A 51790-nucleotide genomic window follows, 5' to 3' on the forward strand; every position below is an offset into this window, starting at 1 on the left:
AAAAAGTATCAGAAGATGAAACAGATAAAATTAATGAGTTTGTAGAAGAAGATGCTCTAAAAAATAAAGAAGAAGAAATTGATAAGTCTGCAAAAGAAGATATAGAAGAAAAAACTAAAGAAGACGAAGTTCATAATSATATAAAGGAAAGGTGAACATGAAAAAATATAAAACATATTTATATAACTATTGGGATATTATTTTATTTTTTATTCTTATGCTCACAAAACTTTTAACTTATGGTAGTAAACTTCAATTGAAACACTTTAAATATAGTAGAATATTGTATCCTGCTATTGCGTCTATTCTTTTAGTAATAGCTTTAAGCCTTATTTTCAAAAGAAAGGGCAGATTTATTTTTCTTCTTTTGTTTAATATTTTAATTTCTATTATTATTATAGGAGATTTAAATTATTTTAGATATTTTAAGGATTTATTTTCTCTGCCTATACTTATAAATAGCTTCCAACTAGGGGCAGTGGGGTCCAGCGTATTGGAGCTTTTTAACTTTTGGGATTTAGTTTATATATTAGACATATTAATTTTAATTCCTTTATTTTTGGCACTTAAAAGTAAAGGTATATTCTCTGAAAATAATTATAAATTTGATTATAAATTAATAATTATAACTTTAATTATTGCCATACCTATAGAGTTTATAAATTTTTATAAATTATCTCAAGAACAACCAAAGCTTATTTCAACTATGTATAATAAAGTTTATATTGCTGAAAAATTAGGAGTTTTAAACTATCATTATATTGATTTTTATTGTTCTAGTACAAACTTTATAAAAAGAAAAATGCCTGTAAGTTCTAATAAAAAAGAAGACATAAAAAATGTTCTGGCACAAAAGAATACCTCTTATAACTCTTCTAAATATAAAGGTATCTATGAATATAAAAATGTAATACTTATACAGGTAGAAGCTTTGCAAAACTTTGTTATAAATAAAAAAATAAACAATAAAGAAATAACTCCAAATTTAAATAAGTTTTTAAATAAATCTTTATACTTTAACAATTATTTTTATCAAATAGCTTCTGGAAGTACTTCCGATGCAGAATTTATAACTAATAATTCTTTATATCCAGCGCCTTCTGGTGCTGCTTACTTTTTATATGCAGGTAACCATTTTAATTCCCTTCCTTCAGAACTTAAAGAAGACGGATATAATACAGCGGCATTCCATGGATATAAAGAAAACTTTTGGAATAGAAACTTAATGTATAAAAATATGGATATTGATAAATTTTATAGTGAAAAAGATTATAAAATAGATGAAAAAATAGGTTTAGGCCTTAGTGATAAATGCTTTTTAAATGAAACTATAGAAAAAATGAAAAAGCTTAAAGAACCTTATTTTTCTTTTGTTGTAACCTTAACAAGTCATTTTCCCTACGAAGCTACAGATAAATATGGAGAATTTGATGTAGAAGAATACGAAGGAACTCTTTTAGGAAACTATATGAAATCTATACATTATACGGATGAACAATTAGGTGTTTTCTTATATAAATTAGAAAAAGAAAATATTTTAGCTAACTCTATAATAGCTATCTATGGGGATCACTATGCTATACCAAGAGAAAATGAAAAAGATTTGTCTAATTTCCTGGGAAAAGATATAGATGAATTAAACTGGATAGAACTTCAAAAGGTCCCTTTAATAATCCACACTCCTGATGAAAAATTAAAGGGAATAAACAATGAATATTGTGGTCAAATAGACTTATACCCTACATTAGCAAATTTATTAAATATAAAAAATAATACTATGTTTGGAAGGGATCTTTTAAACAACAAAAATGAATCTGTAATTTTTAGAAATGGGTCCTTTACTGATGGGAAAGTATTTTATATATCCCCGATAAATACTTATTACGATATAAAAACTCATAAAAAAATAAATGAAACTGAAGAATTAAAAGCAAAAAAAGATAATGCTATAAGTGAATTAAACTCTTCTGATAATATACTTAAACATGATCTTTTAAAAAATAATAAATTAAATTAATTTTATAGATTGGAGATGTGTCTTTTTGTTTACTATTTTACTTCTATGTTTTGCAGGTTTTTTAGCTGCAATCATAGATGCCATAGCTGGCGGTGGAGGACTAATTACTATACCTGCATATTTAATGGCGGGAGTTCCACCCCATATGGCCTTAGGCACAAACAAGCTTTGTGCTACCTGTTCTTCATTAACAAGTTGTTTTAATTTTGCTCAATCTGGAAAGATTAATTTAAAGCTATTTAAAATATTAGCTCCTTTTTCATTGATAGGTGCTATATTAGGTGTTAACGCAGTAATGGGCATTGATGCTAATTGTCTAAACATCATAGTTCTTATTTTATTAGTTATAGTAGCTTTATTCAGTTTATTTTCTAAGAATGTAGGCTTAAAGAATAATTTTCATGGATTAAATAAAAAAAATACCCTACTAGGAATATTTCTATCTTTTTCTGTAGGCTTTTATACAGGTTTTTTTGGTCCTGGTACAGGAGCTTTTATGATGATAGGATTAATTGGGATTTTTAAGTTTGATTTTGTAAGGGCTAGTGGAAATTCAAAATCATTAACTACTATAAGCAATATGGCCTCTTTAATATTATTTGCTTTTCATAGGCAAATAAACTATAAGCTAGCCATCCCTGTATCCTTAGCAATGATAATTGGTGCTAAGCTTGGAACAAAAATAGCTTTAAATAAAGGTTCCAAAGTAATAAAACCAGTTTTTACTACTATATCGCTTTTAATAGCTATAAAAGTGTTATATCAGACCATTGCATAATACATTTTTCCAAATAGTTATAGGGCAAGTAAGATTTAAAACAATTACTTAATGAAGATTAAAACATTTAAGCAGATATAAGTTAAAATGTAATAAAAATTAACTTATATCTGCTCTTTTATTTCTATATGATTTTATAGAGATTCTTATTTTTGATTATCTTTATAATAGTAGAATTTTTAGGCTACTTCAATAAAATAAGCTTAAAAGCCCTTAATAAAATGACTTAGCATTTGTATCAATATATACTTTTAAACTTTAGTAAAGTTTAAAATTCTAATCTAAAATTTTTATTAAATTTGACATTTCTATAGCTGACATAGCTGCATCATAACCTTTATTCCCTGCCTTTGTACCTGCTCTCTCTATAGCTTGCTCTATGGTATCTGTAGTTAATACTCCAAATATTACTGGCACTTCTTTATCCAATGATACATGAGCCACTCCCTTTGAAACTTCACTAGATACATAATCAAAATGAGGTGTTGCCCCCCTTATTACTGCTCCTAAACAAATTACTGCATCATATTTACCCTTTGATGCCATTTTTTTTGCTATTACAGGTATTTCAAAAGCCCCGGGTACCCAACATATTTCTATATTATCTTCTTTAGCTCCATGCCTTTTTAAGCAATCTATAGACCCTGCTAATAATTTTGATGTTATAAACTCATTAAATCTTGAAACTATTATTCCTACCTTTAACCCTTCTGCCGTTAATTTTCCTTCATATATTTTCATTTTATTTCCCCCTAATCTTTTATTAATTTAACTACATTATGTCAATTAAATGTCCCATTTTATCCTTTTTAGTTTTTAAATAATTAAGATTTTCTTTTTTGCATCCCATATCTATAGGAACTCTATCTACTATTTTTATACCATAACCTGAAAGTCCTGATATTTTTTTAGGATTGTTAGTCATAAGTTTTATATTTTTAACACCTAAATCCCTTAATATTTGAGCTCCTATACCATAATCTCTTAAGTCTTCTGGAAATCCTAAAGCTAAATTTGCTTCTATAGTATCCATACCTTCATCTTGAAGAGCATAGGCTTTTAGTTTATTTAATAAACCTATACCTCTTCCTTCTTGTCTCATATATACTAAAACTCCTTTTCCTTCTTCTTCTATTTTCATGAGAGCTTTAGCTATTTGCTCACCACAATCGCATCTTAAAGACCCGAATACATCTCCTGTTAAACATTCTGAATGTACTCTAACTAGTACTGGTTCCTCTCCTTTTACATCTCCTTTTACTAAAGCTACATGTTCTTCTCCAGTTATTAAATTTTCATACCCTATAGCAGTAAAATTTCCATATTTAGAAGGAAGATTTACTGGTTTTAGCGCCTTTATTAATTTTTCTTCTTTACTTCTGTATTCAATTAAATCTGCTATAGTTATTATTTTTAAATTATGCTTTTTTACAAATTCCATAAGCTGTGGCACCCTTGCCATAGTCCCATCCTCATTCATTATTTCACATATAACTCCTGCTTCAGAAAAACCTGCTAGTCTTGCCATATCTACTGCTGCTTCTGTATGTCCTGCTCTAACTAAAACTCCTCCATCTTTGGCTGCTAAAGGAAACACATGACCTGGCTTTAAAAAATCCTCTGGTTTGGAATTTGGATCTACTATCTTTGATACGGTAAAGGCTCTATCCAATGCAGATATTCCTGTGGATGTGCCTACTGCATCTACTGATACGGTAAAGGCCGTACCAAAATTATCTTTATTTTTATGTACCATTTGATATATTTCTAATGCCTCCAGTCTGGATTTTTTTACGGGAGCACAAATAAGTCCTCTTCCCTCTTTAGCCATAAAATTTATAGTCTCTGAAGTAACTTTTTCTGCTGACATCAAGAGATCTCCTTCATTTTCTCTATCTTCATCATCTACAACTACAATAATTTTTCCATTTTTTATATCCTCTATAGCTTCTTCTATAGTATTAAATTTATAACTCATGAAAATTCCCCCTAAACATATTATTGAATTTCTACAAAGATTTTACATAATACAGCAAATATATTGCTCTATTCGCCACTTACTTTATCCACGCCTCTTAACTTTTTATCCTATTTTCAGCAACTTGTTGTCATAATTTTTTATTAGTTATACATAATAAAACTGGTAATAGTTATTTAATATAATATAGATTTTACTATTACATAAAGTTTAAAATAATAATTTTTTTCTTTATACTTTAAACATAGTATAAACTGCACATTAAGCTAATATTCATTAATAAATTAATCTTAATTTTAAATTATAAAAATCCTGTCTTACTTAAAAAATCTAAATTTATATTACTTTTTAAATCTTCTTCTTCCTTTTTTAAATGCATAAATTTATATATATATTTTCCTAAAACATCGCATTCTATATTTATTATATCGCCTATATTTTTGTTCATTAATATAGTTTCTTCTTTTGTATGAGGTATTAAAGATACTGTAAAACTTTTTTCTTTTATATCCACTAAGGTTAAGCTTACACCATCTAACGCTACAGAACCCTTAAGCACCATATATTTTAACAAAGTTTCTTTTGTTTTTACCTCCAATAATGTAGCAATTCCTTCTTTTTTAATGTTTATTATTTCGCCTGTTCCATCTATATGACCGGAAACGATATGTCCACCTAGAGGTTTATTTAAAGTTACGGCTCTTTCTAAATTTACCAAACTACCTTTAGATAATGTTTTTAAGCTGCTTTTTTTTAGAGTTTCTGCCATAACATCTGCAGTAAAACTACTATTATTAAAATTCGTTACTGTAAGACACACTCCATTCACTGCTACACTATCTCCTAAATTTAATGGATTTAAAACCTTACTTCCCTCTATGGTTATATGAAGAAAGTCTTTGCCCTCTTCTATTTTTGATATTTTTCCAACTTCCTCAACTATGCCTGTAAACAAACTAACACCTTCTTTAAATATCTAGTGTAATAACCACTACACCTATTAAATTTACTTATTCTATTTAGAAACTATTTATAGAACATTTACTGTATAATCTTTCATATAACTTTATCTAATAATTTTTTATATTTTATACTTAATAGTTATTGAAAACTTATGAATTACTTTTCTACTCATATATAACCTTCAATAAGTATATCCTCTCCTATTTTTTCAAAGTTTAAATTTTGTAATTTAAACATATCTTTTAAATTATCTACCCCAGTTCCACCTATCATTGTCTTTGAATCCTGTCCTCCTATTATTTTAGGTGCTATAAAACACATAACCTTATCTACTATTCCCTCTTTTAGTGCAGAAAAATTTAATGTGCTGCCTCCCTCCAAAAGGATACTATCTATTTCCTCTTCGCCTAAATATTGCATTAATTTTTTTAATGGAACTTTCCCTTCTTCATTTTCTTCAAATTCTAAAATCTTAACGCCTAAATTTTCCAAATCATTCTTTTTTGATAAATCCTTATGTTTCTTAGTTGTAGCTATATAAATACTTCTTGCATTAATTGTTTCTAGGATTTTAGATTCTAAAGGAATTCTAAGATTAGAATCTACTATTATTGCTTTTGGACTTCTTCCTTCTTCTATCCTTGTAGTTAAAAGAGGATTATCTTTTATAATTGTCCCTATCCCTACCATTATTCCTGATAAATCATTTCTTATTTGGTGTACTCTATATCTTGATTCTTCTCCTGTTATCCATTTAGATTCTCCTTTTTTTGTAGCAATCTTACCATCTAAAGTAGAAGCAGTTTTTAAAACTACAAAGGGTTCTTTTTTAGTTATGTATTTTATAAATACTTCATTTAATTCTTTACTTTCTTTTTCCATAATATCAGTTACAACTTCTATTCCATTTTGTTTTAAGATATCTATTCCCCTACCTTGAACTAGCGAATTGGGATCTTTCATAGCTATAACAGCCTTAGCTATTCCTGCCTTTACTATAGCCTTTGCACAGGGAGGAGTTTTACCATAATGGGAACAGGGCTCTAATGTAACATATATAGTAGCTCCCTTAGCTTTTTCTCCAGCTTCCCTAAGAGCGTAAACTTCTGCATGTGGACCTCCAAAATATTTGTGATAACCTTCTCCAATTATCTTATTATCTTTAATAACTATAGCTCCTACTTTAGGATTAGGATTAACCTTTCCCTCACCTTTTTTAGCTAATTTTAAGGCTTTTTCCATATAAAAATTATAATCTTCCATTTTAAATACACCGCCTTATATAACTATTATTTAATTTTAAGTGGTATAATTTCCTAAATATATTTTTATATTTAACACTTATTTTAATATATATTTTTAAAGCATAATAAAGTTTTATATACTTTAAACTTTATTTAGTGTTCCCTTAAATATAAAAAAATCTCTAGAGTTTCCTCCAGAGATTTATATACGAAATAAAATAACAATATAAAAATTATTATTTATAATCCTATCTTTCATCCAGACTTTAACTGTCGGTTTCGGAGTTTCACCGAATCATGCTACAAGTAGCTCGCGGACTTTACCGCCGGTGGGGAATTACGCCCCGCCCTGAAGGATTTACCTTATTAAATTTTACAATTTTAATATACTCTTTTTCACGCTTTGTGTCAATAATTAATTTTTATTTTATGTTCTTTAATAGTTCCACTAAAAATTTCCATATTCTTTCCACTGAGGATATACTTAAGTGTTCATTTGGTGTGTGAACATCATATAAATTTGGTCCAAAACTTATCATATCAGTATCTTTCATGGTACCCTTAAACAATCCACATTCCAATCCTGCATGTATAGCTGATACTTCTGGTTTTTCATATAACTTAGTGTATATATCAACACATAAATCTTTTATTTTAGATTCTGGATCAAATTGCCATGCTGGATATTCATCTTCCCTAACACATCTTGCATCTACCAATAAGCATAAAGCCTCTATTCTATTTACAACTTCTAATTGTAAACTACTTACGGAACTTCTTACAGCTATTGTAATCTTAATTTCATCTTCTTTATTTTCAACTATACCAATATTTAAACTACTTTCGACTAACCCCTCTATATCTTTACTCATAGTTTGAACGCCATAAGGAACTAATAGTAGGAAATTTATTATATTATCTGTTACTTTTTTAGTTAACTGTTTTTCCCTATTTTCTATGTTTTCAACTACAACTTTTATATTTGGATCTTCCACTCTAAATTCATTTTGGAAAGTTTCTTCTAGCTTATCGCAAAGAACTTTAACTTCATTAAATTTATTTTCATCTATAGTTAACACTGCAGTTGCATGTAACGCAATAGCATTATGTTTTGAACCGCCATTTATTTCAACAAGATTAAAATCTAGTTTTTTCTTTAAGTCGTATAAAACTCTCCCCATTAACTTATTAGCATTTGCTCTTTGTTTTATAATCTCCATACCTGAATGTCCACCATTCAATCCTTTTATTTCTATTTGTATATACTTTCCTGTGGCCTTTTCATATTCTGTTGGTATAGAAACTATAGGATTTACTCCACCAGAGCAACTAACTAAAAATATTCCTTCCTCTTCTGAATCAATATTTAATAAAATTTTCCCCTTTAATTTAGAAGTATCTAGTCCCATAGCACCATACATGCCTGTTTCTTCTGAAGTTGTGGCAACAAATTCTATACTAGGATGTGCTATATTCTTTGAATCTAACACAGCTAGCCCATAAGCAACAGCAATACCATCGTCTCCTCCTAATGTTGTACCTGTAGCATATAAATGGTCTCCATCTATTCTTAATTTTAATGGATCTTTTTCAAAATCATGATTACTTTCCTTAACTTTTTCACAAACCATATCCATATGTCCTTGGATTATTACAGTAGGAGCATTTTCGTATCCTTTTGTAGCTGGCTTTCTTATAATTACATTTAAAGATTTATCTTGAATAACTTCTAAATTTCTTTCTTTTGCAAAATTAACTAAATAATCACTTATTCTTTTTTCATCCCCTGATCCATGTGGTATTTTAGTTAATTCCTCAAAAAAATGAAACACTGATTTTGGTTGTAAATTTTCTAACATTGTAATATATCCCCCTTTTTAAAATTAAATTTCAAAATTACCCCAATACTTAATTTTATATATAATTTAGTATCAACACGACATTATCCTAATTCTACTAAATATATACTTAAATTACAACTTATTTGCCCTGAATTTGGGCGTTTTTCATTATTTTATAATAATTTTTATTATATTATTATATTTTTAAAATTCATAAGGTTTACTTATAAAAATTTATTATGTTATTATTATTTTAAAAGTAGTCTCTTTTCTGTTAAAATTTATAGTGTCTTAAAATTATATATAAACAGATTTCTAAGTTTCGGGTAAAGTTTTTACTCCATCTAAAACCTAGAACTCCTTATTAACACTATTATGCATAACATAAGAATTTTAAATGGTTTTCTCAAAATTCTAACATGCCCACTTCTTAGAGGTGATAGTGCTACAGCCTATAGTCATGGGATAAATTAAACTTTTTTAGATTGCTATATAGTATACTAGGAAATCTATCTAATTTAATATATATTAAAAATTATCTATATTAATAACAATTATTTTATCAAGGAAGTGATTTCATGGAACTTACTAAAATTAAAGGAAATTCTTATTATATAAATTTTCCTACAAACATTGGAGTATATATTTTTAAAAATAAAAATTGTTTATTGATCGATACAGGGAAAAATAAATATGATGGGAAAAAAATAGAAGAGGTTTTATTAGAAAATGGGCTTCATCCAAAATACATAGTAAACACTCATAGTCATTTAGACCATTGTGGTGGTAACCTCTTATTTAAAGAAAATTATCCTGGATGTTTAACTTATACATCCTTTAAAGAAAAACTATTTATGGAAAATCATGACTTAAATGCAGCTATGCTGTTTTCTGCTTCACCAATAAAACTTATATATAAAAGCAATAAAAATATAAGTGTAGATTACATATTAGATTATGGAATAAACAAAATTAATGATGAAAAATTTGAAGTTATAAGTCTTAAGGGGCATTCACCAGAACAAATAGGACTTATTACACCTGAAAAAGTATGTTTCTTAGGAGACAGTATTTTTAGTGATGAAACAATAAAAAAATATTCTCTTCCTTACTACTATGATTTAGAAGAATCTATAAAGAGTTTAGAAATTATAAAAAATATAGAGGCAGACTATTTTGTTATAAGTCACTGTGATAGAGTGTTAGAAAAAGATGAAATAATAAATTTAGTGGATAAAAACATGAAAAATATAGAAAAGCATATAAATATAATTTTAGAACTTTTAGATCAACCTCTAACTAAAGAAGACATCTTAGAAAACCTTGCAATATTAGAAGATTTAAAACTAAACTTTAATCAATATCACTTATATATCGGTGCTCTAAGTGCCTTTATAACTTACCTTTTCCATAAAAATCTTATTGACTATTCTATAGAGGATGGTAAACTTTATTATTTTAAAAAATTATAAAAACTTAAATTTTAGCTAAATAAAAATTAATAGTTTTGAAAATACATACCAAACAATAGCAGTCTTTTTTAATTTTATTTCTAATTAAAAAAGACTGCTATTATTTATTTTTTTATTTACACTTTTATATCATTGATTTCCAAAATTATTAATAATTTTTTATTTTACTCAAAAATATATATTACCAAAATTCTAGTATGAAACTATTTATTTTAAATTCTAATTATAACCAGCTATTAAACTTTTTAATATATACTTTCTTTATGAATTGTGTTAGTACACAATAAGCTAATAAAATCCCTAGAAGCCATGGGAAGTACAAAAATGGTAATGGTTGCAATCCTACAGAGATTCCAAAGGATGTAAATGGTATAAAAATACCTGCTGTCATTATAATTCCTGTTAATAAAAGCACTGGAACTGTAGCTCTACTTTGGATAAAAGCTATTTTTTTAGTTCTTATCATGTGTACAATAAGAGTTTGAGATAAAAGGCCTTCTATAAACCAACCTGATTGAAATAATGATTGCATGGCCGGAGTGTTAGCTTTAAATACAAACCACATTACTAAATAAGTTATCACATCAAATATAGAACTTATTGGACCTATAAAAATCATGAATCTTCCAATATCATCTGCATTCCATTTTCTTGGTTTACTTAAATATTCATCATCCATAGTATCCCATGGAATAGAAACTTGAGATACATCATAGAATAAATTTTGTATCAAAAGATGTATTGGCATCATTGGTAAAAATGGTAAGAATGCACTAGCTACTAATACACTAAATACATTCCCAAAATTTGAACTTGCAGTCATTTTAATGTACTTTATAATATTTCCAAAGACTTTTCTTCCTTCAATAACTCCTTGCTCTAAAACCATAAGATTTTTTTCTAATAAAATTATATCAGCTGATTCTTTGGCTATATCTACTGCAGTATCAACAGAAATACCTACATCTGCTTGACGCAAAGCTGCGGCATCATTTATACCATCTCCCATAAAGCCTACTGTATGTCCATTATTTTGAAGTAATTTTATTATTCTTGATTTTTGAAGTGGAGAAAGTTTTGCAAAAACATTAATATTTTCAATGGTCTCGCCCAATTCTTCATCTGTCATTTTTTCTATTTCATTTCCTAAAAGAATATTATTGGCTTTTAATCCAACTTCTTTACAAATTTTTAGTGTTACTGAATCATTATCACCAGTCAATATTTTTACATCTACTCCATTTTTCTTAAGGGCTTTTATTGCTTCTTTTGCAGAATCCTTTGGAGGATCCAAAAATCCTATATATCCCATAAGAACCATATTACTTTCATCTTTTACATTAAAACTATTTTCATCTGGAATATGATTTTTCTGTGCTACCCCAATAACTCTCATGCCCTCACTATTTAATTTTTTTACCATATTAAGAACTTTATTTTTGATATCTTCAGTAAGCTCTACAACATTACCTTTGTACTCAGCTAAAGTACAAATTGAAATCATTTCCTCTACAGCACCTTTTGTTATAAGTTGTCTTTTACCTTCATTATCTTTTAATACTACAGACATTCTTCTTCTTGTAAAATCAAAAGGGATCTCATCCACTTTCAAATAATTTTTTTCAAGCTCACTAAAGCCATTTTCTTCTCCATGATTTAGTATTGCTACATCCATTAAATTACGAAGTCCAGTTTGATAAAAACTATTTAAATAAGCATGTCTTAATACTCTATTATCTTCCTCTCCATGTACATTTAAATATCTTTCAACAACAATTTTATCAAGGGTCAAAGTTCCTGTTTTATCAGTACAAAGAACATCCATTGCTCCAAAATTTTGTATAGCGTCAAGTTTTTTAACTACAGTTTTTTGTTTTGCCATAATTACAGAACCCTTAGCAAGATTAGTTGTAACAATCATAGGGAGCATTTCTGGAGTTAAACCAACAGCTATGGATATTGCAAAAAGTAAAGCTTGTAACCAGTCTCCTTTTGTAATCCCATTTACAAAGAATACTATAGGAACCATAATAAACATAAATTTTATAAGAAGCATACTTACACTATTTATACCTTTTTCAAAACTTGTTAAGTTTTTAGTTTCTGTAAGTGTTGAAGCCATAGTTCCAAAATATGTTTGGTTTCCAGTTGCTATAACTACCCCAGTAGCACTTCCGCTTATAATGTTAGTCCCTAATAAACAGATATTATCAAGTTCACTTACATTTAAATTTTCATTTTTATTCTTTAGAACTGAATACTTTTCAACAGGCTCAGATTCACCTGTTAAAGAAGATTGACTTACAAATAAATCTTTGCTTGTTATTATTCTTATATCTGCGGGTATCATATCTCCTGCTGAAAGATATACCATATCTCCAGGTACAATTTCACTCATATCTATTTCATTAATTCCTGATTCTTTTCTACATACAGCAGCAGTTGTTTTTATTAATGCTTTTAACTTTTCAGCAGCTTTATTTGATTTAAATTCTTGAAAAAATTTTAAAAAACCACTTATTGTTACCATTATAGAAACAACAATTACAGTTATAAAACTTCTGTCTTCTGGTGCTGCTAATATAACATCTGTTATCAAAGATACTCCTGCAAGAACTAATAAAACTAATATAAAGGGATTAATAAAAGCTTTAATTAGCTGAATGTACCATGGTATTGGTTTCTCTTGTTCTACTCGATTTAATCCCCATTTTTCTCTGCTTTTTTCTACCTGATTTATTGTTAGACCTTCTACATCAGTGTTTAATTTTTTATAAACGTTTTTTAAATCCATTTTGCTAAATTCTATAAGATTATTTATGCTTTTTTTTGACATGTCTTCAACATTGAATATTCTTTTTTTCATCATAATTCACACCTCCAAATTCTAAAAACAATAACAAACTAAAGGCTAATTACATATAGTTTAACCTTTTAAAAAAATAAAATTAAATTTGCGGTTAAATAATAATTGGTGAATTATTTTAGTAAAGAACAGTTGAAGATAAAAAATCTTACTAAAGACTTGCATATATGAAGAGTTTTGTCATATAAATTTTATGTTAAACTCCAGTGAAAAAGAATAGAGTTTAATAATCATATATAAAATTTTCTCTAAATATATAAGCTTACCTCCACTGTCCATACTACTCCCGCCAGCTTCCATTCTTTTTCACCTCCTAAATTTCAAAATAAAAAACCTTCGCCAAACTTAAACATGGCGAAGGTATTATATTAACAACACTTTCTCGTTCAAGTTTTGGCTCTACAAGGCAATGAAATTGTATTAGATTATGCCTTCTTTGTTCGGCAAAATCTGCTAACCAGTTAAGAATGTTTCCATCCTTTTACGGCAACAACCCGTATCCTTGTAGTAACCTCACCTACCGAGGTTTATTCAATTTATAGTAATATATTATTCTCTATATAGAATTTTGTCAAGAAATTTTTCATATTTTTTAAATTTACTCTTTATATCGCTCCTAAAGCTATAAACTCTTCGGATTCAAATAAATTATATTCACTATAATGTTTTTGTCCCATAAGTTTATATATTATATCTTCAGATTTATAGCCTTCTTTATATATTTTTAAGCCTTGTACTATTTTTTTGCCCTTATTTCTATTAATATCTAATATAGCTTGAATACTTCCTAATGAATAATACTCTTTTACAAATAAATTTTCCAGTTTATTTTGTAGTTCTAATTTATAACTTATATCTATATTATTATTTTTATGTGGACTATATCTTCCTCTATGATGCCTTCCACATAAATATTTATAATTTATTTCTAAGTCCATTCCGCCTTCACATTTATGAATTATATGGTGTATTTCAGCACCTTCTCTGCCACATACTTCACATCTTGGCAAAAGCTATTCACTCCTTATAAATATAATATTATAATAATATTATATCATAAATAATATTATAAGTAATTTGAAAATAGTTGTATTTTTTCCAATTTAAAATTATTAATTAATATCTTCTAGCCTTATATAGTTTTTGCTTTTTTTTACTCTTTATTAAAGCTATAGTAAAAATTATAAATGGAATTATTATAAAAGAAGTTAAATATATATATGGATAGAATCCTAATATGTATAACAATCTATAAGTATTTTTTGCCATAAAAAAACATACAATCATTACTATAATATTTAATACCCATATAGTTATCCTTTGCTTTTTATCCTCTATTCTAAAGTGTTTTAACAAATGTAATAAAGCTTGAAAGCTTAATACATATTTTACAAACCAACCTGCTAACATTTGAAGCATAACAAAAAATTCTCCACTTTCTAAGAAACCTGAATAACTTACTAGTTGAGTTTGAATAAGCTTAGGATAAGCTAATGTTACAGCTCTATTAGTTCCAAAAGTAGATATTACTCCTGTTATAGACACTATTATCATTTGTATAACTATAAGTAATCCTATATTTGCTCCTCTTAAAGCAGCTTTTTTATCTTTAATTCCTTGAAAATATGGATACGCTATGGCTACACATCCATATAGTCCTAATATCTGAATTATACATATGATAAACCCTCTATCTATACCGTTAGGAAATATGGGAAGTAAATATTTAAAAGTTTTATACTTAGCTGTAAGTATTACTAAATTTATACCTGCAATAGATATAAGCGTTATTCCGATTAAACTCATTAAAATTACAGCTCTTTGCCCTTTTAATAATACATAATTAGCACTTAATATAAATGTTATAACAAAAAACCAAGGTGGAGTATTTTGAAGTAAATTAGTATTCATAGCATTAGCATCCACACTACAGCTCTCTAAAAGAGAAAAAAATAATCCTAAACAAAATGTAATCTGAAATAACTTTCCTAGGCGCTTTCCTAAGGCGTATTCATAAACTTCCCATAAACTATGTTTACGAATTTTCTTACTTACATTGATTATATATAGATAATATAAAAATATAATCAGTGAAGCTATTATAGTAGCCACCCAACTACTAGTCTTACCATTTATAATAAATATTTCTGGATAGGTTTTTAATGATACTATAACTGTTCCTAATATTATAAAAGCCACATGCTTTGAATTTAACTTAAAAATGTTTATTCCTCCTTATATTTTATAATATTTTATTTTAATTCTTGACCTATATTAGAATATTATTCGCAATTATTACTAATAATAAAAATGGTGATTAATATGAATATTGATTTTTATAATACTATAAAAAAGAGATTAAAAAATAATTTTGATATAGTATTCAGAGATGTTTCTTGTAAACAAGGAACCCTACATTTAATATTTATTAGCAACTTATGTGATTCTAGCTTTATAAGTGAATATATAATCTATCCTCTAATTAAGGACAATAATTATACTTATAATATAAAAAATATAAAAGAAAAAATGTTAGCTGCAAGTTCTGTAGAGGAAATATCAGATATAGATGAGGCTATAATAAGTATATTATCAGGCAATGTAATTATAATACCGGATTTTTTTGAAGGAATTCTTTCTGTAGAAGCTAAAGGTTTTGCTAAACGTTTTGTTAGTTCTCCTGTAACAGAATCCGTAATAAAAGGTCCTAGAGAAGGGTTTACAGAGTCCATCATGGATAATCTTTCTTTAATACGTAGAAGAATTAAAAATGAAAATTTTGAGGTAGAAAAATTTACTTTGGGAGAAGAATCTAACACTTTAGTAGCTATGTGCTATTTAAAAAATAAAGCTCCTGAAGATTTAACAAATTATATAAGGAACAAAATAAATAAAGCTAAATTTGAATTTGTTATTGAAAGCAACTATATAGAAGAACTTCTTACTCAGAAAAATACTCTTTTTGACACTATATCTAGTAGTGAAAAAGCAGATGTGGTATGCTCTAAAATTTTTGAGGGAAGAGTTGGAATATTAGTAGATGGGACTCCTTTTGTCTTAACTGCTCCTCATTTTTTCATTGAAAATATTAATATGGCAGATGATTATTATCAAAAAAAGTCCTTTGCTAATATAAGCAGATTATTAAGATGGGCTGCTCTAGGTATTTCTCTTTTTTTACCTGGACTTTATCTAGCTTTATCTACTCATCATTTTTCTTTAATTCCTTATATGTTCATATTTAGATTATCTAAAGCTAGGGCTGGAGTACCCTTCCCAACTATAATTGAAGTTCTTCTTATGATGTTCTTTTTTCAATTATCTAGGGAAGCAGGCCTTAGACTTCCTCAGCCTATAGGACAAAGCATGAGTATTGTTGGAGCTTTAATATTAGGAGATGCTACTGTAAGTGCCAGCTTAACATCGCAATCTACCATGGTTATAGTTGGATTAGCTGCTATATCTACTTTCTTAATACCTAAATTTTACAATGCTGTTTCTATATGGTCTGTCTTAATATCCATTGGTTCATCCATAGCTGGGCTCCCTGGATTTTATATGATGCTTATGGTATTTCTAGCTCATATAAGTTCTTTGCAAAGTTGTGGATATCCTTACCTATATCCTTTAGGTACTTTTGAGAAATATAATTATAAAGATGTACTTTTGAGGAGTGATTTAAAAGATTTATCCAATGATATATTAAAAGATAATCAAAAATCTCAATAATAAATAAAGCCATAAATATTTATAAATTGAAATAAGAAAACTAATTTTATGTTTGTTTAACCTATTTTTTTTCTAAAGGAATTGATATACATGAAAAGATTTATTGCAGTACTATTAGTTTTTTCAAATATATTTTTACAAGGATGTTTCAGTTATAGAGATATAAATAAATTATTATTTGCTACTGCTGTAATTGTAGATGTTGACAACTCAAATAATCCTGTATTATTTGTTGAAGCCTATAAGGGTGTTAGAGAGGAATCCAATCAAAAAGATAGATTAGTATTTAAAGGTACAGGCAAAACTCTACTAGATGCTCTTAAAAATATTAATTTAAGCTCTTCAAATGAAGTAAATTATGAGCAAACAAAAGCAATTATATTTACAGAAAAAGCTGCCAATATAGGTTTAGAAAAGTTTATAGACATCTTTGAAAGAGAACAACAATTTATAATGAGAGCCAATTTTTGCATATTTGAAGGAACTGGAGATGAATTATTAAACATAAAGATACCCGATGAAAAATTTCTTGGGATTTTTGTTTATGATTTAATAAGAAATATAAATACATCCTCTAGTGCCATAAAGTTGACATTAAACGAATTATTAAATAAAAGACTTATGAAAGATAGAACTGCTGTAGCAAGTTTTATACAATTTAACAGGAGGGAAACTGAAAATAAAATATTCTTAAATGGTGGTGCTATTATAACCAAGGATAAATATGTATCAAGACTTTCCGCAGAGGAAACTAAAGGATATAATTTTCTAGTTAATAAAGTTTCTAAAGGTGTATTTCAAATTTCTAATCCCCAGGATAAAAACAAATTAATATCTCTAGAGATATTATCTAGTAAGACCAGAACTAAAATTGAGTATGTAAATGGTTCTATCCATTTAACTAAAAAAATTAAAACCATATGTACCATAGGTGAAAGTCAAGGAAGATTTTATGGTAATAAAAATGAAATAGATAAATTGGAAGCATTAGCAGCCGAAGAAATAAATAAACTTACTTCTTCTGTATTTTCCAAATTTCAAAAGAATAATTTAGATATATTTGATATAGAAAATGATGTGTATATTAGGTATCCTAAATTAAATATTGAAAATATAATTTTAAATACTGAGCTAAAAACTGAAATAGAAGTAGAAATTAGAAATAGTGCTGATATTATTTCATAAATATCATAGAGTTAACACAATCTTTTTTATATAAAGTTAATACTAAATAATAAAATGATACTGTGGCAAAACTTGTATTAACCCAATTTTTATTATTAAAAAATTACTAATAGCAGATACATATGTAATACAAATAATTACTTGTATCTGCTATTTATTATTAATATTATTTTCCTATATCTTTTCTATAATATATGCCCTCAAAATCTATTCTTTTCATCTTGTCATAGGCCTTTTTTATAGATTCTTCTAAGGTTTCTCCTAAAGCTTGAGTACACAACACTCTTCCACCATTAGTTAAAAGCTTGTTATTTTCTAATTTAACTCCTGCTCCAAATATACCTTCTAAACCTTCTATTCCATTTATTGAAAATCCTTTTTCATAATTTCCAGGATATCCTTTAGATGCTGCTATAACACAGGTAGAATAAGCTTTTTTCCACTTTATATTTGCATTTTTTAATTCTTTATTTATTGATATTAATATTAAATCTAGTAAATCACTTTCCATTAAAGGAAGAACAGCTTCCGTTTCTGGATCTCCCATTCTCAAATTATATTCAAGAAGGTACGGTCCTTTTTTAGTTATCATTATGCCAAAGAAAATTATTCCTGAAAATTTTAGATTTTCTTCCTGTAGGCCTTTTAGGGTTGGTTTTAATATATTTTTATCAAAATCCTTTAATACTTCTTCTGTACAATAAGGATTAGGGGATATAACTCCCATTCCCCCTGTATTTGAACCTAATCCACCATCATATATTTGTTTATGATCCTTTGAGGATATGAAAGGTATTATAGTTTCCCCGTCAGTTATAGATAGTATAGAAGCCTCTGGGCCTTCTAAAAACTCTTCTATAACAACTCTTTTACCTGCACCATTAAATTTATCCTTAGTCATAAATTCTTCTAAGGTATTTTTACTTTCTTCAAAGGAGTTACTTATAACAACTCCCTTTCCCGCTGCTAATCCATCTGCTTTTATTACCACTGGGTGCTCACTATTCTTTAAATATTCTAAAGCCTTTCCCTCTTCTTCAAAAACTTCATAAGCTGCAGTTTTAATATTATATTTTTTCATAAAGTCCTTTGCAAAGGCCTTACTTCCCTCTAATAAAGCGGCTTTTTTATCTGGTCCAAATATATTAAGTCCCTTATCCTTAAATAAATCTACTATGCCATCCATTAAAGGTACTTCTGGACCTACAATAGTTAAATCTACATTATTTTTCAAAGCAAATTCTAATAGTTCTTCATCGGATGAAATATTTATATTTTCACACTTATGCTCTAGTGCAGTACATCCATTTCCTGGAGCACAAAATATTTTTTCTACTAAAGGATTTTTACCTATCTTCCAAGCTATAGCATGCTCTCTTCCACCAGAACCAATTATCAATATTTTCATGTTTTTTACCCCTTTAATATATTTAATTCCCATACATTAATCAATTCTAATATTGAGATGGAATTTCTTTATAAAAAATATCTCTTTTATCTTAGTATTAGAATATCTTATTAAAATTTTTATCTTTTAACTAAAATATATTTGTATAAAAATATTTAAATCTAGTGCTTAAAATGTCTTATTCCTGTAAATACCATAGAAATCCCTTTTTCATTACATACCTTTATAGATTCTTCATCTCTTATAGAACCGCCTGGTTGAATTATAGCTTTTATTCCCCATTTTGAAGCTTCTTCTGCTACATCTCCAAATGGGAAAAAAGCATCTGAAGCTAAAACTACGCCATCTCCAGCTCTATCTAATGCTTCCTTTGCTGCCCATATTCTATTTACTTGGCCTCCCCCAATACCTTTTGCCATACCATCTTTAACTACTACAATAGCGTTGGATTTCACATATTTAACTACTTTCATACCAAATATAAGATCTTTCATTTCTTTCTCTGTTGGGGATTTTTCTGTAACTACTTTTGTATCTTCTAATAATTTATTATCACCCTGTTGTACTAATATTCCTCCATCTACCTTTGCCATATCTTTTGACTCTGTAGATTTTTCTTCACATTTTATAACCCTTAAATTTTTCTTGTTTTTTAATACTTCTAAAGCATCTTCATCAAAATCTGGTGCTACAACTATTTCTAAAAATATTTTTGCAAGATTCTCTGCTGTTTCCTTATCTACTTTTCTATTAAAAGCAACTATGCCACCAAATATAGATATAGGATCACATTCATAAGCCTTAGTATAAACTTCCTGTACAGTATCTCCTATAGCCACACCACAAGGTGTATTATGTTTTAATGCACAACAAGCCACCTCTTCAAATTCACAAACGGTTTTCCAAGCTATATCCATATCCTTTATATTATTGTAGGATAATTCTTTTCCATTTAACTTTTCAAAATTTTTCATAGGATATTTTCCAACAGTAGATGTGTAATAAGCTGCTGTTTGATGAGGGTTTTCTCCATATCTTAAATCCATGTTCTTTTTATAGGATAGAGTTAAGTATTCTGGATATTCCTCTTCTAATAAGAAATTACTTATAGCTGCATCATAGGCTGACATTAGATTAAAAACTTTTCCTGCTAATTTTTTTCTAGTTTTTATATTAACCTGATCATTTTCTTTTATTTCATCTATGACATTTTCATAATCCTTAGTATCTGTTAGTACTACTACATCTTTAAAATTTTTAGCTGCTGCTCTTATCATAGTAGGTCCACCGATGTCTATAAACTCTACTTTTTCATCAAAACTTAAATTTTCTTCTACTTTATTAAAGAAAGGATATAAATTCACTACTACAATATCTATAGGGTTTATGCCCTTTTCTTCTATTACCTTCATATGCTCTTCATTATCTCTTATAGCTAGTATGCCTCCATGAATTAAAGGATTTAATGTTTTTACTCTTCCATCTAACATTTCTGGAAAACCTGTTACCTCTTCTATATCTATTACTTTTACTCCATTTTCTTTTAAATGTTTATAAGTTCCACCTGTAGATATTATTTCTACATCTCTACTTTCTAAAAACTTTGCCAAATCTAAAATTCCTGTTTTATCAAATACACTTATTAATGCTCTTTTTATCACTTAAACTCCCCCAGTTTCAATATTTTTTATTATCTTATTTATCTGTCATAAGTAACTGCCACCAATATACCTTCTTTCAAAGAAAACATATAAGTGGCACTATTTCAATTTACAAACTACAATTTTTTATATTTCAATAAATTTAATCTACTCTAAACACATTTTTCTATTAGTTTCATTTATATTAATAGTAATTTTTTCATTATTATAAATTTAGTATGTTTTAATAAAAACTTTTCTTCCTTGTAATTTTACTTTTCCTTCACTTATAAGTTTTATAGCTTCTGGTAATGCCTCATGTTCTTTTTCTAGAACTCTTTTTTGCAATATTTCTGCTGTATCTTCTGCAAAAACTGGTACAGATTTTTGTATTATTATAGGTCCACTATCTGTACCCTCATCTACAAAATGCACAGTACACCCAGATACTTTTACTCCGTATTCTAATGCTTTTTGGTGCACTTTTATACCATACATTCCACCTCCGCAAAAGCTTGGTATTAATGAAGGATGTATGTTTATTATCCTATTCTCAAATTTATTTATTAAATCCTCATTTAATATAGAAAGCCATCCTGCTAAAACTATTAAATCTACTTTTCCATATAAACACTCAGATATTTTATTAGATAGATCGTTTTTATATATTTTTCTATCTAGAGTTAAAGTTTTAATCCCCTTTTTCTCTGCTCTTTCTATACCATAAATATTAGGTCTATCCCCTATAACCATTTCTATCCTGCAATTTTTTATATATCCTTCTTCTATTTTATCTATTATAGATTGAAGATTGCTTCCTCCTCCTGAAACAAGCACTGCAATTTTAAACATCTTATTCTCCTTTAATTTAAAGAAAATTTTTCATGTATATTCTATAAATAATTAATTCCTCAATTAATTATTTTAAAGCTCTAACCTATAAACTAATTTTTATTATAAATCCTTTAGCACTATTTTTTAAATTAGTTCAACAGACTTATCTCCTTTTTTAACATATCCTATTTTATAACCCTTTTCTCCCATTTCTATCAGGTCTTTTATTATATCTTCCCCATCTTTTTTATTTACACATAATACAAAACCAATCCCCATATTAAAAGTATTGTACATATGATCTTCTTCTATCCCTAAACTCATTAAATGGCTAAATATATTTGGTAATGGATAAGAATTTTTATTTATAACTGCTGTAAAATCCTCTTTAAACATTCTAGGAATATTTTCATAAAAACCTCCTCCAGTTACATGAGCCATACCTTTTATATTATATTTTTCTAAAAGTTTCATTACAGGTTTTACATATATTTTTGTAGGAGTTAAAAGAGTATTTCCTATTTTATCCCCTTCAAAATCTTTATGTAAATCTTCTACTAATTTTCTTATAAGAGAATATCCGTTGCTATGAGGTCCTGAAGATGCTATACCTATTAATATATCCCCATCCTCTATTTTACTTCCATCTATTATTTCATCTTTTTCTGCTATACCTACAGCAAACCCAGCTATATCATATTCCTCATCTCTATAAAAGCCTGGCATTTCTGCTGTTTCTCCACCTATTAGAGCACATTCACTTTGGATACAACCATTGCTAACCCCTTCTACAAGCTGAGCTGCAACCTCTGCTTCCAATTTTCCACAAGCTATATAATCTAAGAAAAATAACGGCTTAGCACCATGACATAATATATCATTTACGCACATAGCTACGCAGTCTATTCCCACTGTATTATATTTTTTCATTCTAAAGACTATATCTAATTTAGTTCCAACTCCGTCAGTTCCTGATATTAATACAGGATTTTTATATTTAGGAAGTTCAAACATTCCTGCAAAACTTCCTAAATTATTTAATACTCCCTTTGTAAATGTCTTTGAAGCATGTTTTTTTATAAGATCTACAGATTTGTAACCTTCCTCTATATTAACCCCAGCTTCTTTGTAAGATACCATGAATAACATTCCCTTCTTTAAATTATTAGTTATTCTACCAATAAAAAAACTTAAATTTCCTATTCCAAACTATCTTTAGGCATTTCTATAGGTGCAGATATAGGATATATACCATTAAAACATCCCAAGCAAAAACCTTTATCTTTATTAAGTGTTTCTACTAAGCCTTCCATACTTATATAAGCTAGACTATCTGCTCCTATTTTTTCTCTTATTTCTTCTACTTCTGAGTGAGCACCTATTAAATCTTTTCTATAAGGAGTATCTATTCCAAAATAGCAAGGATATTTAACCACTGGAGATGATACTCTAAAATGAACTTCCTTAGCTCCAGCTTTTCTTAATGTTTGTACTAATCTTTTACTAGTAGTTCCTCTTACTATGGAATCATCTATTATTACTACTCTTTTTCCTTCTACATTTATTTTAAGTGGATTTAGTTTTACAGATACAGCTTTTTCTCTTAATTCTTGAGAAGGTGCTATAAAAGTTCTTCCTACATATTTATTTTTTATAAATCCTATACCATAAGGTATTTCTGAAGCTTCAGCATAGCCTACTGCAGCTGGTATACCTGAATCTGGAACTCCTATAACTATATCTGCCTCTACTGGATATTCTTCATAAAGTTTTCTTCCTGCTCTAACCCTTGATTCATAAACATTTATACCATCCATAGTACTATCTGGCCTTGCAAAATATATATACTCAAAAGCGCAGGTATGACATTTTGTTTTTTCTGCGAACTTAATTGAATTTATTCCACTTTCATCTATAATAACTATTTCCCCAGGTTCTATATCTCTTATAAACTCTCCACCTACACAATCAAAAGCACAACTTTCTGAGCTTAGTAAATAGTCATCCCCAATTTTCCCCAGGCACATAGGTCTTATACCATGAGGATCACGTGCTCCTATTAATTTATCTTCTGTAAGTATAACAATAGCATAGGAACCTTTAATTGCTTGTATTGCATCTACTACTGCTTTATCTATACCTTTTTTAGCGCTTCTTGCTATTAAATTTAATAATACTTCTGTATCTATAGAAGTTTGAAAAATACATCCACCATCTTCTAAAAGTTCTCTTATAACTGCTGCATTAACTAAATTACCATTATGGGCTATGGCAATAGAGCCTAATTTATAAGTACCTACTATAGGTTGTGCATTATCTGATTTACTAGCTCCTGTAGTGGAATATCTAACATGCCCTATAGCAGAATTTCCTCTTAATCCTTCTATGGTTTCCTTACTAAAAACATCTGATACAAGACCCATACCTTTATGATATTTAAACTTTTCTCCATCAGATACTACTATTCCTGCACTTTCTTGTCCCCTATGTTGAAGAGCATATAATCCGTAATAAGTTATTTCCGCTGACTTTGATTCATTATCTTTAGAAAATACTCCAAATACCCCACATTCTTCTTTAAACTTATCTCCTTCTAAATCAAAGGGCATATTTTCATTTAAATCATCTAACATATAGCACATACTCATTTTTACTCCCCACTTATTTTCTATTTTTTAAGTTTAATCTCTTCTAGACTATTCCCAGCTACTGCAAAAATAATTTTAAACTATAACAATCTATTTATTGACTCTCTTTAATATTTCCATATAAGCTTCTTTTACATTTCCCATGTCTCTTCTAAATCTATCTTTATCTAACTTTTCCCCTGTGCTTTTATCCCATAATCTACAAGTATCTGGGGATATTTCATCTGCTAAAAGGAGCTCACCATTAAATCTTCCTATTTCTATTTTAAAATCAACTAAATTTATTCCTTGCTCATCAAAGAATTCTTTTAATGTATTATTTACTTTTTCTGCTATAGAATACATTTCTTTTAGTTCCGCAAAGGTTGTAAGTCCTATAGCAACTGCATGATAGTCATTTATAAGAGGGTCATTTAAATCATCATTTTTATAACTTATTTCAAATACAGTAGTATCTAATTTTCTTCCTTCTGAAAGACCTAATCTTTTTGCCATACTTCCTGCTGCTATATTTCTAACTATAACTTCTAGTGGAACTATTTCTACTTTTTTGCAAAGCTGTTCTCTTTCATTTATCTTTTCTATGAAATGTGTTTTTACGCCCTTTTTTTCTAAAAGTTCAAATAACATTGCTGTTATAGAGTTGTTCATAACTCCCTTATCTTCAATAGTCCCTTTCTTTTCCCCATTAAAAGCTGTGGCATCATCTTTATAATACACAACAACTGTATCCTTATCATCCGTTCTGAATATTTTTTTAGCCTTTCCTTCATATAACATATCCTTCTTTTCCATTATAACTCCACTCCCTCTTTGTTATCATTTATAAATTTTTCTTTCATATCTTTTCTATATTCTATAAGTTTTTCTTTTAATTCATCATATTTTAAAGATAATATTTGTACCGCAAGCATTCCTGCATTATAACTATTATTTATACCCACTGTAGCTACAGGTATAGATTTGGGCATTTGAACTATAGATAAAAGTGAATCCATTCCTCCAACTGCGGCTTCTATAGGCACTCCTATAACCGGAAGAATCGTATGAGAAGCTATAACCCCAGGTAAATGTGCTGCAAGACCTGCCCCAGCAATTATACATTCATAACCTTCCTTTTCTAAATCTTCAATTGTTTCCATCAACTTTTCTGGTACTCTGTGCGCTGAAAGTATGTAAGCTTTATATTCTATACTAAACTCTTTTAAAGCTTTAGCCGCCCCCTTCATTTTATCAGTGTCAGATTTACTTCCAAAAATAATAGCTACTTTCATGTACTAGACCTCCTTATATTTAAATATATAAAAAATTCCGCTAAGATTTCTATGGAGAATCCTAAAGCGGAACTTAAGCGCACTGCAAAAGCATAGCTAAGATTCATCCATAGACAGGGAATTTATGGTTCCCTCGTAGAGACTCTCAAACCTTATTATTGAGATTATATGGATGATATATTTATTTGTTTTATGTACTCATGGTAACATATAATTCTTAATAAATCAACATGCTTTTATAAAAACATTCGTATTTTATTGGTATTTTATTTATTTTTTCGTAATATCATTCGTAATGGAACGAACAATTTGTCAGATGAGAAATTCACTCAAATATATATTATATTGTAATAGAAATAATTTATAATAGAAATTTATTTCTGAAAATAAAATAGATTTAATTTTCAGATATCAAGCAAAATAATATATGGTAATAAACATATGAATAAACTTTAGAATTTTCTAATCTTTTTAAATCGGGAGCTTTTGTTATTAATCAAAGAATGAAGGTAAAAAACCGATGGCCAAGCCACGCATGACTTTTCCACCGGGTAAAAAATTTTTAATAGAGAAAATTTGAAATCCTTAGTCAAATAATTGATCTATCTATACGTGTATTTTTTATATTTGCATGGTTGAATTTAAATCTATTTTAAAATAGTGCTATCTAAGATAATTATTTTTTTCTTCTATAAGCAGTATCTTTGAGAGGAAGTTTTTTTCTAAATTCTCCATCAAATTTATAATACGCTCCTTGGGAGGCTGGCGCTGTTGGTATGGTTGTAATTTCTCCTATTCCTTTTGCACCATAAGCTAAATCATTAGTATTCTTTTCAATTATTGTTGTTTCAATTTCTGGTATGTCAGTAGCTCTAAACAAACCTAATGTACCAAATTTAGCCGTTGGAATAGATTTATTTAAAGGATAATCTTCTGTAAATGCATATCCAAGTCCCATAACTATTCCTCCCTCAATTTGCCCTTCCACATTAGTTAAATTTATAGCTTTTCCCACATCATGAGCTGCAACCACTTTTTCTACTTTTCCCTCATCGTCAAGAATAACCACTTGTGTTGCATAGCCATAAGCCACGTGACTTACTGGATTCTTTTTATCAGAATTAATAGGATCTGTAACGCCTTGATATTCCCCATAAAATTCTTCACCTTCACACTCTTCTAATGATGTAGTTAATAATTTTTCCTTAAGCTTTAATGATGCCATTCTTGTGGCTTCTCCAGTAAATACTGTTTGTCTTGATGCTGTAGTTGTCCCTGAATCTGGTGCAAATTTTGTATCTGGTAAATCTAAAATTATCTGTTCTGGTAATAAACCTATTGTTTCACATATTATTTGTGTAAGAATTGTTCCAAGTCCTTGACCTATACAAGCTGCACTAGTTCTTATATGGACCTTTCCATCTATTACTACTAAGTTGCATCTTCCAATATCCGGTATTCCAACACCAACTCCTGAATTTTTCATACAACAGGCTATTCCTGCACATTTACTCTTTTCATATACATCTTTCACAGCTAATATAGTTTCTTTAATTGCAGTTCCTTTATCAGCAATTTGTCCATTAGGCAGTGCATCTCCAGGTTCTACTGCGTTTTTAAATCTTATTTCCCAAGGAGATATACCAACTTTTTCAGCTAAAAGATTTAAGTTGCACTCTGATCCAAAAACTGATTGTGTTACTCCAAATCCCCTAAAAGCTCCTCCTGGAGGATTGTTAGTATATACAGCTGTACCTTTTATTTTCACATTAGGGCATTTATATGGGCCAGCTGCATGAGTACAAGCTCTTTGAAGTACAGGCCCTCCTAATGATGCATAGGCACCAGTATCTGATATAATATCTGCTTTAAAAGCAGTTAAATTTCCTTTTTCATCACATGCAGTAGTAATTGTCATTTCCATAGCATGTCTTTTAGGATGAATCTTTATACTTTCCTTACGACTTAACGTTATTTTAACAGGCTTTTTAATAGTCCATGCAAGAAGAGCCGCATGATGTTGTACACTCATATCTTCTTTTCCACCAAAGCCTCCACCCACATATTTGCTAATAGTCCTTACTTTTTCTTTAGGAAGCCCTAAAAGCTCAGAAATCTCTCTCTGCTCATCATATATACCTTGGCTTCCTGTATAAATAATAACTCCATCCCCATCTGGCATAGCTAAAGCACTTTCAGGCTCTAAAAAAGCATGTTCAGTAAAGGGAGTAGAATAATGATTAGTAACCACATACTTAGAATTGGCTATTGCCTCATCTACATCTCCTCTATTAACTTTTTCCACTGTTAAAATATTTCCCTTAGGATGAATTTTAGGTGCCTTTTCATCCATAGCTATATTAGGATCAGAAATAGGTTCTAATTCTTCATATTCTACCTTTATTAGATTAAGTATTTCTTTTAAAGCTTTCTTATTTTTTGCAGCTACTAAGGCTACTGAATCTCCAACATATCTTGTTTCCTCACCCACATCTATCATTGCAGGCCAATCTTTCATAATATGTCCTATATATCTTTTTCCTGGGACATCTTTTGCTGTAATAATTGTTTCTACATCTGGATGTTTTAAAGCTTCACTTATATCAATACTTTTTACTAATGCTCTAGGATATTTTGTTCTTAAAGCAGAACCATAAATCATTCCTTCTACCTTCATATCATCTACATATTTTCCTATACCCAAAATTTTATCTTTTGCATCTATTCTTGGAATATTTTCACCTATTTTTCCTTTATATTCTTTCGCAAATGGAAGTTTACCATTTCTAAATGCCTCTGCTGCCATTTCAATAGCTTTTATTATTTTCACATATCCAGTACATCTACATACATTTCCTCTAATAGCAGTTTTAATTTCTTTCTTATTTGGATTTAGATTTTTATCTAAAAGTGCCTTTGCACTTATTATCATCCCTGGAATACAATATCCACACTGTACTGCTCCAGCTTTAGAAAAAGCCCAAGTAAAAACATCCTTTTCAAATTCCGTTAACCCCTCTACAGTCTTAACATCTTTTCCATTCACCTTTGCAGTTGTACATATACAGGCTCTAAGTGCCTTACCATTAACAAGTATCATACAGGCTCCACAGGCTCCTTCTGCACACCCATTTTTTACTGAAGTTAAATCCTCATTATCTCTCAAATATTCAAGTAAATTAATATCCTCTGAAACAGATACATTTCTTTCATTTAATATAAATTCATACACATTTATTACCCCCATATATTTATGTATCAATAAGCCTATTATTTTCTCTTTATATGTCTAAATGTATAAAACTATAAATGAACTTTATATGATGACTACTACCTCTAATACTCTCATCTTCTTAAAAGTTGGAATAAAGAGTAGCTACATCCCTGGATAACTATTTTATAAGCTGTAATAGGAATAAAAGCTCCCTCTAAAGCCAAGAACTCTGTTTATGATAAAAAAATGTATAATGAAGAAATGGAGATAAATTTTCTCCATTTCATCATTTATTTTTATTATTTAAAATATACTAACTTTTTAAAATATACTAATAAAATAAATCAGAATCCTATTTTATTACACAGCACAATTTAATATATACTTACATTATTATTTATTAACAAATTCTTTTACATAAGTTATTGGTATAAGAGCATACATTGCTGCAGCTTTTACTAATTCTTCTTTCCAAGTTCTTTCATTAGGTGCATGCGCTTGATCTTCATGTCCTGGTCCAAATCCAATGCATGGTATTCCATATCTTCCCATTATAGAAACTGCGTTTGTGGAGAATGTCCATTTATCAACCTTTGGCTCACTTTTAAATAAATCTTTATAACACTTCACAGCTGTTTCACATATTGGATGATCTTCTTTTAATACCCAAGTTGGAAAGAAACATTCTGTTGGATATACCAAATCAGTATATGAAGGTCTTTCATAACTATACATTTCAACCTCAGCCTTTGCAGCTTTAACTGATGGTAAATTCTTAATCTGTTGAATTGCATATTCCCAAGTCTCACCATCAGTAAGTCTTCTATCTACAGATATAGTGCATCCATCTGCAACAGCGCATCTGGAAGGTGATGAAAAGAATATTTCAGATACAGTTAAAGTACCTTTTCCTAAGAATTCATCATCCTTTAAATTTTCATTTAAAGCTTTTAATTCGTTTAATATAGGAGCCATTTTAAATATTGCATTATCCCCTCTTTCAGGTGCTGATCCATGGCAACTAATACCATGGGTTGTAACTTTTATTTCCATTCTTCCTCTATGCCCTCTATATATATTTAAAGAAGTTGGTTCTGTAATTACAACAAATTCTGGCTTTATTTTATCTTCATTAACTATATATTGCCAGCATAATCCGTCACAATCTTCTTCCTGAACGGTACCTGTTACTATTAATGTATAATCATCCTCTAAACCAAGATCTTTAATTATTTTACCTGCATATACCATAGAGGCCATTCCGCCTTCTTGGTCTGTTACTCCCCTTCCTATTATTATTTCATCATCTTCATAGCCTTCATAAGGATCATAGTTCCATAAATTTCTATCGCCTATTCCAACTGTATCTATGTGAGCATCCATAGCGATAACATGTTTTCCATGGCCTATGTATCCTAATACATTTCCCATAGGATCTATTTCTACTTTATCAAAGCCTACTTTTTCCATCTCTTCTTTTATTCTAAGTATTACGCCTTTTTCATCGCAACTTTCACTTGGAATTCTAGCCATATCTCTTAAGAATTTTGACATTTCTGATTTGTACTTTCCAGCTAATTTTAATATTTCTTCCTTTTTAATGTTTTCCATTTAAATCCCTCCAAAATTTTTTATATTAGAATCGTTTCCAAACTTCTTTTGCTAGTTCTCTACTTCTAGCCATAACTCTCTCTTCATCGACATGAAGAAGTTTTCTGTCTTCCATTAAAACTTTACCATTTATAATAGTTGTATCTACATGTCTTCCATTGATACCAAATAATATATGACCATTTATATTATTTTCATTAATTGGTGTTGGTGGATTATAATCTACTACGATTATATCTGCTAGAGCACCTTCTTTTAAAACTCCAACCTTACCATCAATAAATCTTTCAGTAATTTTCCTGTTATTTTTAAATAACATTTCAGGAATTTCGGTCCATGCAACAGTTGAATCACCGGCAGCATGTTTATGAATAATGTTTGCTACTTTATAAGATTCAATAATATCTGGAGTGTATCCATCAGTTCCTAATCCTAATAAAATACCTTTTTTGTACATCTTAAGTACTGGAGAAACGCCTACTGCATTACCCATATTAGATTCTGGATTATGAACTACTATTGTATTCTTTTCTTTAAGCATATCCATTTCTTCATCTGAAACATAAATACAATGTACAGCTATAGTTTTATCACAAAGAACTCCTGCATCATTCCATCTTTCTATAATTCCCTTGCTGTATTTTTTCTTTGAATCCTCTAAATCTTCAATACCTTCTCCACAATGAACATGGAATCCTGTATTTAAACCTTTAACTGCGTCTACACATTTTTCTAGAGTTTTATCAGATATTGTCATAGATGCATGAAGCCCAAACATACCTTTGATCATATCATCATTTTTAGCATTACAGTGCTTAATAAATTCTACATTCTCATTAATGCCTTCTTGTGCAATCTTTTCCCCATCTCTATCAGAAGTTTCGTAACACAAATTACTACGAATTCCCATTGTCTCTGCTGCTTCTGCAATTTTAAATAAGCTTCCTTTAACAGCGTGAGCACTAGCATGGTGATCAAATACAGTTGTTACACCATTTTTTATTTGATCAATCATAGGTACCGCAGCACTATAGTAAACATCTTCTAAGGTCAATACCTTATCTAATCTCCACCAAAGACCTGTAAGTATGTCACATAATGACTTTGCTGACGGACTATCATTAGCCATTCCCCTAGCAAAAGTACTATAATAATGCATATGAGTATTTATAAATCCTGGCATTATAAGTTTTCCTTTTGCATCTATAAATTGAGATTCCTTATACTTATTTTTTAAAGTTTCTGTTGATCCAATCTCAATTATTTTATTTTCATCAACAGCAATACATCCATTGTCTATGATTGGTCTAGTATTATCTCTAGTTATAACCTTTCCATTTCCGATCAGCAACATATGATTTACCTCCCCATTTTTAATATTCATTTATAACATATAACTATATTCATTTATGAAAGTTTTAATCATACTGTCCATTTCTTTTGAAGCATCATTTTCTTTTCCAATAGTATAATCTATAATTTCAGCATCTTCTCTTCTAACCTTACAGATTCCCTTATCTTTATCTATAACTAAGAATCCTTTATTTGTACTATTTTCAAAATCCTCCTTAGTCCAGAAAAGTGTTAATTTATCTTTATATGGATTTCCTTTGTAAGGACAGAATATACCACAGTTACCACATTCATTACACATTCCATCTAAATGTACTATTTGATGTGAAGAATCAAATTCTCCATCTACATTAATAACTACATTAGCTCTGTTAGGACAGACATCTACACATAATTCACATATGTTGCTACAAGATAGACATCTTTCTGATTCATTTTCTAAACAATTATGATCTTTTAATATACCCTTTTTACTGTATACTTTTTTCTCATTTATAGAAAAGACTTTCTTATCAAAATCATTACTTAGTCCTTCTTTTAATAAAATGTCTTTACATACTGCCTTACCATCAGCCATAGCTTTAACAATGGTAGCTGGTCCTTTTTTCATATCTCCGGCCACATACACATTAGTAATATTTGTTTCACGCGCTTCATTTACCTTAGGGAATCCCTTAGCATCTAATTCTATTTTGTTATTTTTAAGTAGATCACTATCTACTTGTTGTCCTACAGCCAAAATAACTGTATCCGCTTTTAATTCCACAGTATTACCAGTGCCAACAGGCTTTCTTCTTCCTGAAGTATCTTTTTTCCCTAATCTCATCTCTTCACAAATTAATTTTGAATCTTTTATAGACATTGGTGAAAGTAACTCTTTAAATAATATACCTTCTGATTGAACCAACTCTATTTCTTCTAGGCTAGCTGGCATATATTTTTTAGTTCTTCTATAAACTATGGAAACTTCTTCTACTCCATTAGTTCTCTTAGCTGCACGTGCTGCATCCATAGCTACATCGCCGCCGCCAATAATACAGACATGTTTTCCTAAATCAATATCTCCTTTAGACTTTTTGTGGTTTTCAAGGAATGAAATAGCATCAATAGCTTTTTCTCCGCCCTCTTTTAATGTTAGCTTACCTGGTTTCCATGCACCTATTGCTAATACCACATAATCATATTCTTTTTTTAGAGCATCTATATCTAAATTTTCATCAATACCAAATTTAAATTTAACTCCTTGTTTTTTAACAAGATCAAAGTCTTTTTTAATCATTTCAGAAGAAATTCTAAACTCTGGAATAACATACTCTATAACTCCGTAAGGCTTTTCTTTTCTATCCATTACAGTTACATCTACACCATTTCTTCTTAAAAATAGTGCTACTGACAATCCTGCCGGCCCAGCTCCTATAACCGCTACTTTTTTGTCACTTCTTATATTAGCTTCTTTAATGTTTTCAATATATTTATCTTCAGAATTTAAAACAGCTACTTTTTTCATATCTCTAATTAGAACTGATTCATCATAATCAAGTCTTGTACATTTATATTGACAGTTATGATTACATATAGTACCTGTTATTGCTGGTGAAGTATTATCCTTAGCTATTACTTCAAAAGCTTCATCATATTTTTTTTCACCAACTAAAGATACATATTCAGGTATTTGTTGATTTATAGGACATCCTATAGTACAAGGTGCTATTGCACAATCATAAGTTGGAAGTTCTAAAGAAATCTTTCTGCTATTTACAGGTCTAAGATCTTTAAGATGATATTTATCAGTTAAAGCTGAATTGGCAAGATCATTTAAATATTTTATATCAATACCTTTAAATTCACCTTTAAGATGCTCTTCTACCTTTTTAGCCATTTGAGTTATTCTTTCATAACCACCTGGTTTCAAAATAGTAGTTGCAAAAGTAATTGGTTGAATACCTGCTTTTAAAATCTTTTCTACATTAAAGAAATCTGCACCACCTGAATAAGATATCTGTAAATCCCCATCAAATTCTGAAGCTAGTTTACTTGCTAAAGATATTGTAAGTGGGAAAAGAGAACGTCCTGACATATACATTTCTTCTCCAGGTAACTCAGCATTTTCAATCTTAACTGGCAGTGTGTTTGTAAGCTTTACTCCTATTTCTAACTCTAACTTTTTAGCAAGAGATTTTAGACGTTTAAGCATGGATACTCCATCTTTATATTGCAAGTCATTTATAAAGTGATTGGGATTAAGAACTACATAATCATATCCCATTTTGTCAAAGGTATCTCTAACAAACTTTTCTCCTAAAAGGGTTGGATTCATCTTTATAAAAGTATGAAGATTTTTTTCTTCTAAAAGATACTTTGCAATCTTTTCAATTTCTTCTGGCGGACATCCATGAAGTGTAGATAATGTAATAGATGGACAAACTGCTGGTGAAATTTTATCCAAATCTTCTTTACTAAAATTAGAGAACAAATCTATGTTAGAAAGTAATATTTCCCTGCACTCATTCCAAATTTTTGTAGTAGATGCATTTCTCATTCCGTCTATATAAGCATCAACTTTAGGTGATTTTATTCCATCCAAATCATAACCTACACTCATATTAAACATAAAGTCTCTTTCTTCACTTAAATTTAATTCTTTCATTAGAACATGAAGTAAAAACCAAGCCTTTATGTATTCATCATAAGCCTCTGGTACTGTTAGTTCTGTAGACCATTCAACATTATAGCATTCATCTTGTGCATGGATACATGGTTTAGCTACAGGTAAATCCTCTCCATCAATAACTTGTACTGTTTTTAATTCAATAAAACGACTTCCTGTTAAGTAAGACGCAACTATGTTTTGTGTTAATTGAGAATTAGGACCTGCTGCTGGACCAAGTGGCGATGCTAATTTTTTACCAAATAATTCTATATATTTCTCACTATCATTTTTATAAAACTTGTTCTTATGAATTCCAAAAATAGATTCTTTTTCTTTAAACTCTTTAGTAATCCATGTAACCATTTTATTGAAAGAAATTGGTCGCATCTTATCACCCATATAAACTTCCCCCTTAAATATATAATTTTTATAAAATTATTTTCCGTAAAATCTTGGCTTGTTTGCCTTTAGAAGTTCTTCAAACTTTAGGGCTGGATTTTTAACTTTGCTCAAAAACATCATTGCAGCAATGATATAAGGCTTATATCCAGCTTCTTTGTAAAGTGGTTCACGATAACGATCAAATACTGATGCAGCTACCTCTCCTTCCTTGCAACTAACTCCAGTAATATCCGCTGGTAAACAGTGTAGATATAATGCTTTTTCATCTTTAGTAAGTTTCATCATTTCCTCTGTACATTCCCAATCTTTATGTTTAGCATTTTCTTCTAATAATTCTTTTTCTAAAACATCTATTTCTTTAAACTTGCCTTCTCCATATAGGTTTGTACGTCTTTCCATAAATGCAAAAGGTGCCCAGCTCTTAGGATATACTATATCTGCATTCTCAAAAGCTTCTTTCATTGAATTAGTTTTTGTAAACTTACCACCACTTACTTTAGCATTTTTTCTTGCTACTTCTTCTACTTCCGGCATTAAATCATATCCTTCTGGATGAGCAAGCACAACTTCCATTCCCATTCTTGTCATTAAACCCACTACACCTTGAGGAACTGAAAGTGGCTTACCATAAGATGGTGAATATGCCCAAGACATAGCTATTTTTTTACCTTTAAGATTTTCTATTCCTCCAAAATAATGAATCATGTGAAGTAAATCTGCCATACATTGAGTTGGATGATCTATATCACATTGAAGATTTACAAGTGTAGGGCGTTGTTCTAAAACCGCTGATTTGTATCCTTCTTGAACTGCATCAGATACTTCATGCATATATTTATTTCCTTTACCTATAAACATATCATCTCTAATGCCTATAACATCAGCCATAAAAGAAATCATATTTGCTGTTTCACGTACTGTTTCACCATGAGCAATTTGAGATTTTCCTTCATCTAAATCTTGAACTTCTAAACCTAATAAGTTACATGCACTTGCAAAACTAAATCTTGTTCTTGTTGAATTATCACGAAATACTGAAATACCTAATCCACTATCAAATATTTTTGTAGATATATTGTTTTCTCTCATTTTGCGTAAAATATCTGCTACTTGGAATACTGCTTTAAGTTCATCATCAGTCTTTTCCCAGGTTAAGAAAAAATCATTATTATACATTTTGTCATATTTTAAACTTTCTAATTTTTCAGTTAATTTTTTAATCTCTTGCATAAATACGCCTCCTAATTTTTATAATTAAATTTTAAATTTACATACTAAATTAATTAAAGTTCTCAAGTTTTCTTTTTACCTTTTATATCCTCCTTTACTATTTTATATAAGCAATATTTATGCCAAACAGTCTAAAGCCTATAAGTGGTTAATTTAGAAAAATTATCTCAATAAATTTATTATTAAAATGATAAATTTATCATTTTAATAATAAATTTACTAAATGTTATAAATATTCATTATAATGCTTAACTTGTTAATATTTCTTATCATTTTGATAAATTCTAAAAAAAGAACCTTTTTTAAATCTACAAAAGGTTCTTTATAATTACAAAATTATTATTTATTTAATACTAAAAAAATCTATTTTTTTCTTTTTAAAAATTGTCCGTATCCTTTTTCTCCAATAAATTTATTATCTTTTACTATGATTTTTCCCCTTGAAATTGTCATTACTGGATACCCTTGAAGTTCAAATCCTTCATAAGGAGTATAATCAACATTTTCATGTAACATAGATTTGGTAATCTTAACTTTTTTATTAGGATCAATTATAACAATATCTCCATCAGAACCAACTGCAATAGTTCCTTTCTTTGGATATAGTCCAAATATTTTTGCAGGTTTTGTACTTACTAAATCTACAAATTTATTTAAGGATATTCTTTTTTTCATAACGCCCTCTGAAAAAATTAAAGGTATTCTAGTTTCTATACCTGGTACTCCACTTGGACATTTAGTAAAATCATCTTTTCCTAATTGTTTTTCTATACTAAAGTTAAATGGACAATGATCTGTAGCAATAACTTGTATATATCCATCTTGAATCCCTTTCCACAAGGCATCTTGATTAGATTTTTCTCTTAGGGGAGGACTCATAATATATTTTAATCCTTCATTATTTTTACCATTATATCTGCTTTCATCTAAAAAAAGATATTGAGGGCATGTTTCTGTAAAAATATTTTTTTGTCCCCTATCTATAGCCATTTTTATATAATCTAACCCTAACTTACAGGAAAGATGTACTATGTACAGAGGAGAATCTCCTGCTACACTAGCGATATTTAGCATTCTATTTATAGATTCTCCCTCACAACATACTGGTCTACTTTTTGCATGATATATAGGAGATGTAAAACCATTGTTTGAATAATATTGTCTAAGATAGTTAACCATATCATTGTTTTCTGGATGTACAGCTGTAAGTATACCAATTTCTTTAGATTTCATAAGTACTTTAAATATTTCTAAATCACTCAATTTATAATCATAAGTTAAATAAACTTTATTGCTTGTTATTCCTTCACAGGAGAGGTCTTCAAGTTCTTGTAATATATTATCGTTTACATGTTGTATAACACCATGAAAACCATAGTCTATAACTGCATTCCCCTTAGCATAATTATGATATAAATTTATTTGATGGTGTAAATCACATCCTTTAGGTCCGAATGCTAAATGATCTACTATACTTGTAGTACCACCACATGCAGCTGCTACAGTTCCAGTATAAAAATCATCCGTAGCTACAGCTATTCCTACATCTAAATTAAGGTGAGTGTGAACATCTACTCCTCCAGGAATTACATATTTCCCATGAGCATCAATGATTTCGTCAGCCTCTTCAATTAAATCCATCCCTATTTTAGTTATGATACCATTTCTTATATAAATATCTCCTTTAAAGGTATCTCCTGAAGTAACAATAATTCCATTTTTTATTAAAGTGGCCATCGTAAAATCGCATCTCCTTTTGTGAATATTGTGAAAAATGATTTTAAATTTATATATTTTTTTATTTCTTTATCAGCTATTTCTATTTTATAGCTATCTCTTTATCGTCTTTTATTAATAAATTTTTATTCTTTCCAAGTTCATTAAAAAATAAATTTAAAAGTATTGCTGTTAAACTACCAGTTGTTATCCCACTATGAAAAAGAGTTTCTACCCATTGGGGAAATTTACTATAAAAAGTTGGTACTGCTAAAGGAATCATAGCAAGCCCAATACTTACTGCTATTATCATCCCATTTTTAGTTCCTTTAAATTCAACCTGACCAAGGCTTGAGATTCCACCTGAAGCTACCATGCCAAACATAGCTATACCAGCTCCACCAAGAACAGGATATGGTATAGATGCAACTACTGCTCCTGCTTTTGGGAATAATCCTAATAATATTAGAATTCCACCTGAAGCTGCTACTACAAAACGACTTTTTACACCAGTCAAATTTACAAGCCCTACATTTTGACCAAAAGCAGTATGAGGGAAGGTGTTAAATATACCTGCAAGCATTGTAGCAAATCCATCTGTTCTAAGACCTCTAGTTAAATTTTTATCGTCAATATCTTTTCCAACCATTTCATGTATAGCTATCATATTTCCTGTAGCTTCTGTCATCATAACTAACATAACTAATATCATTGAAATTATAGCTGTCAAGTCAAATTTAAGAGCACCAAAATATAAAGGAATATCTATATTAATCCAACCTGAACTATGAACCCTAGTAAAATCAGACATTCCTAACATTGAAGCAACAATAGTTCCTACAACTATTCCTAATAGTATAGATATATTTCCTAAAATTCCTTTGAAAAATTTATACATAATTAAGATTAAAATTAAAACAAATAAAGCTAACAAAATATTTTTAGGGCTAGCAAATGTAGAAGACTTTACATCATTGCCTGCACACCATCTCACTGCTACTGGAAGCAATGAGATTCCTATTATAGTTATTACAGTACCTGTTACTACCTTAGGGAAAAATCTTATAAGCTTTCCGAAGAAAGGTGCCATAATAAAACAAAACAACCCAGCTATAAATGTAGCTCCAAAGATAGTTGTAATACCTGTAATAGGATCTCCTGGATAAGTATTCGCAATAGCTAACATAGCCGATACTGAAGCAAAACTTGCACCTTCAATAACAGGAACTTTCGCTCCAATAAAATTCTTTATACCTAAAGATTGTACTAAAGTTGCTATGCCTGCTACAAAAAGGTCTGCATTTATAAGAAATATTGTTTGTTCTGCAGACAAATTCAGTGCACCACCTACTATTAGAGGAACAGCAACTGCACCTGCACACATCGCCAATACATGTTGTAAACCTAAAATAAATAACTGCTGTGGTGGAAGTAATTCATCAACAGGAGCTATTGCTTCATTTACTTTATTATCCATTTTTTATACCCCCATGAATTCTTTATTTTGAATATTCACCATTCCAAACAATTTTTCTGTATTTATCTGGATCTGTATCACCTTCAGTACTAAATAAAAGTACTCTTGAATTTTCATCTAGTTTTAGTTGTTCTCTTAATTCTTTCATATCATCGTTTGTCATTATAGCATTTAACAATCCTGATGTTACTGATCCTGACTCTCCTGATATTATTTTTTTATCTTCTTTAATAGGATTTCCTAACATTCTCATACCGTTTGCTGAAACCCAATCTGGACATGATACAAAAGTTGAACTATAAGATTTTAGTACTTCCCATCCTATAGTATTCGCTTCTCCACATGCAAGACCAGCCATTATAGTAGGCATATCTCCAGTTACTGCTCTTGGCTTTCCATCTCCAGCTACTGCTGATCTATATAAACAATCTGCTTCATCAGCTTCTACTATTACAGTTATTGGGCATTCATCTTTAAATACTGAAGCAAAATATCCTTGAACAGCGCCTGCTAAAGAACCAACTCCAGCTTGAACAAATATATGTGTAGGCTTCTCTACATTTAATTCTCTTAATTGTTCCAATGCTTCTGATGCCATAGTTCCATAACCTTGCATTATCCAAGTAGGTATTTCCTCATATCCTTCCCAAGCAGTATCTTGAACCATAACCCATCCATTTTCTTTCGCCTGGGAGGCTGCAAGTCTCACTGCGTCATCATAGTTGAACTCAGTTATAGATGCTTTAGCACCTTCTTTTCTTATATTTTCAAGACGTGTTAATGAAGATCCCTTTGGCATATACACTATTGATTTTTGATTTAATTGTGTTGCAGTCCATGCTACTCCACGACCATGGTTACCATCTGTAGCTGTAATAAATGTTATATCACCAAGCTTTTTTCTTGCTTCTTCTGAAGTAAGTTTTTCATAACTTAATTCTGATATATCTTTTCCTAGTCTCTTGGCTAAATATTTACCCATAGAGAAAGAACCACCCAATACTTTAAAAGCATTTAATCCAAAACGATAAGATTCATCCTTTACATATACTCCAGCTATACCTAAGTGCTTTGCTAAGTTATCTAAATTTACTAAAGGAGTCTTTGTAAATTGTGGGAAGCTTTGATGAAAATCTCTAGCTTTTTTTATTTCTTCTTCTCCTAAAAATTCAACAGATGCTTTATCCGTCTCCCCTTTCATAGTGTTATTTTTCCATTTTATTTTTTTACTCATAATAATACCTCTTTTCTTTTTTTGCTTTATATATATCTATAAGCAATACTTGTGCCAAATTTTTAACTATTTGATATTTCTTATGAATATAAAATTCTAGATGAGATGGTATTTGTCTAAAATAGAAATACTTTATTAAAATAAAAAGATACAAAGCCTATTATCTGCTTTGCATCTTTTATTATTTAAAAATATATAGTTTTATTATCAAAATAATAATTAATTATCATTACGGTAAAATACATATTTTTATTGCTTTTAAACGTAATCAATGTTAAAAATTTATCATTTTGATAAATGCTTCATCTCCTCTAATTTTCTATATAGGGTAGCTATACCTATTCCTAAACGCTTTGCAGCCAATTGCTTACCCTTAGTATCATGTCCATATATATCTAAAGCTCTTAAAATATACTCTTTCTCTATATCTTTTAAAGGTTTTATATCTTCATCCATGTCCATCCCATAAACTTGAGAATTCTTATTCTCAACTATATTAGGTGGAAGCATATTCATAGTCACCATACCACTATCATCTGCCATATTTATCATAAATTCCACAGCATTTTCAAGTTCTCTTACATTACCATACCAAGGATAATTCATCAAGATATCTCTACATTCTTTATCAACCTTATTAACGGATTTAGCAAATAATACATTATATTTTTTTATTAACATTTTCATTAGAAGATCTATATCTTCTTTTCGTTCTCTTAAAGGTGGTATTTTTAATGGAATAACATTTAGTCTATAATACAAATCTTCTCTAAATTTGTTTTCTTTTATGAGTTTTTTTAAATCCTTATTAGTAGCTGCTATAACTCTTATATCTAAATCTATCAGATGGTTAGATCCTATTCTTACTAATTTTCTTTCCTGAAGTACTCTTAGTATTTTAACTTGAAGATACAAAGGCATGTCTCCTATTTCATCTAAAAATATTATTCCCTTATTAGCTAATTCAAATTTACCTACTCTTCCATTTGGATCTGCTCCACTAAAAGCTCCTCTTACATATCCAAATAATTCACTTTCTAAAAGAGCATCTGGTATAGCGCCACAATTTATGGCTATAAAAGGATTAGTATTTTTATCACTTTCACAATGTATAGCCCGTGCAATTACTTCTTTACCTGTGCCGCTTTCTCCAGTTATAAGAACCGTAGAACTTGATGAGGCAATTTTTTTAATCCTATTTTTAAGTTGAATCATAGCTTTTGACTCTCCAATAATATCTTCAACCTTTATAACTTCTCTTCCTCCACTAACTTTACATATTTTAGATTTTAAATGCTTTATTTCTTCAAATACAAATATTGTGTCATAAGATGATAATATAGGGAAAACAGGTATAATCTTGCCCATAAGTTCAAACTTTTCATTATCTATAGTTATAGTATATACTTCTCCGCCCATTATATATTCACTAGTAGAAGATATTGCTATTTTCTTGTTTATATTATTAGCTTTTAACTTAAGTTGCTTCATAGCACTTGTATTCATATGAACTATTTCATTATTTTTAGTAACTAGAACACCTTTATCTACACTGTCTATTATTTGATTTAATAAATTCACCATCATATGACTTCTTTCAATTTCAAGATGTTCATATGATTTAGTGCTTATAAAATCTGATATTTGATCTAGTATCTGAATATATGAATCAAAATTTTTTATAAAATAATTCCTTTGACCCTCCTCTGAACATACAAGTCCTATTACCCCTATAATATCTTCATTTAATATTATAGGAGTGCATACAAGCATTTTTTCTACGCAATTATCTCTATGATTACATTTTTTACACAAATAATGTTGTCCTGGATTCTTTATTATTTGCTTATCTCCAGTTTTTATAACCTGAGCATATACATATCCTTCCTTGGATATATCTTTATTAATTTCGTTTTTATAAATACCAGTACCTGCTACTCTACATAGATTTTTATCAACAATTTCCACATCTACTTTTATTATATTTGAAATTATATTTGCATACTTAGCCACTGTATCTTGAATTTCTAGTAATGTAGAACTTTTCATTATATATCATTCCTTAAATAATATTTTTATTTTTTTCTACAACAGACTTCAATATATCCCATAAAATTATTTTATCACAATTAAATGTAAACACAAACAATTTTTAACTGTGTTATTTATCAATAGGATAATTTTTTTTAATATACCATTAAAAATCTAAGCTATATCTAGTTTATCAGTATTATAAATATTTATCATTTTAATAATTATGCTCTATTCCCCCTATTTATACATACTATAATTTATTTTATAACATTACTATGCCGTAATATTTTCAAACTATTTATTTTAATTTGTAAATAAATACCCTTGGCATATTTATTGCTTCAATTATTTAGAAAAATAAAATTATATTGTAGAGGTAAATATGTTTATTTCAGATATATTAAACTTAAAAAAAGGATCTGTTATATCGATAGTTGGTGCTGGTGGAAAAACCTCTTTAATGTTTAATTTATCAGAAGAGTTAAGACCTAATAACAAAGTTCTATCAACAACTACTACAAAAATATACAATCCTGATAAAATATACTACGATTTTATATGCATTGGAGAAAAAAATTGCTATATATATGATCACCTTAAACAAAATGGTGTATATGTATATGGTAAATGTATACATAACGATAATAAATTAATAGGTTTTAGTAAAAATTTTTTAGATGAAAAGTTTAAATATTTTGATTATTCCATAATAGAGGCAGATGGCTCTAAAAGAAAGCCTATTAAAGGTTGGAAAGATGCTGAGCCTGTTATATGTAGAAATACAAATAAAACTATAGGAGTATTAGATATAAGTTGTATAAATAAAATAATAAATGACTTTAACGTTCATAGAGTATCTTATTTTTTAAAAATAACTAATGGAAAATTAGGTGAAAAAATATCTATACCTATGATAAGTTCGTTAATAGCTCATCCTTTAGGACTTTTTAAGGATTCTTTAGGAGAAAGAATATTATTTATAAACAAAGTTGAAAACAAACATGATATTTCTTTATCCTATGAATTAATAAAACATATTTTAACTATTTCTAACTCATTTATAGACAAAATAGTTATAGGAAGCTTAAAAGAAAAAAATTATAATTTAATATCATTTTAAATTGGAGGCTTACTATGGTAAATGCTGTAATAATGGCATCAGGCTACTCAACCAGAATGGGAAAAAACAAATTAATGTTACCATTCAAAGGAAAACCTATAATAGAACATGTTATAGATGCAATCAAAGAATGTAACTTCAACGAAATAATTTTAGTTGGCCAAGAAAAAGAAGTTTTAGATATATCTAAAAAAAAGAATATTTTAACTGTCTTAAATACAAAAGCCTACAAAGGCCAAAGTCAATCTATAGAATTAGGTATTTTAAATACATCTTCATCAAAAGGCTATATGTTTTTTACCGGTGATCAACCATTATTAGATTCATATACTATCAACTTATTATTGAATACCTTTACACGGAATAATGACTATATAATAATTCCTAAATACAAAAATAAAGTTGGCTCTCCTACCATATTTCCTGAAAAATTCAAGAATGAATTACTTGATTTACAAGGAGATGTAGGCGGTAAAACCGTTATAAATAATCATATAAACGAAATTATATTTGTAAACTTAAGAAATGGTTGTTCTTTGTTTGATATTGATACTCCAAAGGATTATGAATATATATTAAGCAAAAATTTGTACCAAGGATGTGATAGTTATGATAAATAACATATATAAAGATATTGTAATTGTTAGGGGAGGAGGAGATATAGCCTCTGGAACTATAAACAAACTTCATAGAAGTGGTTTTAAAATATTGGTTTTAGAAACTCATAATCCTACCTCTATAAGAAGAAATGTCTGTTATAGTGAAGCTATATATAATGGAAAATTTACTATTGAAAACTCTACTGCTGTAAAAGTAAGTAATTTTAATGAAATATTAAAATGTTGGCAAAATGATAGAATTCCTATTGCAGTAGATCCCCAAGGAAAATTTATAGAAATGCTTGAACCTAGAATATTGATAGATGCTATACTTGCAAAGAAGAATCTAGGTACAAAAATGAATATGGCAGAAATAACTATAGGTCTTGGCCCAGGGTTTTGTGCTGGTAAGGATGTGCATGCCGTTATAGAAACCATGAGAGGTCACAATTTGGGACGAATTATATTAAAAGGGGAAGCTATGAAAAATACAGGAGTCCCTGGAGAAATTGGAGGATACTCTAAAGAGAGAGTTATATATAGTCCAGGTGGCGGAATTATTAGAAATGTAAGAAAAATTGGTGATTTTGTATCCTCAGGTGAAATTTTAGCTTATGTAGATAACTTAGAGATTAAAACAGAAATAAACGGATTATTAAGAGGACTTATAAGAGATGGTAGTAAAATAAAAAGAGGTTTAAAAATCGCTGATGTAGATCCTAGATGTCACGAAATAAAAAATTGTTTTACTATTTCTGATAAAGCACGCAATATCGCTGGTGGAGTATTAGAAGCTATATTATATTTTATGAATAAAAATACAGAAAGTAGGTCAAATTTATGGAACAAGATATCTTAAGAAATATTTATAAAAGTGTAAATAATGGTGACACAGTTGCTTTAGCTACTCTAACTCATATTTCAGGTTCCTCTCCAGGTAAAGCTGGATCAATAATGGCTGTATGGGAAAATGGAGAAATTCAAGGCACTGTAGGCGGCGGTAAGGTTGAATATGAAATCATAAATAAATCTATAAAATGTATTAAAAATAATGAAAGTAGTAATTTTAAATATAAATTAAATGAAAGTGGCGAACTAGGTATGCAATGTGGCGGAGAAGCTGAAGGCTTCATAAAAATATTTGCTCCTGAAACTAAACTTATAATAGTTGGTGCTGGTCATATATCCTTTCATATCCACAAAATAGCTAAAATATTAAATTTCTATACAGTAATAATAGATGATAGAGAAGATTTTGCAAATAACGAAAGATTTCCCAATGCTAACGAAATAATAGTTGAAAAAGTAGACAAATCTTTATCCGAGTATCCTATAAACAAAAATACTTATATTATTATAGTAACAAGAGGACATAAGGATGATGCCTTAGCCTTAGAAACTGTAGTTTCTAAAAATGCAGCTTATATTGGTATGATAGGAAGTTCTAATAAAACATCCTACGTTATGAATAATTTAATTGCTAAAGGAGTCTGTAGAGAAGACTTAAAAAAAGTATTCGCTCCTATTGGATTAGATATAGCCTCCGAGAAACCAGAAGAGATAGCAGCTGGTATTTTAAGTGAAGTTTTATTGATTAAAAATAAAGGAACTTTAAATCATATGAAAGATTTAAAAAAGATAGATTTTTAAATCTTTTAACCAAAGGAGAATTACTATGTATAATTTATTTCTCACAGCTCCTAGCGGTACTGGGAAGAGTACTATAATAGAAAAAATATTATGCCGTTTAAATGTTTCAATAGGTGGCTTTCAAGTAAAACGCTATTTAAATAAAAAAGGAGAAATGTGTTTTGACATGATATCTCTTATGGATAAAAAAAGTAATAATATAATTGGAGAATGTATGGAAAATAAAAAGACATTACCAAACCTATATACTTTTGAAAATAAGGGTGTTGAAATATTAAATACTAGCTTAACTAATAGTGACTTAATAATACTAGATGAAATCGGTTTCTTAGAAGAAAAAGCAGAAAAATTTAAATCCTCAGTAAGAAATATTTTAAACAGTGATAAAGTTGTATTAGGAGTATTAAAAGAATTTGATTCTCCCTTTTTAAATGAAATACGAAGTAGAAAAGATATAACCCTACTGAATGTTACTCTAAAGAATAGAGATTATATTACAAACGATATATTAAATATATTAAGTAGCTGGAATATACCTATGAAACTTTATGAAAATGAGATGATTCCATGAACAAAATAAAAAAATATTTAATACTTCAATTAGGTATTATCCTGATTCTATTATCAATTTTTATAGGAAGATATTCTATATCTTTAAGGGATTTATATTTTCTAAATGATAAAACTATTGCTATATTTTTTAATTTACGATTGCCAAGAATTATAGCTGCATTACTTGTTGGTGGTGCCTTATCTACTGCTGGGGCCTCTTATCAAGGTATGTTTAGAAATCCTTTAGTATCTCCTGATATTTTAGGTGCCTCTGCTGGAGCCAGCTTTGGTGTTGCAGTAGGTATATTACTTTCTTTAAATGTTCAATTTATACAAGTTTTTGCATTTATATTTGGGCTAATTGCAGTTATAAGTTCTTGGAGAATAAGTAAAAGGATCCCTCATCATGATCCAAGTTTAGTATTAGTTTTATCTGGGATGTTAGTACAAGGAATATTTACATCTGGAGTATCTCTTATTAAATATATATGTGATCCTTATGACAAACTACCAGCTATAACTTTTTGGCTTATGGGTGGCTTATCTTCTATAACTTTAAAAGATTTACAAATCATGATAATACCAATAATTTTAGGATTAATACCTTTACTTTTAATAAGATGGAAGCTTAACATATTATCCTTTCCAGAAGAAGAAGCAAAAACTCTAGGAGTAAATACAGATAGAATAAGAATTATTGTAATAATATGTTCCACATTACTTAGTGCCTCAATTGTTTCTTATTGTGGAATTATTGGATGGGTAGGATTAGTTATTCCTCATTTAACAAGATCATTATATGGTCCTAATTATAAAATATTACTTCCCACTTCTTTTATTATAGGTGGCTTATATATGCTCTTAGTAGATGATTTAGCTAGATGTGTATTTCCTGTGGAGGTTCCCCTTGGAATATTAACTTCTCTAATAGGGATACCATTTTTCGCTTACTTATTAATAAATGTAAGGAAGGGTTGGATATGAAATTAGAAATAAAAAAAGTTTCTTTTGGTTATGATGATACCATACTTTATAAAAATTTATCCTTTAGTTTAAATTCAGGAGAATTTCTATGTGTTCTCGGGCCTAATGGCGTTGGGAAGACAACCTTTTTTAAAGCTATATTGGATATTTTAAAATTAAAATCTGGGGAAATATTAATAAATGATAAAAATATAAATTCTTATTCTCCTAATGAATTATATAAATATATAGCTTATGTACCTCAAGCACACACTCCACCTTTTCCTTTTACTGTGTTTGATGTAGTTCTAATGGGTCGTGCTGTATACATAAAAGAATTTTCTTCTCCAAGCAACATTGATAAACAAATTGCAGAAAATTCTTTGAATATTTTAGGTATATTGCACTTAAAAAATAAAATTTATACAGAAATAAGTGGTGGTGAAAGGCAACTTGTATTAATAGCAAGAGCTATTACTCAAGAAGCTTCTATAATCATAATGGATGAACCTACATCAAATCTTGATTATGGGAATCAAATAAAAGTTTTAAATTTAATAAAATCACTATGTAATAATAACAACAAAACTATACTTATATCTTGTCATAATCCAAATCATGCTCTTTTGTATGGAAGTAAAGTTATTATTATGAAAAAGGACGGCTTATTTTCCTTTGGTAATCCATCTGATGAAATTACTCCTAAAGTTATAAAAGAAACTTATGGAATAGATATAAAAATGATAAATACTAATATTAGTGAAAACTCACAACAAAATATATGTATACCCTTTAATTCTAATTTAAAATAAATTTTTACATACCTATGTACACGAAGTGTTTATCCAATTACTACCTGCTCTAATACTCCCATCTTCTTCAAAGTGGGAATAAAGAGCAGAGACGTCTCTGGATAACGATTTCTAAGCTTCAGAGGGATTAAAAACTCCCTCTGAAGCTTAGAAATCTGTTCATGAAAGGAGTATCAATACGATGCTAAAAAAAATATCAAAACAATTTACAATCTTAACACTAATTTTACTTATTGTATTCTCTTTTTCCGGATGTACTAATAAAACTCAGACTACTTCAAATAACTACAAAACCATAACAGATCAAGCCGGAAGAGAAGTAAAGATCCCTGAAAAAATAGAAAAAATTTATTGTACAAGTCCCTTAGGTTCTGTTTTTATATATTCATTATCTCCTGAAAAACTAGTTGCATGGAATAACAAGATTCCTAAAAAATCTCTTAGATATCTTAACGAAGATGTGGCCAAACTTCCTGTAGCTGGTAGCCTACAAGGTAAAAAATCAGGCAACATAGAAGAAATATCTAAGTTAAAGCCAGATATAGTAATATCTATGGGAGATATAAACGATTCGACTATATCTGGGGTAGAAAAATTTCAAAAGCAATCAAATATACCTTTTATACTTGTAGATGGCAAAATGGATAAATTACCTGAAGCATATAAATTTGTAGGTAATTTATTAAATAAAAAAGAGAAAGCTAGAGAACTTGCTCTTTATTGTGAAAAAATTCTTAAATCTTCAAAAGAAATCACAAATAATATCAAAGAAGATAAAAAAATAAAAGTTTATTATGCTGAAGGTCCTAAAGGTTTAGAAACAGATCCAGAAGGTTCTCTTCATTCAGAAGTTATAACCTATGCTGGTGGAAAGGATGTAGCTAATTTCCCTGTAAAACACGGCTCACGAAATACTGTATCTATGGAACAGATTATATCTTGGAATCCTGATGTTATTGTTTCAGATTCAAATGCATTTAATGATAGTTCATGGAAACAAGTTTCTGCAGTAAAACAAAATAAAATATATATAATTCCAACTATCCCATTTAACTGGTTTGATAAACCACCATCAATCAATAGACTTATAGGAATAAGATGGTTTCAAGCCTGTCTATATCCGGATTTATATAAAGGAGATATTAATAAAGATACTAAAGAATTTTTTAAACTATTTTATCATAAAGATCTTTCCCATGAGGAAGTTAATGATCTTTTAAAAACAAATATATCTAAATAAATAAAAAATCCTGATTCATTTAATAAATGAATCAGGATTTTTCTATTTTTTAACTGATAAGTTTGATATAATAAAGTAAAATTTAATTATATCAAATTCATTTTTTATAAAAATATACTTATGAAAGGTATGATAAAATGACTTTTTTACCTTTAATAATTTTTATATGCATATTAATCTTAGCTATATGGATATCTAGAAACAACTATAAAAATAGAAAATACGAATTAATAAATAATCTTAAAGATTTTAATAAATATATAGAGGATTATTACCATTCTATGGAAGATTACAAAAAAGAAAAATTTATTTCTCTTTTAAATGCAAATTGGAAAGAAAATTTTGTCAGTATATTAGAACATAAATTCTATTATGCTAATAATGTTTGGTCTATTCAACAACAAATAGCTAAGCAGGAAGAATTATTTAGTGAACTAAAAAAATTTAATGAAGATATAACCAACTTTTAGCTTTATTATTTTCTTATTTGAAATATTATTCTAAATAAAATAATATTTAAATATTAATTATAAAAAACTATATATAAATAAATTTTCACCATTATCATTTGTTATAGAAATGAAATAGGAGGAACCTAAATGAAAATAATATGTATTGGAGATAGTTTAACCTTTGGATATGGAATTAATAGGAACTATTGCTGGGTAACACTTTTAAAAAATATATTGGAATATGAAGTTGTAAATAAAGGAGTAAATGGTGATACAACCGCAGGTATTTTAACTAGATCCTATGAAGATATAATAAAAAGTAAAGCTACCCATACTATAATTTTAGCTGGAACAAATGACTTCTTATTAGGTCGTTCTTTAGAAAATGTAGAAAAAAATTTAAATCTAATAATTAAGGAATGTATGGAAAACAATGTAACTCCTATTATAGGTATTCCCATGGAAATAGAAATAGCTATGGCACAAAAAATTTGGACATCTGATTTGGATTATTTGAGTGTAAATAATCAACTAACTGAATATAGAAAATATATTTTAAACATTTCTAAGGAAAATGATTTTAAATATATAGATTTTTTCTCAACTATTAAAGAACATAACTCAAAATGTGAAACTTCTGAACTATTTGTAGATGGAATTCACCCCACCCTATTAGGACATAAAATAATGTTTAATAAAGCCTATGAGATATTTAAATAATATCTCATAGACTTTTCTAAAAGATCACATCTCAAATTAAATCTATTTTGAGACAATTCCCTTATTATATTGTTTTAACATAATATACTAGTAATGCAGGTATTTCTCTAAAAAAACCTACTATCTCATGGGACATATGAGGTTTTACAAAAACTCCCGAATAACTTGCTTTTATTCCTTCCTTTTGGCATAACAATTCCGCTCTTTTTAAATGATATTTATTAGATACTATTATAGAGGATTTCAAATTATTATCCTCCATTTTCTTTTTAGAAAATTTTATATTTTGAAGTGTATTTTTTGACTTATCCTCCAATATTATAAAATTCTTATCTACTCCCTTTTCAACTAAATATTTTTCCATGGCTTCAGCTTCACTTATATTTTCACCTGGTCCCTTTGCCCCAGAAACTATTATATACTTTCCATACCCCTCATTATATAGCCTTAATCCTTCATCTAATCTCCACTGTAAAAAAGGTGTTGGATCATTTCCTTTAACTTTACATCCTAATATTATTATACAATCTGATTTTTGTGGCTGTGATTTAACTCCAAAATATATTATTTTAGAAGCTAAAATCGTTATTATTAAAATTGCTAAAATCATAAAAAATATAAAACCCTTAAATATTTTTTTAAATTTATAATTTATTATTTATCTCACCTCATTCCTCGTAGAAGTATTTAGAGATAATTTTAAAATCTTTATTCACTTTTACCAGTTTATAAAATTTTAAATGTAAATTTTTTCAAAATTATGTTTAACCTTAAATGACTAAATAACTTCACTATATAAATACTATATAGGCTTATATCTATATTATACAATATAAATTTTTACATTGTATGAAATTTTTATAAATAAATTTATTATTATATGT

40 protein-coding genes and 3 riboswitches are annotated in these 51790 nt (G+C 28.7%); of the genes, 15 read left to right on the forward strand and 25 right to left on the reverse strand.

Annotated features, from left to right (window positions below; genetic code table 11):
• The first annotated feature begins 157 nt into the window (after nucleotides 1-157).
• Nucleotides 158-2017, forward strand: coding sequence for an LTA synthase family protein (locus ACYUEW_RS16120; protein WP_003484132.1), 1860 nt, complete (start codon nucleotides 158-160; stop codon nucleotides 2015-2017).
• 25 nt (nucleotides 2018-2042) lie between these two features.
• Nucleotides 2043-2795: a sulfite exporter TauE/SafE family protein gene (locus ACYUEW_RS16125; protein WP_003484130.1), complete on the forward strand. Its 753-nt coding sequence runs from the start codon at nucleotides 2043-2045 to the stop codon at nucleotides 2793-2795.
• 276 nt (nucleotides 2796-3071) lie between these two features.
• Here the strand turns inward: ACYUEW_RS16125 and ribH are convergent, their stop codons facing one another.
• From ribH to ACYUEW_RS16150, 5 genes are all read right to left on the reverse strand, one after another.
• Nucleotides 3072-3536 carry a 6,7-dimethyl-8-ribityllumazine synthase gene (ribH, locus tag ACYUEW_RS16130; protein WP_030036266.1) on the reverse strand — a complete coding sequence of 155 codons (465 nt, stop codon included), beginning with the start codon at nucleotides 3534-3536 and terminating at the stop codon, nucleotides 3072-3074.
• 31 nt (nucleotides 3537-3567) lie between these two features.
• Complete coding sequence (locus ACYUEW_RS16135; protein ID WP_003484126.1) at nucleotides 3568-4773, reverse strand: bifunctional 3,4-dihydroxy-2-butanone-4-phosphate synthase/GTP cyclohydrolase II; 1206 nt, start codon at nucleotides 4771-4773, stop codon at nucleotides 3568-3570.
• 301 nt (nucleotides 4774-5074) lie between these two features.
• A complete protein-coding gene (gene ribE, locus ACYUEW_RS16140; protein ID WP_460277301.1) occupies nucleotides 5075-5728 on the reverse strand; it encodes a riboflavin synthase in 654 nt (217 codons plus the stop codon).
• Nucleotides 5729-5904: 176 nt separating this feature from the next.
• A complete protein-coding gene (gene ribD, locus ACYUEW_RS16145; protein WP_003484123.1) occupies nucleotides 5905-6999 on the reverse strand; it encodes a bifunctional diaminohydroxyphosphoribosylaminopyrimidine deaminase/5-amino-6-(5-phosphoribosylamino)uracil reductase RibD in 1095 nt (364 codons plus the stop codon).
• 223 nt (nucleotides 7000-7222) lie between these two features.
• Nucleotides 7223-7341: riboswitch (FMN riboswitch) on the reverse strand.
• A gap of 61 nt (nucleotides 7342-7402) precedes the next feature.
• A complete protein-coding gene (locus ACYUEW_RS16150; RefSeq protein WP_265203656.1) occupies nucleotides 7403-8839 on the reverse strand; it encodes an aminoacyl-histidine dipeptidase in 1437 nt (478 codons plus the stop codon).
• Nucleotides 8840-9399: 560 nt separating this feature from the next.
• On the opposite strand from ACYUEW_RS16150, the gene ACYUEW_RS16155 reads away from it, so the two are divergent.
• Entirely contained in the window at nucleotides 9400-10293 is an 894-nt protein-coding gene (locus tag ACYUEW_RS16155; protein ID WP_265203657.1) for an MBL fold metallo-hydrolase, read from the forward strand.
• Nucleotides 10294-10516: 223 nt separating this feature from the next.
• Here ACYUEW_RS16155 and mgtA read toward each other — a convergent pair whose 3' ends face one another.
• The 3 genes from mgtA to ACYUEW_RS16170 all read right to left on the reverse strand — a co-directional run bounded on the left by mgtA (nucleotide 10517) and on the right by ACYUEW_RS16170 (nucleotide 15388).
• Nucleotides 10517-13162, reverse strand: a complete 2646-nt coding sequence (mgtA, locus tag ACYUEW_RS16160; protein ID WP_191597438.1) for a magnesium-translocating P-type ATPase — start codon at nucleotides 13160-13162, stop codon at nucleotides 10517-10519.
• 367 nt (nucleotides 13163-13529) lie between these two features.
• Nucleotides 13530-13691, reverse strand: a riboswitch (M-box (ykoK) riboswitch).
• 73 nt (nucleotides 13692-13764) lie between these two features.
• Nucleotides 13765-14169, reverse strand: a complete 405-nt coding sequence (locus tag ACYUEW_RS16165; RefSeq protein ID WP_460277304.1) for an HNH endonuclease signature motif containing protein — start codon at nucleotides 14167-14169, stop codon at nucleotides 13765-13767.
• 106 nt (nucleotides 14170-14275) lie between these two features.
• On the reverse strand, nucleotides 14276-15388 hold the full coding sequence (locus ACYUEW_RS16170; RefSeq protein WP_459583955.1) for a GerAB/ArcD/ProY family transporter: 1113 nt from the start codon (nucleotides 15386-15388) through the stop codon (nucleotides 14276-14278).
• Nucleotides 15389-15481: 93 nt separating this feature from the next.
• On the opposite strand from ACYUEW_RS16170, the gene ACYUEW_RS16175 reads away from it, so the two are divergent.
• Both ACYUEW_RS16175 and ACYUEW_RS16180 read left to right on the forward strand, forming a co-directional pair.
• Nucleotides 15482-16888, forward strand: a complete 1407-nt coding sequence (locus tag ACYUEW_RS16175) for a spore germination protein (protein WP_042384449.1) — start codon at nucleotides 15482-15484, stop codon at nucleotides 16886-16888.
• Between the two features lie 90 nt (nucleotides 16889-16978).
• Nucleotides 16979-18073, forward strand: a complete 1095-nt coding sequence (locus tag ACYUEW_RS16180) for a Ger(x)C family spore germination protein (RefSeq protein ID WP_003484108.1) — start codon at nucleotides 16979-16981, stop codon at nucleotides 18071-18073.
• Between the two features lie 166 nt (nucleotides 18074-18239).
• Here ACYUEW_RS16180 and purD read toward each other — a convergent pair whose 3' ends face one another.
• The 16 genes from purD to ACYUEW_RS16260 all read right to left on the reverse strand — a co-directional run bounded on the left by purD (nucleotide 18240) and on the right by ACYUEW_RS16260 (nucleotide 42813).
• Nucleotides 18240-19481 carry a phosphoribosylamine--glycine ligase gene (gene purD, locus ACYUEW_RS16185; protein WP_043032229.1) on the reverse strand — a complete coding sequence of 414 codons (1242 nt, stop codon included), beginning with the start codon at nucleotides 19479-19481 and terminating at the stop codon, nucleotides 18240-18242.
• Between the two features lie 161 nt (nucleotides 19482-19642).
• The gene (gene purH, locus ACYUEW_RS16190; protein ID WP_265204131.1) at nucleotides 19643-21142 is read right to left on the reverse strand and encodes a bifunctional phosphoribosylaminoimidazolecarboxamide formyltransferase/IMP cyclohydrolase; all 1500 of its coding nucleotides are present in this window, start codon (nucleotides 21140-21142) and stop codon (nucleotides 19643-19645) included.
• A gap of 213 nt (nucleotides 21143-21355) precedes the next feature.
• The gene (purN, locus tag ACYUEW_RS16195) at nucleotides 21356-21973 is read right to left on the reverse strand and encodes a phosphoribosylglycinamide formyltransferase (RefSeq protein WP_460277307.1); all 618 of its coding nucleotides are present in this window, start codon (nucleotides 21971-21973) and stop codon (nucleotides 21356-21358) included.
• Nucleotides 21974-22099: 126 nt separating this feature from the next.
• Nucleotides 22100-23095 (reverse strand): phosphoribosylformylglycinamidine cyclo-ligase, encoded by a 996-nt coding sequence (gene purM, locus ACYUEW_RS16200; RefSeq protein WP_460277309.1) that lies wholly within the window; start codon nucleotides 23093-23095, stop codon nucleotides 22100-22102.
• A gap of 59 nt (nucleotides 23096-23154) precedes the next feature.
• Nucleotides 23155-24603 (reverse strand): amidophosphoribosyltransferase, encoded by a 1449-nt coding sequence (gene purF / locus ACYUEW_RS16205; RefSeq protein WP_265204129.1) that lies wholly within the window; start codon nucleotides 24601-24603, stop codon nucleotides 23155-23157.
• Between the two features lie 90 nt (nucleotides 24604-24693).
• A complete protein-coding gene (gene purC, locus ACYUEW_RS16210; protein WP_072586432.1) occupies nucleotides 24694-25398 on the reverse strand; it encodes a phosphoribosylaminoimidazolesuccinocarboxamide synthase in 705 nt (234 codons plus the stop codon).
• Entirely contained in the window at nucleotides 25398-25877 is a 480-nt protein-coding gene (gene purE / locus ACYUEW_RS16215) for a 5-(carboxyamino)imidazole ribonucleotide mutase (protein ID WP_003484098.1), read from the reverse strand. Before purE ends, purC begins: the two co-directional genes overlap by 1 nt.
• A 90-nt stretch (nucleotides 25878-25967) precedes the next feature.
• Nucleotides 25968-26069, reverse strand: a riboswitch (purine riboswitch).
• A 484-nt stretch (nucleotides 26070-26553) separates the two neighbouring features.
• Nucleotides 26554-29109, reverse strand: a complete 2556-nt coding sequence (gene xdh, locus ACYUEW_RS16220; protein WP_460277312.1) for a selenium-dependent xanthine dehydrogenase — start codon at nucleotides 29107-29109, stop codon at nucleotides 26554-26556.
• A gap of 375 nt (nucleotides 29110-29484) precedes the next feature.
• Entirely contained in the window at nucleotides 29485-30702 is a 1218-nt protein-coding gene (locus ACYUEW_RS16225) for a YgeY family selenium metabolism-linked hydrolase (protein ID WP_003484094.1), read from the reverse strand.
• A gap of 25 nt (nucleotides 30703-30727) precedes the next feature.
• Complete coding sequence (gene ssnA / locus ACYUEW_RS16230; RefSeq protein WP_460277314.1) at nucleotides 30728-32056, reverse strand: putative aminohydrolase SsnA; 1329 nt, start codon at nucleotides 32054-32056, stop codon at nucleotides 30728-30730.
• A gap of 30 nt (nucleotides 32057-32086) precedes the next feature.
• Nucleotides 32087-35104 (reverse strand): putative selenate reductase subunit YgfK, encoded by a 3018-nt coding sequence (gene ygfK, locus ACYUEW_RS16235; protein WP_460277316.1) that lies wholly within the window; start codon nucleotides 35102-35104, stop codon nucleotides 32087-32089.
• Nucleotides 35105-35140: 36 nt separating this feature from the next.
• Nucleotides 35141-36337, reverse strand: a complete 1197-nt coding sequence (gene ygeW / locus ACYUEW_RS16240) for a knotted carbamoyltransferase YgeW (protein ID WP_003484088.1) — start codon at nucleotides 36335-36337, stop codon at nucleotides 35141-35143.
• Between the two features lie 363 nt (nucleotides 36338-36700).
• Entirely contained in the window at nucleotides 36701-38074 is a 1374-nt protein-coding gene (gene hydA / locus ACYUEW_RS16245) for a dihydropyrimidinase (RefSeq protein WP_045516774.1), read from the reverse strand.
• An 82-nt stretch (nucleotides 38075-38156) separates the two neighbouring features.
• Entirely contained in the window at nucleotides 38157-39530 is a 1374-nt protein-coding gene (locus tag ACYUEW_RS16250) for a nucleobase:cation symporter-2 family protein (protein ID WP_106899828.1), read from the reverse strand.
• A 22-nt stretch (nucleotides 39531-39552) separates the two neighbouring features.
• The gene (gene dpaL / locus ACYUEW_RS16255) at nucleotides 39553-40764 is read right to left on the reverse strand and encodes a diaminopropionate ammonia-lyase (RefSeq protein ID WP_460277319.1); all 1212 of its coding nucleotides are present in this window, start codon (nucleotides 40762-40764) and stop codon (nucleotides 39553-39555) included.
• 285 nt (nucleotides 40765-41049) lie between these two features.
• Nucleotides 41050-42813: a sigma-54-dependent Fis family transcriptional regulator gene (locus ACYUEW_RS16260; RefSeq protein ID WP_106899829.1), complete on the reverse strand. Its 1764-nt coding sequence runs from the start codon at nucleotides 42811-42813 to the stop codon at nucleotides 41050-41052.
• A gap of 367 nt (nucleotides 42814-43180) precedes the next feature.
• On the opposite strand from ACYUEW_RS16260, the gene yqeC reads away from it, so the two are divergent.
• The 10 genes from yqeC (at nucleotide 43181) to ACYUEW_RS16310 (ending at nucleotide 50906) form a co-directional block, all read left to right on the forward strand.
• Nucleotides 43181-43918, forward strand: coding sequence for a selenium cofactor biosynthesis protein YqeC (gene yqeC, locus ACYUEW_RS16265; protein ID WP_114980845.1), 738 nt, complete (start codon nucleotides 43181-43183; stop codon nucleotides 43916-43918).
• Nucleotides 43919-43932: 14 nt separating this feature from the next.
• Entirely contained in the window at nucleotides 43933-44538 is a 606-nt protein-coding gene (gene mocA, locus ACYUEW_RS16270) for a molybdenum cofactor cytidylyltransferase (RefSeq protein WP_106899831.1), read from the forward strand.
• Complete coding sequence (gene yqeB, locus ACYUEW_RS16275; RefSeq protein WP_460277322.1) at nucleotides 44528-45376, forward strand: selenium-dependent molybdenum cofactor biosynthesis protein YqeB; 849 nt, start codon at nucleotides 44528-44530, stop codon at nucleotides 45374-45376. Before mocA ends, yqeB begins: the two co-directional genes overlap by 11 nt.
• Nucleotides 45358-46167 carry an XdhC family protein gene (locus ACYUEW_RS16280; protein WP_460277324.1) on the forward strand — a complete coding sequence of 270 codons (810 nt, stop codon included), beginning with the start codon at nucleotides 45358-45360 and terminating at the stop codon, nucleotides 46165-46167. The genes yqeB and ACYUEW_RS16280 overlap by 19 nt, the downstream gene beginning before the upstream one ends.
• 25 nt (nucleotides 46168-46192) lie before the next feature.
• The gene (locus ACYUEW_RS16285) at nucleotides 46193-46738 is read left to right on the forward strand and encodes a nucleoside-triphosphatase (RefSeq protein ID WP_460277326.1); all 546 of its coding nucleotides are present in this window, start codon (nucleotides 46193-46195) and stop codon (nucleotides 46736-46738) included.
• Nucleotides 46735-47703 (forward strand): FecCD family ABC transporter permease, encoded by a 969-nt coding sequence (locus ACYUEW_RS16290; RefSeq protein ID WP_043032233.1) that lies wholly within the window; start codon nucleotides 46735-46737, stop codon nucleotides 47701-47703. The genes ACYUEW_RS16285 and ACYUEW_RS16290 overlap by 4 nt, the downstream gene beginning before the upstream one ends.
• Nucleotides 47700-48494, forward strand: a complete 795-nt coding sequence (locus ACYUEW_RS16295) for an ABC transporter ATP-binding protein (RefSeq protein WP_460277329.1) — start codon at nucleotides 47700-47702, stop codon at nucleotides 48492-48494. The genes ACYUEW_RS16290 and ACYUEW_RS16295 overlap by 4 nt, the downstream gene beginning before the upstream one ends.
• 181 nt (nucleotides 48495-48675) lie before the next feature.
• Nucleotides 48676-49734, forward strand: a complete 1059-nt coding sequence (locus tag ACYUEW_RS16300) for an ABC transporter substrate-binding protein (RefSeq protein ID WP_460277331.1) — start codon at nucleotides 48676-48678, stop codon at nucleotides 49732-49734.
• Between the two features lie 137 nt (nucleotides 49735-49871).
• Nucleotides 49872-50204 carry a hypothetical protein gene (locus ACYUEW_RS16305; protein ID WP_003484066.1) on the forward strand — a complete coding sequence of 111 codons (333 nt, stop codon included), beginning with the start codon at nucleotides 49872-49874 and terminating at the stop codon, nucleotides 50202-50204.
• A gap of 129 nt (nucleotides 50205-50333) precedes the next feature.
• Nucleotides 50334-50906 (forward strand): GDSL-type esterase/lipase family protein, encoded by a 573-nt coding sequence (locus ACYUEW_RS16310; RefSeq protein WP_265203690.1) that lies wholly within the window; start codon nucleotides 50334-50336, stop codon nucleotides 50904-50906.
• A gap of 64 nt (nucleotides 50907-50970) precedes the next feature.
• Here ACYUEW_RS16310 and ACYUEW_RS16315 read toward each other — a convergent pair whose 3' ends face one another.
• On the reverse strand, nucleotides 50971-51564 hold the full coding sequence (locus tag ACYUEW_RS16315) for a YdcF family protein (protein ID WP_460277334.1): 594 nt from the start codon (nucleotides 51562-51564) through the stop codon (nucleotides 50971-50973).
• Nucleotides 51565-51790: the final 226 nt, after the last annotated feature.

This window comes from Clostridium sp. CTA-1 (genome assembly GCF_054768215.1).

What these genes read in the sequence shown, in the direction of transcription:
- hydA (WP_045516774.1), bottom strand. Translation starts at nt 38,074, where the DNA reads ATGGCCACTTTAATAAAAAATGGAATTATTGTTACTTCAGGAGATACC.
- ACYUEW_RS16285 (WP_460277326.1), top strand. Translation starts at nt 46,193, where the DNA reads ATGTATAATTTATTTCTCACAGCTCCTAGCGGTACTGGGAAGAGTACT.
- purD (WP_043032229.1), bottom strand. Translation starts at nt 19,481, where the DNA reads ATGAAAATATTGATAATTGGTTCTGGTGGAAGAGAGCATGCTATAGCT.
- purM (WP_460277309.1), bottom strand. Translation starts at nt 23,095, where the DNA reads ATGGTATCTTACAAAGAAGCTGGGGTTAATATAGAGGAAGGTTACAAA.
- purF (WP_265204129.1), bottom strand. Translation starts at nt 24,603, where the DNA reads ATGAGTATGTGCTATATGTTAGATGATTTAAATGAAAATATGCCCTTT.
- ACYUEW_RS16250 (WP_106899828.1), bottom strand. Translation starts at nt 39,530, where the DNA reads ATGGATAATAAAGTAAATGAAGCAATAGCTCCTGTTGATGAATTACTT.
- purC (WP_072586432.1), bottom strand. Translation starts at nt 25,398, where the DNA reads ATGGAAAAGAAGGATATGTTATATGAAGGAAAGGCTAAAAAAATATTC.
- dpaL (WP_460277319.1), bottom strand. Translation starts at nt 40,764, where the DNA reads ATGAGTAAAAAAATAAAATGGAAAAATAACACTATGAAAGGGGAGACG.
- ssnA (WP_460277314.1), bottom strand. Translation starts at nt 32,056, where the DNA reads ATGTTGCTGATCGGAAATGGAAAGGTTATAACTAGAGATAATACTAGA.
- purN (WP_460277307.1), bottom strand. Translation starts at nt 21,973, where the DNA reads ATGTTTAAAATTGCAGTGCTTGTTTCAGGAGGAGGAAGCAATCTTCAA.
- mgtA (WP_191597438.1), bottom strand. Translation starts at nt 13,162, where the DNA reads ATGATGAAAAAAAGAATATTCAATGTTGAAGACATGTCAAAAAAAAGC.
- ACYUEW_RS16280 (WP_460277324.1), top strand. Translation starts at nt 45,358, where the DNA reads ATGGAACAAGATATCTTAAGAAATATTTATAAAAGTGTAAATAATGGT.
- ACYUEW_RS16295 (WP_460277329.1), top strand. Translation starts at nt 47,700, where the DNA reads ATGAAATTAGAAATAAAAAAAGTTTCTTTTGGTTATGATGATACCATA.
- ACYUEW_RS16300 (WP_460277331.1), top strand. Translation starts at nt 48,676, where the DNA reads ATGCTAAAAAAAATATCAAAACAATTTACAATCTTAACACTAATTTTA.
- ACYUEW_RS16290 (WP_043032233.1), top strand. Translation starts at nt 46,735, where the DNA reads ATGAACAAAATAAAAAAATATTTAATACTTCAATTAGGTATTATCCTG.
- ACYUEW_RS16155 (WP_265203657.1), top strand. Translation starts at nt 9,400, where the DNA reads ATGGAACTTACTAAAATTAAAGGAAATTCTTATTATATAAATTTTCCT.
- yqeB (WP_460277322.1), top strand. Translation starts at nt 44,528, where the DNA reads ATGATAAATAACATATATAAAGATATTGTAATTGTTAGGGGAGGAGGA.
- ACYUEW_RS16225 (WP_003484094.1), bottom strand. Translation starts at nt 30,702, where the DNA reads ATGGAAAACATTAAAAAGGAAGAAATATTAAAATTAGCTGGAAAGTAC.
- ACYUEW_RS16260 (WP_106899829.1), bottom strand. Translation starts at nt 42,813, where the DNA reads ATGAAAAGTTCTACATTACTAGAAATTCAAGATACAGTGGCTAAGTAT.
- ygeW (WP_003484088.1), bottom strand. Translation starts at nt 36,337, where the DNA reads ATGCAAGAGATTAAAAAATTAACTGAAAAATTAGAAAGTTTAAAATAT.
- mocA (WP_106899831.1), top strand. Translation starts at nt 43,933, where the DNA reads ATGGTAAATGCTGTAATAATGGCATCAGGCTACTCAACCAGAATGGGA.
- ribD (WP_003484123.1), bottom strand. Translation starts at nt 6,999, where the DNA reads ATGGAAGATTATAATTTTTATATGGAAAAAGCCTTAAAATTAGCTAAA.
- ygfK (WP_460277316.1), bottom strand. Translation starts at nt 35,104, where the DNA reads ATGGGTGATAAGATGCGACCAATTTCTTTCAATAAAATGGTTACATGG.
- purE (WP_003484098.1), bottom strand. Translation starts at nt 25,877, where the DNA reads ATGAAAGTAGCTATTATTTTTGGAAGTAAATCTGACACTGATAAAATG.
- ACYUEW_RS16305 (WP_003484066.1), top strand. Translation starts at nt 49,872, where the DNA reads ATGACTTTTTTACCTTTAATAATTTTTATATGCATATTAATCTTAGCT.
- ACYUEW_RS16135 (WP_003484126.1), bottom strand. Translation starts at nt 4,773, where the DNA reads ATGAGTTATAAATTTAATACTATAGAAGAAGCTATAGAGGATATAAAA.
- ACYUEW_RS16120 (WP_003484132.1), top strand. Translation starts at nt 158, where the DNA reads ATGAAAAAATATAAAACATATTTATATAACTATTGGGATATTATTTTA.
- yqeC (WP_114980845.1), top strand. Translation starts at nt 43,181, where the DNA reads ATGTTTATTTCAGATATATTAAACTTAAAAAAAGGATCTGTTATATCG.
- ACYUEW_RS16150 (WP_265203656.1), bottom strand. Translation starts at nt 8,839, where the DNA reads ATGTTAGAAAATTTACAACCAAAATCAGTGTTTCATTTTTTTGAGGAA.
- ACYUEW_RS16180 (WP_003484108.1), top strand. Translation starts at nt 16,979, where the DNA reads ATGAAAAGATTTATTGCAGTACTATTAGTTTTTTCAAATATATTTTTA.
- ribH (WP_030036266.1), bottom strand. Translation starts at nt 3,536, where the DNA reads ATGAAAATATATGAAGGAAAATTAACGGCAGAAGGGTTAAAGGTAGGA.
- ACYUEW_RS16310 (WP_265203690.1), top strand. Translation starts at nt 50,334, where the DNA reads ATGAAAATAATATGTATTGGAGATAGTTTAACCTTTGGATATGGAATT.
- ACYUEW_RS16175 (WP_042384449.1), top strand. Translation starts at nt 15,482, where the DNA reads ATGAATATTGATTTTTATAATACTATAAAAAAGAGATTAAAAAATAAT.